Annotated in this window: 49 protein-coding genes and 2 pseudogenes (1 of these 51 running past the window's edge); 31 read left to right on the plus strand and 20 right to left on the minus strand. The window is 63.3% G+C overall.

Features of this window, described 5'->3' with window-relative positions:
• A partial coding sequence (locus tag B3H64_RS00825) for an electron transfer flavoprotein subunit beta/FixA family protein (protein WP_286732100.1) occupies positions 1-405 on the minus strand: 405 nt, incomplete at its 3' end.
• Between the two features lie 376 nt (positions 406-781).
• Between B3H64_RS00825 and B3H64_RS00830 the strand changes: the two genes are divergently transcribed.
• The 3 genes from B3H64_RS00830 (at position 782) to B3H64_RS00840 (ending at position 3176) form a co-directional block, all read left to right on the plus strand.
• Positions 782-1636: a transporter substrate-binding domain-containing protein gene (locus B3H64_RS00830; protein WP_256302995.1), complete on the plus strand. Its 855-nt coding sequence runs from the start codon at positions 782-784 to the stop codon at positions 1634-1636.
• Between the two features lie 84 nt (positions 1637-1720).
• Positions 1721-2371: an amino acid ABC transporter permease gene (locus B3H64_RS00835; protein WP_050616908.1), complete on the plus strand. Its 651-nt coding sequence runs from the start codon at positions 1721-1723 to the stop codon at positions 2369-2371.
• Positions 2372-2384: 13 nt separating this feature from the next.
• Complete coding sequence (locus tag B3H64_RS00840; protein WP_256302866.1) at positions 2385-3176, plus strand: amino acid ABC transporter ATP-binding protein; 792 nt, start codon at positions 2385-2387, stop codon at positions 3174-3176.
• A 51-nt stretch (positions 3177-3227) separates the two neighbouring features.
• On the opposite strand, the gene B3H64_RS00845 is transcribed toward B3H64_RS00840, so the two are convergent.
• The 3 genes from B3H64_RS00845 to B3H64_RS00855 all read right to left on the minus strand — a co-directional run bounded on the left by B3H64_RS00845 (position 3228) and on the right by B3H64_RS00855 (position 7752).
• Positions 3228-4886: a ribonuclease J gene (locus B3H64_RS00845; RefSeq protein ID WP_050616910.1), complete on the minus strand. Its 1659-nt coding sequence runs from the start codon at positions 4884-4886 to the stop codon at positions 3228-3230.
• Positions 4887-5149: 263 nt separating this feature from the next.
• Positions 5150-7495: a sugar phosphate nucleotidyltransferase gene (locus tag B3H64_RS00850; protein WP_238074568.1), complete on the minus strand. Its 2346-nt coding sequence runs from the start codon at positions 7493-7495 to the stop codon at positions 5150-5152.
• A gap of 65 nt (positions 7496-7560) precedes the next feature.
• Positions 7561-7752 (minus strand): hypothetical protein, encoded by a 192-nt coding sequence (locus B3H64_RS00855; protein WP_050616912.1) that lies wholly within the window; start codon positions 7750-7752, stop codon positions 7561-7563.
• Positions 7753-7846: 94 nt separating this feature from the next.
• Between B3H64_RS00855 and B3H64_RS00860 the strand changes: the two are divergent.
• The 3 genes and pseudogenes from B3H64_RS00860 to B3H64_RS00870 all read left to right on the plus strand — a co-directional run.
• Positions 7847-8017 (plus strand): annotated as a pseudogene (locus tag B3H64_RS00860) (helix-turn-helix domain-containing protein); the annotation flags it as partial.
• A gap of 45 nt (positions 8018-8062) precedes the next feature.
• The gene (locus tag B3H64_RS00865) at positions 8063-8269 is read left to right on the plus strand and encodes a DUF1653 domain-containing protein (protein WP_050617570.1); all 207 of its coding nucleotides are present in this window, start codon (positions 8063-8065) and stop codon (positions 8267-8269) included.
• Between the two features lie 4 nt (positions 8270-8273).
• Complete coding sequence (locus B3H64_RS00870) at positions 8274-8606, plus strand: arsenate reductase family protein (protein ID WP_050616913.1); 333 nt, start codon at positions 8274-8276, stop codon at positions 8604-8606.
• A 40-nt stretch (positions 8607-8646) separates the two neighbouring features.
• On the opposite strand, the gene B3H64_RS00875 is transcribed toward B3H64_RS00870, so the two are convergent.
• On the minus strand, positions 8647-9630 hold the full coding sequence (locus tag B3H64_RS00875) for a helix-turn-helix transcriptional regulator (RefSeq protein ID WP_050616914.1): 984 nt from the start codon (positions 9628-9630) through the stop codon (positions 8647-8649).
• Positions 9631-9944: 314 nt separating this feature from the next.
• On the opposite strand from B3H64_RS00875, the gene B3H64_RS00880 reads away from it, so the two are divergent.
• From B3H64_RS00880 to B3H64_RS00915, 8 genes are all read left to right on the plus strand, one after another.
• Complete coding sequence (locus B3H64_RS00880; protein WP_286732101.1) at positions 9945-11033, plus strand: dipeptide epimerase; 1089 nt, start codon at positions 9945-9947, stop codon at positions 11031-11033.
• A 117-nt stretch (positions 11034-11150) separates the two neighbouring features.
• On the plus strand, positions 11151-13103 hold the full coding sequence (locus B3H64_RS00885; protein ID WP_286732103.1) for a peptide ABC transporter substrate-binding protein: 1953 nt from the start codon (positions 11151-11153) through the stop codon (positions 13101-13103).
• 162 nt (positions 13104-13265) lie between these two features.
• On the plus strand, positions 13266-14207 hold the full coding sequence (locus tag B3H64_RS00890; RefSeq protein WP_050616916.1) for an ABC transporter permease: 942 nt from the start codon (positions 13266-13268) through the stop codon (positions 14205-14207).
• 1 nt (position 14208) lies between these two features.
• Positions 14209-15258: an ABC transporter permease gene (locus tag B3H64_RS00895; RefSeq protein ID WP_094762284.1), complete on the plus strand. Its 1050-nt coding sequence runs from the start codon at positions 14209-14211 to the stop codon at positions 15256-15258.
• Positions 15259-15270: 12 nt separating this feature from the next.
• Positions 15271-16317, plus strand: a complete 1047-nt coding sequence (locus B3H64_RS00900; RefSeq protein WP_050616917.1) for an ABC transporter ATP-binding protein — start codon at positions 15271-15273, stop codon at positions 16315-16317.
• Positions 16307-17245, plus strand: a complete 939-nt coding sequence (locus tag B3H64_RS00905; RefSeq protein ID WP_050616918.1) for an ATP-binding cassette domain-containing protein — start codon at positions 16307-16309, stop codon at positions 17243-17245. Before B3H64_RS00900 ends, B3H64_RS00905 begins: the two co-directional genes overlap by 11 nt.
• 73 nt (positions 17246-17318) lie before the next feature.
• Complete coding sequence (locus B3H64_RS00910) at positions 17319-18233, plus strand: S66 peptidase family protein (protein ID WP_286732105.1); 915 nt, start codon at positions 17319-17321, stop codon at positions 18231-18233.
• Entirely contained in the window at positions 18230-19048 is an 819-nt protein-coding gene (locus tag B3H64_RS00915; protein ID WP_286732107.1) for a C40 family peptidase, read from the plus strand. Before B3H64_RS00910 ends, B3H64_RS00915 begins: the two co-directional genes overlap by 4 nt.
• Before the next feature lie 40 nt (positions 19049-19088).
• Here the strand turns inward: B3H64_RS00915 and B3H64_RS00920 are convergent, their stop codons facing one another.
• The 8 genes from B3H64_RS00920 to B3H64_RS00955 all read right to left on the minus strand — a co-directional run bounded on the left by B3H64_RS00920 (position 19089) and on the right by B3H64_RS00955 (position 32277).
• Entirely contained in the window at positions 19089-20933 is a 1845-nt protein-coding gene (locus tag B3H64_RS00920) for a M56 family metallopeptidase (protein WP_286732108.1), read from the minus strand.
• Between the two features lies 1 nt (position 20934).
• The gene (locus B3H64_RS00925; RefSeq protein WP_242853654.1) at positions 20935-21330 is read right to left on the minus strand and encodes a BlaI/MecI/CopY family transcriptional regulator; all 396 of its coding nucleotides are present in this window, start codon (positions 21328-21330) and stop codon (positions 20935-20937) included.
• 612 nt (positions 21331-21942) lie between these two features.
• Entirely contained in the window at positions 21943-24375 is a 2433-nt protein-coding gene (locus tag B3H64_RS00930) for a glycogen/starch/alpha-glucan phosphorylase (protein WP_286732110.1), read from the minus strand.
• Between the two features lie 137 nt (positions 24376-24512).
• Positions 24513-26246: a glycogen synthase GlgA gene (glgA, locus tag B3H64_RS00935; RefSeq protein WP_286732111.1), complete on the minus strand. Its 1734-nt coding sequence runs from the start codon at positions 26244-26246 to the stop codon at positions 24513-24515.
• Positions 26247-26333: 87 nt separating this feature from the next.
• Positions 26334-27452 carry a glucose-1-phosphate adenylyltransferase subunit GlgD gene (glgD, locus tag B3H64_RS00940; RefSeq protein WP_256302879.1) on the minus strand — a complete coding sequence of 373 codons (1119 nt, stop codon included), beginning with the start codon at positions 27450-27452 and terminating at the stop codon, positions 26334-26336.
• On the minus strand, positions 27449-28663 hold the full coding sequence (locus tag B3H64_RS00945) for a glucose-1-phosphate adenylyltransferase (protein ID WP_094762285.1): 1215 nt from the start codon (positions 28661-28663) through the stop codon (positions 27449-27451). Before B3H64_RS00945 ends, glgD begins: the two co-directional genes overlap by 4 nt.
• A 58-nt stretch (positions 28664-28721) precedes the next feature.
• Positions 28722-30878, minus strand: a complete 2157-nt coding sequence (gene glgB / locus B3H64_RS00950) for a 1,4-alpha-glucan branching protein GlgB (RefSeq protein WP_286732114.1) — start codon at positions 30876-30878, stop codon at positions 28722-28724.
• Positions 30879-31146: 268 nt separating this feature from the next.
• A complete protein-coding gene (locus B3H64_RS00955; RefSeq protein WP_050616926.1) occupies positions 31147-32277 on the minus strand; it encodes a D-alanyl-D-alanine carboxypeptidase family protein in 1131 nt (376 codons plus the stop codon).
• A 276-nt stretch (positions 32278-32553) separates the two neighbouring features.
• Here B3H64_RS00955 and hrcA point away from each other — a divergent pair, with 276 nt between their 5' ends.
• From hrcA to rpiB, 7 genes are all read left to right on the plus strand, one after another.
• Positions 32554-33618, plus strand: coding sequence for a heat-inducible transcriptional repressor HrcA (gene hrcA / locus B3H64_RS00960; RefSeq protein WP_050616927.1), 1065 nt, complete (start codon positions 32554-32556; stop codon positions 33616-33618).
• Between the two features lie 17 nt (positions 33619-33635).
• Positions 33636-34202, plus strand: coding sequence for a nucleotide exchange factor GrpE (gene grpE, locus B3H64_RS00965; protein ID WP_050616928.1), 567 nt, complete (start codon positions 33636-33638; stop codon positions 34200-34202).
• Positions 34203-34291: 89 nt separating this feature from the next.
• The gene (gene dnaK / locus B3H64_RS00970; protein WP_050616929.1) at positions 34292-36160 is read left to right on the plus strand and encodes a molecular chaperone DnaK; all 1869 of its coding nucleotides are present in this window, start codon (positions 34292-34294) and stop codon (positions 36158-36160) included.
• A 159-nt stretch (positions 36161-36319) separates the two neighbouring features.
• Positions 36320-37495: a molecular chaperone DnaJ gene (dnaJ, locus tag B3H64_RS00975; RefSeq protein WP_050617574.1), complete on the plus strand. Its 1176-nt coding sequence runs from the start codon at positions 36320-36322 to the stop codon at positions 37493-37495.
• Positions 37496-37558: 63 nt separating this feature from the next.
• Entirely contained in the window at positions 37559-39667 is a 2109-nt protein-coding gene (locus B3H64_RS00980) for a phospholipid carrier-dependent glycosyltransferase (RefSeq protein ID WP_094762286.1), read from the plus strand.
• Positions 39668-39697: 30 nt separating this feature from the next.
• Positions 39698-40495, plus strand: coding sequence for a histidinol-phosphatase HisJ family protein (locus tag B3H64_RS00985; protein WP_286732120.1), 798 nt, complete (start codon positions 39698-39700; stop codon positions 40493-40495).
• 31 nt (positions 40496-40526) lie between these two features.
• Entirely contained in the window at positions 40527-40961 is a 435-nt protein-coding gene (gene rpiB / locus B3H64_RS00990) for a ribose 5-phosphate isomerase B (RefSeq protein WP_050616931.1), read from the plus strand.
• A gap of 46 nt (positions 40962-41007) precedes the next feature.
• Here the strand turns inward: rpiB and B3H64_RS00995 are convergent, their stop codons facing one another.
• The 3 genes from B3H64_RS00995 to B3H64_RS01005 all read right to left on the minus strand — a co-directional run bounded on the left by B3H64_RS00995 (position 41008) and on the right by B3H64_RS01005 (position 43914).
• Positions 41008-41841, minus strand: coding sequence for a papain-like cysteine protease family protein (locus B3H64_RS00995; protein WP_050616932.1), 834 nt, complete (start codon positions 41839-41841; stop codon positions 41008-41010).
• A gap of 184 nt (positions 41842-42025) precedes the next feature.
• Entirely contained in the window at positions 42026-42628 is a 603-nt protein-coding gene (locus tag B3H64_RS01000) for an AAA family ATPase (RefSeq protein WP_050616933.1), read from the minus strand.
• A 137-nt stretch (positions 42629-42765) separates the two neighbouring features.
• A complete protein-coding gene (locus tag B3H64_RS01005) occupies positions 42766-43914 on the minus strand; it encodes a 5-bromo-4-chloroindolyl phosphate hydrolysis family protein (RefSeq protein ID WP_050616934.1) in 1149 nt (382 codons plus the stop codon).
• Positions 43915-44125: 211 nt separating this feature from the next.
• Here B3H64_RS01005 and B3H64_RS01010 point away from each other — a divergent pair, with 211 nt between their 5' ends.
• Complete coding sequence (locus B3H64_RS01010; protein ID WP_286732124.1) at positions 44126-46009, plus strand: VanW family protein; 1884 nt, start codon at positions 44126-44128, stop codon at positions 46007-46009.
• Positions 46006-46962, plus strand: a complete 957-nt coding sequence (locus tag B3H64_RS01015; RefSeq protein ID WP_238072806.1) for a DUF975 family protein — start codon at positions 46006-46008, stop codon at positions 46960-46962. Before B3H64_RS01010 ends, B3H64_RS01015 begins: the two co-directional genes overlap by 4 nt.
• Before the next feature lie 51 nt (positions 46963-47013).
• Here B3H64_RS01015 and B3H64_RS01020 read toward each other — a convergent pair whose 3' ends face one another.
• The gene (locus B3H64_RS01020) at positions 47014-47478 is read right to left on the minus strand and encodes a hypothetical protein (RefSeq protein ID WP_050616937.1); all 465 of its coding nucleotides are present in this window, start codon (positions 47476-47478) and stop codon (positions 47014-47016) included.
• A 109-nt stretch (positions 47479-47587) separates the two neighbouring features.
• On the opposite strand from B3H64_RS01020, the gene B3H64_RS01025 reads away from it, so the two are divergent.
• Positions 47588-48262: a DUF2461 domain-containing protein gene (locus B3H64_RS01025; RefSeq protein ID WP_286732127.1), complete on the plus strand. Its 675-nt coding sequence runs from the start codon at positions 47588-47590 to the stop codon at positions 48260-48262.
• 97 nt (positions 48263-48359) lie between these two features.
• Positions 48360-49154, plus strand: coding sequence for a polysaccharide deacetylase family protein (locus B3H64_RS01030; RefSeq protein ID WP_050616939.1), 795 nt, complete (start codon positions 48360-48362; stop codon positions 49152-49154).
• Positions 49155-49187: 33 nt separating this feature from the next.
• Here the strand turns inward: B3H64_RS01030 and B3H64_RS01035 are convergent, their stop codons facing one another.
• The gene (locus B3H64_RS01035; protein ID WP_050616940.1) at positions 49188-50126 is read right to left on the minus strand and encodes a CPBP family intramembrane glutamic endopeptidase; all 939 of its coding nucleotides are present in this window, start codon (positions 50124-50126) and stop codon (positions 49188-49190) included.
• A 200-nt stretch (positions 50127-50326) separates the two neighbouring features.
• Here B3H64_RS01035 and B3H64_RS01040 point away from each other — a divergent pair, with 200 nt between their 5' ends.
• The gene (locus tag B3H64_RS01040) at positions 50327-52639 is read left to right on the plus strand and encodes a vitamin B12-dependent ribonucleotide reductase (RefSeq protein ID WP_050616941.1); all 2313 of its coding nucleotides are present in this window, start codon (positions 50327-50329) and stop codon (positions 52637-52639) included.
• Positions 52640-52738: 99 nt separating this feature from the next.
• On the opposite strand, the gene B3H64_RS01045 is transcribed toward B3H64_RS01040, so the two are convergent.
• A complete protein-coding gene (locus B3H64_RS01045; protein WP_050616942.1) occupies positions 52739-52894 on the minus strand; it encodes a rubredoxin in 156 nt (51 codons plus the stop codon).
• A 21-nt stretch (positions 52895-52915) separates the two neighbouring features.
• Positions 52916-53089: pseudogene (locus tag B3H64_RS01050) on the minus strand (NADH peroxidase); the annotation flags it as partial.
• A gap of 165 nt (positions 53090-53254) precedes the next feature.
• On the opposite strand from B3H64_RS01050, the gene B3H64_RS01055 reads away from it, so the two are divergent.
• The 5 genes from B3H64_RS01055 to B3H64_RS01075 all read left to right on the plus strand — a co-directional run.
• A complete protein-coding gene (locus tag B3H64_RS01055; RefSeq protein WP_286732129.1) occupies positions 53255-54301 on the plus strand; it encodes a hypothetical protein in 1047 nt (348 codons plus the stop codon).
• Between the two features lie 197 nt (positions 54302-54498).
• A complete protein-coding gene (locus tag B3H64_RS01060) occupies positions 54499-55950 on the plus strand; it encodes a ParB/RepB/Spo0J family partition protein (protein ID WP_286732130.1) in 1452 nt (483 codons plus the stop codon).
• Positions 55951-56235: 285 nt separating this feature from the next.
• Positions 56236-56577, plus strand: a complete 342-nt coding sequence (locus B3H64_RS01065; protein ID WP_014080816.1) for a hypothetical protein — start codon at positions 56236-56238, stop codon at positions 56575-56577.
• Positions 56577-57290 (plus strand): antirestriction protein ArdA, encoded by a 714-nt coding sequence (locus tag B3H64_RS01070; protein ID WP_217935862.1) that lies wholly within the window; start codon positions 56577-56579, stop codon positions 57288-57290. Before B3H64_RS01065 ends, B3H64_RS01070 begins: the two co-directional genes overlap by 1 nt.
• A 127-nt stretch (positions 57291-57417) precedes the next feature.
• Positions 57418-57671, plus strand: the 5' portion of a protein-coding gene (locus B3H64_RS01075) for a PcfB family protein (RefSeq protein WP_158365361.1). 142 nt of this gene lie beyond the right edge of the window; 254 of the gene's 396 nt are visible here — the first part of the coding sequence; it begins with the start codon at positions 57418-57420; its stop codon lies off the right edge, out of view.

Genomic DNA, 57671 nt, shown 5'->3' on the forward strand with positions numbered 1-57671 from the left:
CGGGCCCACCTGGGCCGTGTCGCCGTCGATGGCCTGCTTGCCGCAGAAAATCGCGTCAAACTTGCCCTCGGTCTCCTCGATCTTCTTAATGGTCTCGGAGATGATGTAGCTGGTCGCCAGCGTGTCGGACCCGCCGAACGCGCGGTCGCTCACCAGGTATGCCTTATCCGCCGCAATGGCCAGTGACTCCTTCAGCACCGCCTTCGCCTGCTCGGGGCCCATGGACAGCACCACGATCTTCGCGGAGGGGTCCTTATCCTTGATCCGGGCAGCCGCTTCCAGCGCGTACCCGTCGAACGGGTTCAGAATGCTGGGCACGCCGTCGCGGATCAGCGTGTTCTTCACCGGATCGATCTTGATTTCCGTCGTATCCGGCACCTGCTTGACGCATACAAGCATGTTCATTTCTGTGTTTCCTCCTATTACGTTTTTTCAGGACTGCGGCGAACCTCAGTCCCGTGGCCCTTCCCCGGCCATACCCCCAGTGGGCATAGCCTGGCCAAACCACTTTTCCCGTCTTACATCATATACCGGAAGCGCCCCCCTTGTCAATCGGAATCGTCACTCCCCCCACAAAAAAGGCCCCGGATTTGGAACGGCTTCCGGCAAACCGCATATCTTCCGGCCGATATTCCTCCGACCCTCCCGCGGCGGAGCCGTCCAAAAAGCAGAATTTTAAAAAATACCTCTTTACACCATTAGTTTATCATGGTAAAATGCTAAAGCACCCGGGTTATACCCGGCAGGATTTTGGATATTGGAGGATACATACATTATGAACATGAAACGCCTGATCGCGCTTGCCCTGGCGCTGGTCCTGTCTCTGGCCTTGGCCGCCTGCGGCAGCGGCGCTGCACCCTCTCCCTCCGCCTCCGCCCCCGCGGAGAGCGCTCCGGCCGAGTCCGCCTCTGCCGAGAGCGATCTGGACTACGTCAAGGGCAAGGGAGCTCTCGTCATCGGCTACACCGTCTACGCCCCCATGAACTACACCGACGACAACGGTGAGTTCACCGGCTTCGACACCGAACTGGCCAAGGCCGTCTGCGAAAAACTGGGCGTGGAGCCCCAGTTCCAGGAGATCGTCTGGGAAACCAAGGAGATCGAGCTGGCCGGCAAGACCATCGACTGCATCTGGAACGGCATGACCCTGGACCCTGAGCGCGAGGCCAACATGGCCTGCACCGTCCCCTATGTGAAGAACGCCCAGGTGGTGGTGATGAAGGCCGACGCCGACTATGCCGACACCTCCTCCCTCATCGGCAAGTCCGTCTGCGCCGAGGTGGGCTCCGCCGGCGAGACGCAGATCCTGGGCAATGAGGAGACCAAGCCCGACGCCAACCTGGCTCAGGCCGACTACGTGGGCAAGAGCGTCCAGACCGACTGCCTCATGGAGGTGGCCGCCGGCACCTGCGACGCCGCCGTTCTGGATATGACCCTGGCAAACGCCATGATCGGCGAGGGCACCGACTATGCCGGCCTGAAGATCGTGGATGAGCTGGCCGTGGAGAACTACGGGGTGGCCTTCCGCCAGGGGTCCGACGTACGGGACGCCGTCAATAAGATCTTTGCCGAGATGGTGGCCGACGGCTCCTTGGGCGCCCTGGCCGACAAATACGGCCTGGAGCTGGCCGATTAAGCGGATTTTCCCGTCCATGGAATCTGATCGTCTGGGACAGGGGCCAAGCCCCTGTCCCAGACGGTGTCTTTTGAGGTGTACTGTATGAGCGTCATCTTGGGCCGTCTGTTCGAGGGCTTCTGGATCAACTGCCAGCTTTTCGGCCTGACCCTGCTGTTTGCCCTGCCCCTGGGGCTGCTGATCTCCTTTGGTTCCATGAGCCGGTTCCAGCCACTGGCCTGGCTCATCAAGACCTTCGTCTGGATCATTCGGGGCACTCCCCTGATGCTCCAGCTCATCATCATCTTTATGGGCCCCGGGCTTCTGGGCTGGGGCAACCCGTGGCCCGCCGGCAACTCGGGGCGGCTCACCGCCGCTGTGGTGGCTTTCGTCATCAACTACGCCTGCTATTTCTCTGAGATCTACCGGGGCGGTATCGAGGCCGTCCCCAAGGGTCAGACGGAGGCGGGCCAGGTGCTGGGCATGACCAAACGGCAGATCTTCTTCAAGGTCACCCTGCTCCAGGTGGTCAAGCGCATCCTTCCGCCCATGGGCAACGAAATCATCACCCTGGTGAAGGACACCTCCCTGGCCCGGATCATCTCCAACAAGGAGATCATCATGATGGCCGGCGAATACTCCTCCAAGGGTCTGATCTGGCCTCTGTTTACCACGGGGCTGTTCTTCCTGGTATTCGTGGGCGTGCTGACGCTGCTGTTCGGTTACCTCGAGCGGCGGCTGGACTATTTCCGGTAAGGGGGCGGCAGATATGGCGATCCTTGAGGTCCAACACATTGAAAAGAGCTTTGGCGCCACCCAGGTGCTTCAGGATATCTCCTTTGGTCTGGAGCGGGGCCAGGCTCTGGCCATCATCGGCTCCTCCGGCTCCGGCAAGACCACGCTGCTGCGCTGCCTCAACTTCTTGGAGACCCCCGACCGGGGCAGCATCACCGTGGACGGTCATCGCCTCTTTGACGCCGCCGACCCCGCCACCCAGCGGGAGAGCGAAATCCGCAAAAAGAGGCTCCACTTTGGGCTGGTGTTCCAGTCCTTCAATCTCTTCCCTCAGTATACCGCCCTACAGAACGTTACCCTGGCCAAGGAGCTACTGGCTCAGGAGGCCCCGGGTTACAAGGCCGACCGCAAGCGCATCCACGCCGGGATCGAGGCCGAGGGCCGGGAGCTGCTGGAGCAGATGGGGCTCAGCGACCGGGCCGACCACTATCCCCACCAGCTCTCCGGTGGCCAGCAGCAGCGGGTAGCCATCGCCCGGGCCCTGGCTCTGCACCCGGACATTCTCTGCTTTGACGAGCCCACATCGGCCCTGGACCCGGAGCTCACCGGCGAGGTGCTGAAGGTCATCCGGAGCCTGGCCGAGCGGAACACCACCATGGTCATCGTCACCCACGAGATGGCCTTCGCCCGGGATGTGGCCGATCGGGTCATCTTCATGGATGGCGGCGTCATTGTGGAGGAGGGCCCCGCCCGGGAGATCATCGAGCACCCCCGGCAGGAGCGCACCCGGCAGTTTCTGGCCCGGTACGCAGACAATGAAGCATAACAAAAACGCGCCCGCCGGGAGTTTTCCCGGCGGGTGCGTCTGCTTTTCCGCTCAGACCTCCATGATGACAGGCAGGATCATGGGGTTGCGCTTGGTCTTTTTGTAGAGGAAGCCGGACAGGTCGTTCTTGATCTCCCCCTTGATGGTGGCCCAGTCGGTGGTGTTGCTCCGGTGGCAGCGCTCCAGCGCCTCCACGGCCACCCGGCGCAGCTCCTCCATCAGCTCCTCGGACTCCTTGACGTAGACGAAGCCGCGGGTGATGATGTCGGGGCCGGACACCACGCTGCCGTCCTCGCCGGACATGGAGGTGACCACCACGATCATGCCGTCCTCGGCCAGGTGCTTCCGGTCCCGCAGGACCACGCTGCCCACGTCGCCCACGCCGTAGCCATCCACGAAGACCCGGCCGGCGGGCACGGTGCCGTTGATCTTGGCGGAGTTGGGCGTGAACTCCATCACCTTGCCGATGTCGCTGATGAGGATGTGGTTGGGGTGCATCCCCATCTCCTGGGCCAGCTTGGCATGGATCTTCAGGTGCCGCTGCTCCCCGTGGAGGGGGATAAAGAATTTGGGCTTCACCAGGGCGTGGATGATTTTCAGCTCGTCCTGGCAGGCGTGGCCGGACACATGGAGCTGACCCGTCCGCTCGTTGACCACCTCGGCCCCCTTGCGGTAGAGCTCGTTGATGACGTTGCCGATGGCGTTCTCGTTGCCCGGAATGGCGGAGGCCGAGATGATGATCCGGTCCCCGGCCTGGATGTCCACCTGGCGGTGGGTGGAGAAGGCCATGCGGGTCAGGGCGGACATGGTCTCGCCCTGGCTGCCGGTGGTGACGATGCAGATCTTGTCCTTGGGCAGGCTCTTGATGTGGTTGACGTCCACCAGAGTCCCCTCGGGCACGTTCATGTAGCCCAGCTCAGTGGAGACCTTCATGGCGTTTTCCATGCTGCGGCCGGTGACGGCCACCTTGCGCCCGTACTTGGCGGCCACCGAGATAATCTGCTGGATGCGGTCCACGTTGGAGGCGAAGGTGGTGACGATGATGCGCTGGTCGCAGCCCCGGAACAGGGCGTCGAAGGAGGCGCCCACGCACCGCTCCGACTTGGTGTAGCCGGGGCGCTCCACGTTGGTGGAATCGCACAGCAGGGCCAGCACGCCCGCCTTGCCCAACTCGCCCAGCCGGGCCAGATCAATCATGCCGCCCTGGATGGGGGTGGAGTCGATCTTGAAGTCGCCGGTGTGGACGCACAGGCCCACCGGCGTCTTGATGGCGAAGGCCACCGCGTCGGCAATGGAGTGGTTGACGTGGATGAACTCCACGCTGAACCGCCCGGCCTTGACCACCTCGCCCGCCTCGCAGGTGATGAGCTTGGTCTTGTCCAGCAGGCGGTGCTCCTCCAGCTTGAGCTTCACCAGCCCCGCCGTCATGCGGGTGGCGTAGATGGGGGCGTTGATGCTGCGCAGCAGATAGGGGATGGAGCCGATGTGATCCTCGTGACCGTGGGTCAGGAAGATGCCCCGGATCTTCTCCTTGTTCTTGATCAGATAGGTGAAGTCAGGGATGACCACGTCGATGCCGTACATGTCGTCGTCGGGGAAGCCCATGCCCACGTCCACCACGATCATGTCGCCGCCATACTCATAGACGGTCATGTTCTTGCCGATCTCGTTGAGTCCGCCCAGGGATATGATTTTCAATTTTTCTGCCATAAAAGTAATGTAACACTCCTTGTCTGAATTTACCATAAACGGTATGTACGGGCACAGAGGAGCGCTTTTGAGCGCATCAAAACAAGGGCGGCGGCCACCCGCTCTTTCCGGCCCTGCCTCGCCGGAAAAAGGGGTGGCCCCAGCCGCCTGCGCGCCCGTGATTTTCTCTGTGTCCCTGCCTTATCAAAGTGCGGTAACGCACATAAAGCCATTCCAAGTTACTCTAGTATACCACAAGGGACTGGAAAAGTATACAAAAATTTTTATTGAGGCCTCTGCCCGTCCGTCCCCTGCCGGTCCAGCTCCTGGGCCCGCTTCACATAAAAATCACACAATTCCGCCGCCGTCTCCATGTCCGCCGCCTCGGCCACTACCCGCAGGGCGGAGCGCCGGCTCAGGGGCGCCATCCAGATCCAGGCCTCGCCGGAGCGGATGCGCACCCCCTCGCCCCGGGCGTCGCCACCCGTCTCGGCCAGGCTCTGCATGACCTCCCCCCGCCCCCGCCGGAGGGGAACCTCCCGCTGGAGGCGCACGAACCGCGGGACCCGGCCGACCAGAGTGCGCAGCCGCTCCCCCGTCTGTCCCAGCCGGGCACAGATGCGGCAGGCGGCGAACACCCCGTCCCGGAGCCAAGGCAGCGCCGCATAGAGCTCCTCCGCCTCCGGCCCGTCCCGGTCCAGCCGGAGCACGGCCTCCGGCCGCCCCTCAGCCAGCGCCTCCACGGCGGCGGGTGCCCCGGCGGGGACGGCTACCCGGCCACCGCCCCGGTCCAGCTCGATGAGGCTCACCAGCGTGAGCAGCGCCCCCGAATCCACGGTCCGGCCCTCCTCGTCCCAGGCCGTCAGACGCAGGCCGCCGTACTCCGCGGCAAAGCCGGGCACGCCCGGGGCCCGTTTGCGCAGCACCACGCATCCCAGCTCCTCCAGGGCGGAGGCCAGGACGCGGTCGGCGGGGGTCTCGCCCGGCACCGACACCGCCACCGGCGTGATGGGCTGCCGGTCCAGGCGGCTGACCTTGGCCGCCTCGGCGGCGTAGGCCGCCGACACGCCGGAGACGTTCCGCCAGGGCCCTACCCGTCCGGCGGGCACCCGGCGGACCTCTCCCCGGAGGACGGCCCCCTCCAGCTTGCGCTCCCGGCTGCGGCTCAGGGGCAGGCCCCGCCGGTCGAAGAAATGGAGAAAGGTCCGCTCCCCCGCCTGCTCCACAAAGAGAGAGACCGGCAGGGCATAGCGTCCGGCCAGCCAGGCCCCGGCGGAGGGACAGCCCCCGTCGTGGACCAGAACCTCGGCCCCCGCCGCCGCCGCGCCGCACCCGGCGGAGCGGGCCAGCAGCCGGGCGGCCTCCCCGCCGGCCCAGCCCAGGCCCACCTTGCCCTCGGCGCCCAGGGCGGAGCCCAGGGCCATCAGGGCCTCCGGGGAGAGCTCCTCTCCCAGCTCACCCCGGACCACACCGCCGTCCCCAAAGAACAGCCCGCCGCGGCTTCCCCCGTGGATGAGCGAGGCGGTGAGCCGGGCCCCGGCGGCACTCTCCCGGCCGGGCCACACCTTGACCCGCTCCAGCAGGACGGAGCCCTCGCCGGCGGCGCTCTCCGCCCCCAGGACGGCCCCCTCGTTGAGGACGGCCCCGTTTTTGGCGGTGGACGAGCGGCACAGGATGGCGCCGTAGAGGGTGCAGCGGTCTCCCACCGCCGCGCCGGCCATGAGTATGCTGCGCTGCACCAGAGACCGGCGGCCCACCCGGGCCCCCTCCTCCAGTATGGCGTGGGGCCCGATGAGGCTCCCCTCGCCCAGCTCGGCCCCCGGCCCGATCCAGCACGGGGGCACCACCGACACCCCCGCCGGAATGGGCTGGGCCGCCCAGACGCCGGGCGCGCTCTGGGGCAGGGCGAGGTCCAGCTTCACCCGGCCGGACAGGGCGTCGGCGGCGCAGTCCAGATAGGCCGCGCAGTCCCCCATATCGCACCAGTAGCCGTCGGCCACGTGGCCGTACAAAGGTGCGCCTCGGGAGAGCAGCAGGGGGAACAGGTCCTTGCCGAAATCGTAGGGCTGGTCCCCGGGCACCAGGTCCATGGCCCGGCGGGTCAGCAGGTAGATACCGGTGTTTACCGTGTCGGTGAACACCTGGCCCCAGCCCGGCTTTTCGATGAACCGCTGGATGCGCCCGTCGTCCCGGGTGAGCACCAGGCCGTACTCCAGGGGGGCGGAGTGGCGGTGGAGGATCAGGGTGGCCGCCGCCCGGCTGGTGCGGTGGAACCCCAGGGCGGCGGACAGGTCCAGGTCGCACACCGCGTCGCCGCTGATGACCAGGAAGTCCTCACCGCCCAGGTGAGCCATACAGTTTTTCACGCTGCCCGCGGTGCCCAGGGGCTCCTTCTCCACAAAATAGGTCAGCTTTACCCCCAGTTCGGCGCCGTCCCCGAACCACTCGGTGACCACCTGGGGCATATACTGCAGGGTGACGCAGATATCGGTAAAGCCGTGGCGCTTGAGCAGGCCGATGATGTGCTCCATCACCGGCTTGCCGAAGAGAGGGATCATGGGCTTGGGCCGGTCCAGGGTGAGGGGTCGCAGCCGGGTGCCCTCCCCTCCCGCCATGATGACTGCTTTCACAGGAAAACCATCCTTTCCGGCCTTATAAAAGGCGATTTTCCCTAGTATGGCCGAAACCGGAAAAATTATTGTCCGGCGGTCTCCGCCGCCGTCCAGTAGGGACAAGTCTGGTCTTTGACCCGCTGCTTGATCCGGGGATACCGGCAATGCCCGCAGGCGACGGGATGAAAGGCCGTACCCCATTTCCGGTAGTGCTGGCAGAAATATTTGCAGGCCCCGCAGACCCGCTCGTCCGTTTTTATGAGCTTCTTTACCATATCGAAAGCCCCCTTTTCTAATTATATTAGTCTCCACACGACTAATTGCCAATAGTCACACAGCGACTGTTGTATAATTGCAAAGGGTGATTTTATGTACTTTTCCCGCATTCGGGATCTCCGTGAGGACAATGAATTGAGCCAAGAAAAGGCGGCCTCCGTTTTAGGTGTCACGCAAACCACCTATTCCAAGTATGAGCTTGGAAAAATTACCGTTCCAACGGAATCGTTGATCAAACTTGCCGACTTTTACAAAGTCAGCCTGGACTATCTGGTGGGCCGCGACGTCAGGCCCGCCCGGACGGGTCCCATCAAGCCCGGCCGCTACCGCCACTTCAAGGGCGGCGAATACCGGGTGCTCGGCACCGCCGCCCACTCGGAAACACTGGAGCCCATGGTGGTCTATCAGGCCCTTTACGGAGAGCGGGGGATGTGGGTGCGGCCCGCCGCCATGTGGAACGAGCGGGTGGAGCGGGACGGCTATGCCGGCCCCCGCTTCACCTATGTGGGGGAGTGAGCCGATGAACATTCAGATTTTTGGAAAATCCAAGTGCTTTGACACCAAAAAGGCGGAGCGGTATTTTAAGGAGCGGCGGGTCAAATTTCAGTCCGTCGATCTCATCAAGTACGGCATCCGCCCCGGTGAGCTGAAGAGCGTTAAAAACGCCGTAGGGCTGGAGGCGCTGATCGACGCCAGGCACCCAGACGCCGCTCTGGTGACCTGCCTGGCCTATGACGACGACAAGCTGGAAAAGCTGCTGGAAGACCCCAGGCTGCTGAAAACACCCCTCGTGCGCAACGGCCGGCAGGCCACGGTGGGCTACTGCCCCGACGTGTGGAAAACCTGGGAATAACGGAAAAGCGGCCCGGCGGGAGACCCCGCCGGGCCGCTTTTCAGGTTTCATACCGCCGCCGGGCCTCCTCCAGCCGCCGCCGGAAGTCCTCCACCGCCCAGTCCGGGCTCAGGAGGGTCACGCCGGGCCCCAGGCCGAAAAGCCAGCCGAAAAACTGGGGGGAGACCACCGCGTCCACGGTGACGGTGAAATGGCTCTCCCCGTCGGGCACCAGCATCACGTCCTGTCCGAAGCGGTCCAGCACCACCCCCACCATCGGATTCTCACAGCGCAGACGCAGCTTGCCCTCCCGGCCGGAGAACATACCGAAGTGCTTGGCGGCATAGGCCGCCACGTCGAAGCCCTCCGGGCCGCCCTCCGCCGGGACACAGGTGACCGCCAGCTCGGCCATCTTGTCCACCCGGTAGTGCCGCACCTCCCCCATGGCGCCGTCCCAGCCCACCAGATAATAGTTCTCGCTGTTCCAGATGAGGCCGTAGGGCGACACGCTGTACCGCCGCCCCTCCCGGCGAAAGACCTTTTCCTTGCGCACGTTGTACTCAAAGTACCGGAAGGTCACCGTCTTTCCGGCGGACAGCGCGGCGTGGAGCTTGTCAATGGAGTAGTAAACGCTCTCGTTCATGGTCTTGACCCGCCGTTCCACGTAGACCTGCCGCTGGAGCTGCCGGGCCTGATGGACGCTGGTCAGGCCCTCCAGCTTGCGGATCAGGCTGTCGCTTTTGCGCCGGGTGATGAACTTGCACGACTGCACCGCATCCACCAGCAGCTTCAGCTCCGGCAGCTCGAAGGGCCGCTCCCCCACGAACCAGCCCGGCGTCTTGCCTTTTCGGCTCTGGATATCCAGGCCGAAGGCCCGTAGGGCCTCCAGGTCGTCGTAGATGCTCTTCCGCTCCGCTGTCACGTCCCAGGCCGCCAGCGTGTCGATGAGCTCCTTCACCGTCATGGGGTGTTCCTCGTCGGTACGCTCCAGCAGGGTCTTTTGCAAAATCAGAGTTTTCAGCTTTTGATTTGGGCTTCGCGCCATAGGCTCATCCCCTTTCCTGATGCCAGTTTAGCGGCCGTCGTGTCCGTTAAACCGGACTTTCTTACAGCATAGCATATCCCGCCGGTTTCGCCAAGTTCTTGAAAAAAAATTTCAATGCAGTTTCACTGCGGAGAAGTTGCATTTCAAGGCGTCGAGGGGTCACAGCCCCATCGGCTTTTTTGGTTTCTCTGCGGCTGTACCCTTTACAAATGTGCCATTCCATGATACAATTTATCACATTAAATTCCGAATCCGGCCTCGGCCGGAATGTGAAACTTTTCAAAATACAAATTTCATTTCAGGGGGTGTTGGGCATGGTCATTCAAGATATACAGGCGGGCAGGGTTTCTCTCCCTCTGCGAGCCCCCTTCAAGACAGCCCTGCGCACGGTAGACGCGGTGGACGATGTGGTGGTCCGGGTGGTGGCCGACGACGGGCAGGTGGGCTACGGCGAGGCGCCTCCCACCGCCGTCATCACCGGCGACACGCTGGGCTCCATCGCCTGTGCGGTCAAGGACTTCATCCGTCCCGCCCTGGTGGGCATGGACGTGGAGGACCTAGATGCGGTCATGGCGAAGCTCCAGGGCTGCATGGTCAAGAACACCTCGGCCAAGGCCGCCGTGGACATGGCGGTGCTGGACCTGTGGGGCAAGCGCTGGGGCGCCCCCCTCTATCAGTTGCTGGGCGGCGCCCGCCGCTCCTTCCAGACCGACATCACCATCTCGGTCAACTCCATCGACCAGATGGTGTCCGACAGTCTGGACGCCGTCCGCCTGGGCTACCGCACCCTGAAGATCAAGGTGGGCAAGGAGGGCGTGCAGGATGTGGCGCGCATCGCCGCCATCCGCAAGGCCGTGGGCCCTGAGGTGCTGCTCCGGGTGGACGCCAACCAGGGCTGGGACGCCCGCCAGTCGGTGGCCATCATCTCCGCCATGGAGGACCAGGGGCTGGACATCGAGCTGGTGGAGCAGCCGGTGAAGGCCCACGACCTGGAGGGGATGCGTTATATCACCCAGCGGGTGCAGACCCCCATTCTGGCCGACGAGTCGGTCTTTTCGCCCGCCGACGCCATCCACATCATCCAGTCCGGCGCGGCCGACCTCATCAACATCAAGCTGATGAAGACCGGCGGCATCTGGCCCGCTCTGAAGATCTGCGACATCGCAGAGCTCTACGGCGTGGAGTGCATGATCGGCTGTATGCTGGAATCCCGTCTGTCGGTGGCCGCCGCCGCCCATCTGGCCGCCGCCCGCGGCATCATCACCCGGGCCGACCTGGACGGCCCCTCCCTCTGCGCCGCCGATCCCTTTACCGGCGGCCCCAACTTCGACGAGGCCACCATCACCATGTCGGACGACCCCGGCATCGGCGTCTCCTCCATCCCCTGCTCCTCCTGGAGCTGATCCGGCTCCCCCCATCCAAAAGCGGCGGGCCGCTTTTGCAGGCGGCGAGCGCCGCCGCAACACTTGTGTGCAATGGGGCACAAACCCGTTTATATCAAAAGGAAAGAAGGAGATCCCATGAAGAGAACCAAACAGCTCATCGCGCTCTTGCTCGCCACGGTTCTGGTGCTGGGCCTGGCCGCCTGCGGCGGCGGCAGCGCCGGCAGCCCCAGCCCCTCCGCCTCCGGTACGGGCGGCGAGGCCGCCCCCGTGGTCTACCGGGAACTCTATGTCATGGAGGCCACCACGCTCAACTATCTGGTGACCTCCCAGACCACCGAGTTCGAGCTCTCCGCCAACTTCATCGACACCCTGGTCCAGTATGACCAGTACGGCGTGGCACAGCACGGTCTGGCCACCGACTGGTCCGTCAGCGACGACGGCCTCACCTGGACCTTTACCCTCCGCGACGGCGTGAAGTGGTACAAGAGCGACGGCACCGAGTACGCCGACCTGAAGGCCCAGGATTTCGTGGATTCCATGCACTATATCTGCGATCCCGCCCACGACTCCAAGACCTTCGACATCGTCTCCAGCGCGGTGAAGAACGCCCAGAAGTTCTACTCCGGCGAGATCACCGACCCCAACGAGATCGGCGTGCGGGCCGTGGACGAGAAGACCCTGGAGTACACTCTGGAGGCGCCCACCCCCTACTTCCTGTCCATGCTGAGCTATGTGTGCTTCATGCCCGTCAACGGCGACTTCCTGGCCGAGGTGGGCGACCGCTTCGGCACCAGCGCCGACACCATCCTCTACAACGGTGCCTATATCTGTCAGGAGTTCAACCCCCAGGAAAACCAGGTCTGGGTCAAAAACGCCAACTACTGGAACGCCGACAACGTGAACATTGACCGCATCGAGCGCACCTACAACGCCGAGGCTCTGAAGCTGGCCCCCGACATGTATAAGCAGGGCTCGGTGGACCAGGCCAAGATCCCCTCCGAGCTGCTGCAGGCCTGGCTGGACGACGCCTCCACCGCCGACCTGGTGCGGCCCACCCGCGCCTCCTACTTCACCTACTGGTGGCTGTTCAACTTTGATCCCCAGTTTGACGCGGCTTACGAGCCCGACAACTGGAAGCTCGCCGTCAACAACGAGGCCTTCCGCCTGTCCATTGCCCGCGGCATCGACCGGGCTAAGGCTGAGTTCCCCTACGAGCCCAACAATCCCAACGCCAACCTCATCAACACCATCACCCCCGAGGGCTTCTGTGACTACAGCGGCACCGATTACACCCAGATGGGCGACCTGGCCGCCGTATCCAACACCAATCCCTTCAACGCAGAGGAGGCCCTGCAGTATAAGGCGCAGGCCATCCAGGAGCTGACCGCTGCCGGCGCCACCTTCCCCATCAAGGTCCTCATGCCCTATAACCCCGGCACCACCTACTGGGGCGAGAGCTGCCAGATCCTGGAGCAGCAGTTGGAGGGCCTGCTGGGCACCGACTACATTGATATCATCGTCGAGGCCGGGCCCTCCACCAACTTCCTGGCCGAGGTCCGCAAGACCGGCAAATACGCTTTGATGCTGTGCAACTGGGGGCCCGACTACGCCGACCCCGAGACCTACTCTGACCCCTGGAGCCTGGGCTACACCTACTCCTGGCCTGAAAAGACCACCCAGGCCGACCTTCTTACCGGCTACACCTACACTGCCGAGGACATGTCCAAGGGCGTCTTTGACGAGGATAAGTTCATCGGCACCCCTGAGACCGTCTACATCAAGATGGTACAGGAGGGCAAGGACGAGAAGCTGGACATCGAGAAGCGCTACACCTCCTTCGCCAACGCCGAGGCCTTCCTCATCAACCACGCCATCGTGATCCCCTTCCACCGCCAGGCCAGCGACGGCTATGTGGTCTCCAAGCTGTCCGTCTTCGACCGGCCCTTCGCCCCCTTCGGCGTGGCCAACTATCGCTATGAGGGCGCCCATCTGCTGGATGCTCCCATTAGTATGGACGAATACTATGCCCAGATGGCCGAGTGGGAGACCGCCCGCGAGGCCGCTCTGGCCGCCTCCGCCTCCAAGTAAGACCCCCTTCCCGGAAGCCCGATCCAGGGAAGGCCCCGCAAGCCGGGGCCTTCCCTGCCCTGTATCTTGTACGCTGAAACGAGGGCGCGCCCGACGCGCCTCCTTTTCAACGCACAAAACGGCAGAGCCGGACCCCATCCTCCTCTGAAAGGAGCCTGTTTCATGTTCAAGTACATCCTCAAGCGCCTGGCCTTCGCCGTGGCGGCCCTGTTTATCATTACGGCCGTCATCTTCTCCTTGCTGCGCCTCATGCCGGTGGAGGGCTACTTCCCCAACTTCGACAAGATGTCCCCCGAGATGATCCAGAACGGCCTGGAAAACCTGGGCCTTAACGACCCGCTGCCCGAGCAGCTCTTCCGCTTCTACCGGGACCTCTTCCACGGGGACCTGGGCACCTCCTGGATCTACCAGCCCAAGGTGCCCATCACCGAGATCCTAGCCCGGAAGATCCCGGTCTCCCTCACCCTGGGCTGCATCGCCATGGCGCTGGCCCTGGTGGTGGGCATCCCCCTGGGCGTGGCCATGAGCCGGTATAAGGGCCGCCTGCCGGACAAGCTGGGTACCGGCTTCATCGTGCTTCTGAACGCCGTACCGGTGGTGGTATACTATCTGGTCATCCAGCTCTACGGCTCCCGGGCCTTCAACCTGCCCATGCTCTATTCCAAAAACGACGTACGTACTTGGATCCTGCCCATCCTCTGCCTGTCCCTGGCCAACATCGCGGAGTACGCCATGTGGATGCGCCGGTATATGGTGGATCAGCTCAACTCCGACTATGTGAAGCTGGCCCTGGCCAAGGGCGTCTCCCGCCGGAACATCATGTACCATCACGTGCTGCGCAACGCCTTTGTGCCCATCATCCAGCTCCTGCCCACCTCCTTCCTCAACACCATCATCGGCTCCATCTATGTGGAGTCGCTGTTCTCGGTGCCCGGCATGGGCGGGCTGCTGGTGGATGTCATCAAGCGTCAGGACAACACCATGGTCCAGGCCCTGGTCCTCATCTTTGCCACGGTGGGCATTTTGGGGCTGCTGCTGGGCGATCTGTTCATGACGCTGGCGGACCCGCGTATCCGGCTGGATCAGAAGGGAGGGGCTCGGTAATATGCCCAGGATCGGGAAAAAGACCATCGAGCGGCTGGAGACCTCTCTGGAGGACGAGCTCCACCGCCGCGCCGACGCCGGCGCCCTCACCGCCGAGGACCTGCAGGGCCTGGACGCCGGGCTCTTTGCCCCCGCCGTCTACGACGAGTCCGCCGCCGAGCGGGGCGGCTACTCCAACTATTCCTATTGGGGTTCCACCCTGCGCATCTTCTGGCGCAACCGGGTGGCCCGTTGTCTGGTCATCCTGCTCATCGCCCTGCTGGCCTTCACCTTTATCCAGCCCTATCTGCCCAACCAGAAGGACCCCAACGTCATCTACTACGACGAAACCACCGGGATGCCCCTGGCCAACAAGCAGCCCGGCCAGGCGGAGGGCTTTATTCTGGGGACCAACAAGGTAGGACAGGACCTGTGGTCCCGAATCTGGTTCGGTACCCGCACCAGTCTGTTCATCGGCTTTGTGGTGGCTCTGGTCAACGCCGTCATCGGCGTCACCCTGGGGGTGCTGTGGGGCTACGTCCGGCGGCTGGACCAGCTACTGACCTCCCTTTACAATATCATCGACAACGTACCCAGGACCATCATCCTCATCCTCATCTCCTATATCCTGCGCCCATCCATGACCACCATCATCCTCTCCATGTGCTTCGTGGGCTGGCTGAAGATGGCCCGCTACACCCGTAACCAGGTGGTCATCATCCGGGACCGGGATTACAATCTGGCCTCCCGCTGCCTGGGCACCGGCACCGGGCGTATCATCTTCCGGAACCTACTGCCCTATCTGGTGTCCATCATCATGCTCCAGACCGCCCTAGCCGTCCCCACCGCCATCACCGACGAGGTGTTCCTCACCTACATCGGCCTGGGTCTCCCCCTGGACACCCCCTCTCTGGGCACCCTCATCATCGCGGGCAAGGCCCTGATGACCACCCCCTCCCTCAGCTATCAGCTCATCATCCCCTGCGTGGCCCTCTCGGTGGTCACCGTCTGCTTCTATGTCATCGGCAACGCCTTTGCGGACGCCGCCGATCCCAAAAATCACGTCAGCTAAGGAGGTCAGGATATGGAACGAGACGTCATTCTCTCCGTCCGCGACCTGGACGTGAAGTTTACCCTCCGGGGCCGCGTCCTCCACGCCATCCGCGGGGTCTCCCTGGACGTATACCGGGGAGAATCCCTGGCCATCGTGGGGGAATCCGGCTCCGGCAAGAGCGTGTTTACCAAGACCTTCATGGGCCTCACCGACCAAAACGGCTATATTGACGCAGGCTCCATCCTCTACGACGGCAAGGACCTGGCCGCTTATCAGGGTGAAAAGCAGTGGCGGACCATCCGGGGGGGCGAGATCGCCATGGTCCTCCAGGATCCCATGACCTCTCTGAACCCCCTCAAGACCATTGGCAGGCAGATCGAGGAGGCCGTGATCCTCCACCAGCACCTGCGGGGGGCCGAGGCCCGCCGGGCGGTGCTGGAGACGCTGTCCGACGTGGGCATCGACGATCCGGAGCGGCGGTACAAGCAGTACCCCCACGAGTTCTCCGGCGGCATGCGGCAGCGGGTGGTCATCGCCATCGCCGTGGCCTGCCGGCCCAAGATCCTCATCTGCGACGAGCCCACCACTGCCCTGGACGTGACCATCCAGGCCCAGATCCTGGACCTCATCAAGCAGCTTCAGAAGAAGCTGGAGCTGACCACCATCTATATCACCCACGACCTGGGCGTAGTGGCCAATGTGGCCGACCGCATCGCCGTCATGTACGCCGGGGACATCGTGGAGGTGGGCTCCTGCGAGGAGGTCTTTTACGATCCCAAGCACCCTTATACCTGGGCGCTGCTGTCCTCCCTGCCCCAGCTCGGCGTAAAGGGCGAGCCCCTCTATTCCATCGCGGGCACGCCCCCCAACCTCTTCTATGAGGTCCACGGGGACGCCTTCGCCCCCCGCAATCCCCAGGCGCTGAAGATCGACTTTGAGCTCCGCCCGCCCTATTTTGACGTGTCCCCCACCCACCGGGCCCGCACCTGGCTGCTGGACCCCAGAGCCCCCAGGGTGGAGCCGCCCGAACACATCCGCGTCCTGAGGGAACAGGGGGTGAAGCTCCATGTCCAATAACCGGCGGGAAAAGCTGCTGGAGGTTCAAAATCTCTCCGTCACCTTTGGCAGCAAGCGCGCCCCCTTCCGGGCCGTGGACGATGTGTCCTTCCACATCTACAAGGGCGAGACCTTCGGCCTGGTGGGGGAGTCCGGCTCCGGCAAAACCACCATCGGCCGCTCCATCATCCGCATCAACCCCATCTCCGGTGGTGCGGTGCTCTACAAGGGGGAGCGCATCAGCGGCAGGATCAGCCGGGAGATGGACCGCAAGGTCACCCGGAGCATCCAGATGATCTTCCAGGACCCCATGGCCTCCCTAAACGAGCGGGCCAAGGTCTCCTACATCGTCTCCGAAGGGCTCTATGCGGGCGGTCATCGCCTGACCGAGGCGGAAAAGCAGGAGAAGGTGGCCAAGGCTCTCAGCGACGTAGGCCTGCTGCCCGAGTTCGCCAGCCGCTTCCCCCACGAGTTCTCCGGCGGTCAGCGCCAGCGCATCGGCATCGCCCGGGCCCTCATCATGGACCCGGAATTCATCATCGCTGACGAGCCCATCTCCGCCCTGGACGTGTCCATCCGGGCCCAGGTGCTCAACCTGATGGGGCAGCTCCAGAAGGAGCGGGGGCTCACGTATCTGTTCATCGCCCACGACCTGAGCGTGGTCCGCTTCATCTCCGACCGCATCGCCGTCATCCACAAGGGCAAGCTGGTGGAGCTGGCCGAGTCGGAGCAGCTCTTCGCCCACCCCCTGCACCCCTACACCCGGGCGCTGCTGTCCGCCATCCCCATGCCGGACCCGGCGTCGGAAAAGGGCAAAAAGCTCCTGGTCTATGACCCCTCCTGTCACGACTATACCCAGGACGGGCCGGTATGGTCCGAGCTGGAGCCCGGCCACTTTGTGCTGGGCAACCAGCGGGAGCTGGACGCCTATCGGAAGATGCTGCTGTAACGGAATTTTGCCGATTGCCGCACCATATCCTTGTGGTGCGGCAATCCGTCTGTGTATCATTGAGGTGATCGCTATGTTTACGCCCGCCCCTCTCTTCCCCGGCGCCCGGGTCGCCCTGCTCTGCACCTCCTCGGCGGTGCCGGACGGGCGGCTGGCGCCCGCCGTGGCCGCCGTCCGCTCTCTGGGCCTGGAGCCGGTGATCTACCCCTCGTGCACCGAGCTCCACGGCTACTTTTCCGGCGACGACGCCCGCCGGGCCGCCGATCTGAACGCCGCCTTTGCCGACGAGTCCATCGACGGCATCCTGTGCGCCCGGGGCGGCTACGGGGCTCACCGCCTGCTGCCTTTGCTGGACTTCGACGTCATCGCCGCCCACCCCAAGTTTTTTTCGGGCTACAGCGACGTGACCGCCCTGCACACCGCCTTCCAGCAGGAGTGCGGCTTCGTCACCTATCACACCATCATGCCCACCACCGAATACTACCAGCCGGTGGACTGCTACTCCATGGACTACCTACGGCGGGCCCTTTTCGGCTGCCTCACGGGCCCCCTTTGCAACCCGCCCGGCCAGCCGCCGGTGACCCTGGCGGGCGGGCGGGTCACCGCGCCTCTGTGCGGCGGCAATCTGTCCCTGCTGGCCGCATCCCTGGGCACCCCCTGGGAGATCGACACCCGGGGCAAAATCCTCTTCTTGGAGGACATCGGGGAAAAGACCTACCGCATCGACGGGATGCTCACCCAACTCCGCAACGCCGGAAAATTGGACGACTGCGCCGGGGTGCTGCTGGGCGCCTGGACCGACTGCCTGCCGGAAGACCCCGACCGGACCCTGCTGCTGCCGGATCTCTTCCGGGAGCTCATTCTCCCGGCGGGCAAGCCCACTCTGGCCGGCCTGGCCTGCGGCCATGTACTGCCCACCATGGCCCTGCCCCTGGGAGCGACGCTCACACTGGATGCCGACGCCGGCACATTGGAGGTAATCGCATGAAAGCTCTGATCAACGCACCCATCTGTCCCCTGATGACCCGCCCCTCCCGCCAGTGCGAGCTGGGAGACGAGGCCCTCTTCGGCATGGCCGTGGAGGTGCTGGAAGAGACCCTGCCCGGCTGGTATCGGGTCCGCACCCCCTACCGCTATGAGGACTACGCCCCGGCGGACTGTCTTCTCTTCGGCGAGCACAACGTCCAGCGGTGGCTCTCCCTGCCCAAGCGGGTGGTCCTCAAGTCCATCTGCGACGTGCTCTCCGGCCCCGCTGTGGCCTGCTTCCCTCTGGTCACCCTGACCCGGGGTGCGCTGGTGGCCCCGGTTCGGGAGCCCGATGAAAAGGGCTGGGTCCCGGTGGAGCTGCCCGACGGCCGCGAGGGCTATACAAAGAGTAGTTTTTTGGGTGAATATTACGAAAAGCCCGCCTTTGATCAGGAGGACGCCCTGCGCAGCGCCATCGTCAACTCGGCTCTGAGCTATCTGGGCACCCACTACCGCTGGGGTGGCAAGACCCCCATGGGCATCGACTGCTCCGGCCTGGCCTCCATGGCCTATCTGCTCAACGGGGTGGTCATCTGGCGGGACGCCGGCATCAAGGAGGGCTTTCCTCTGCACGAGATCCCCCGGGAGCGGATGAAGCCCGGCGACCTGCTCTTCTTCCCCGGCCACGTGGCGGTGTATATCGGCGGCGGTGAGTTTGTCCACTCCACCGCCTTCCCCGGCAGCGACGGAGTGGTGCTCAACAGTCTGGACCCCGGCCATCCCCGTTACCGGCTGGACCTGGATAAGGGCATGACTGCGGTGGGCAGCCTCTTCTAAGGAAAACGCGGGACGCGCAGCAGCGCGTCCCGCGTTTTGTCTACCGATCCTCCCAGCGCTTCTCCATAGCCTCGTCCCGCTGGATGCGCACCGCCCGGCCGTCCTCCATCTCCACGGTCAACCCCATCCAGGGCGGCGTTTGGGAGGATACCTCAGTGGCCATCCGAAGGCCCTGGCCCGGGTGGACGGTGCTCCGCCCCCACCGGGTCTGGAAGCCTACGTATTCCGCGTCCTCCGCAACGGGCACAGCGTACAGGGCCAGGCCCTCCGCCACCCGCTCCCGGCTGTGGTCGTAAAAATACCACACGCCCTTCACCTCGTCGTAGCCGTCGGCCTCCAGCACAGCCAGAGAGTCCGGCGGGCCCAGCCGATCGCCAGTGGAGGAGGGCCCCACACTGTAGAGCACCATGTGGTAGACCCCGTCGGACAGAGCGCTCCCGTCGGCGCGATACGCCGCCGTCATGGGAAAGGTCCGCTCACTCCCCGCCCCGTCAGTCACCCGGAGGGTGCAGGCGGGGTCCCTGGCCACCGCGGTCCGGAGCTCCTCCTCGGCAGCCGTATTCCGCCCGGTGCGAAACCGGACCGAGCCATGGCGCAGATCCTCGCCCAACTCGTCGGGCTGCCCGTCAAAGGGCGTCACCCCCACCGCTTCCAGCAGAGGGCTGTCCCGGTCGAACAGGAGCTGATAGCGCAGGGTGTCCGCCGTGACCTCCACCCCCTGCCCCTCCTCCCGCGCGTCCAGGAAAGCGTATTCCAGGTCAAACTGAAACCAGTTGATGCCCATGCCGTCCGGGCCGGTATAGGTCAGGCTCAGGCTCTGGGGCTCAAAGCGCTCCAGCGGGGTCCGGGGCTCCCCCGTCTCCTGGACCGGCGGGGTCTGGGGGAGCGCCGCCGTCCGGCAGGCCACCAGCCCGCCCGCCAGCGCTACGGCGGTACACAGCACGGCCAGGGCCGCCCGTCCCGGCCGCTTGGGACCGCCGTCCATTACGGCTCGGAGCCGCCGTTTCAGCGCCCGCTTCTCCCCGGAAAACGAGGTGGTCAGCGCGGGGGCCGACATGCTCACTGCCCGGAGCAGCACCCGGCCGTAGGCCCGGCGTTCCTCCAGGCTCCGGCCCTGGAGGACCTGGGCGTCACAGGCCATCTCCACGTCCCGCTCCGCCACCCGCCGCATGCCCCATACCAGAGGATTGAACCAGTGGATGGCATTGGCCAGCACCAACAGGAGCTGGAACCACAGGTCCCGCCGCCGGGCGTGGGTATATTCGTGCAGCAGGGCCGCCTCCTCCGCCCCGCCGGTCGGCGTTACAATGACCGGACGGAGCCAGCCCATCAGCAGGGGCGTCCCCACCAGGCCACACTCCAACAGCGGGATTCCGCCATACGTCCCCGCGGGACGGCTCCAGCGCCGTATGCGGCGCCGGAACGCCCGGCAGTGCAGAATCTGATCCCCCAAAAACAGGAGAGCCCCCGCGCCCCACAGGAACGCCAGCAGCCATTCGGCGGGGATGCGCCGCACCTCGACCACGGGGGCGGCGTCTTCCCCTCCGGAGCCCGCGGGCCCATCCTCCGTCCGGACCACCCGCTCCATCGAAGGGGCCCCAGCCGCTGCCGGGCTGGTGTTCCAGGACCACCGGGTGGGGCCGACCTTTGGTGACACCTGACGCTCCACCCGCACCGCCGCCCGGGGCGCTTCCAGCACCACCGGGGCCTGGGCCAGGCTCAGATTGAACGGCAGACACAGTCGCAGTGCCACCGCCAGCCAGGCCCAGCACCGCCACTGGGGCACAAATTGGCGCTCCAGCACCCGGCTTAGCGCCAGCAAAACGGCGATGACCACCGCCATGGCCAGGGAGACCTCCGCCAGCATGGATAAAAACTGCTCCATCCTATTCCCTCCGCTCCGCCGGCTCCCCTCGCCTCTCCTGCAGCAGCGCCTCCAGCTCCGCCAGATCCTCCCGGCCAACGGCCCGGCTGTCCATCAGGGCCGCCACCAGAGAGGGCAGGGACCCGCCGTGGAGCCGCTCCAGAAAGGATCGGCTTTCCAGGGCCAGATAGTCCTGGCGGGACACCAGGGGGTGGTACAAATTGGCCCTTCCCGCCTTTTCCCGCCCTACAAAGCCCCGTTCCTCCAGGCGGGAGAGCAGCTTGAGCAGAGTGGCGGTCTGCCAGTGCCGCCCCGACAGCCCCGCCATCAGTTCCCCGGAGGAAACGGGATAGGCTTTCTGCCCCCACAGGGCCTGCATGACCTCCAGCTCCGCGTCGGGCAGCCGCTGTAAGCTCACTCAACTCCCTCCTCTCTTTCGAGACAGTTGTCTCTTCCTTTTTATTTTACATTTGTCTCATGGACTTGTCAAGAAAAACGTGACGTGCTTTTGGTGAATTGTGGAAACCAAAACAACATCTGCACGACACAGATTGACACATTGAAAACAATCTCCAGGGTATTTCGAGGAAAGCGGATGCTCTTTGGGATGGGCGCCTGGTAATCAACCATCTACGCTCCGGATGGGGCGGTGGCCCGCCCTGGCCGGGGTGTCACTGGACTATGGAGTGCTGTGCGGCTGCGGAATGGGCATGGCCTACACTGCCCCATGCCTGGGCCTTCTCCCCCTGGACGCAGTACCGGGGGCGGAAAACGCTCCGGCTGAGCGGCGCAGAGCAGTCGGATGATATCGTCAGGGCCACCATGTAACAGGCAAGCGGACGCTTGACAAAAATTTTATGCAGAGTTTTCTAAAGATTGTATGGAAGTACATTGAACCGCCCGACCTGACCCCGGCCCTACTCCGGGCATTTTTCCCGAGAATGGCGCAAAAGAACAACAGCATGACACCGCGGTGTCATGCTGTTGTTCAACAAAGACAAAAGTATCTTTACCCGCTCCGGGCGCTTCTTTACGGTTTGACCGGCACATGCCAAATGTCCCGGGCGTAGTCCCGGATGGAGCGGTCGGCGGCAAAGATGCCGGACCGGGCAATGTTGATGAGGGCCATACGGCTCCAATCTTTGGGGTCCAGGTACGCCTGCCCCGCCCGGGCCTGGGCGTCCCGATAGCTGGCAAAGTCGGCCAGGAGCATATACTCGTCGGCGGGCGCTCCGTTGCCGAAGAGAAGCCGGTTGGTCAGATCCGTATAGGCCACACCGTCGTCGAAGCCCCGGGCGATCTGGTCGATCACCGCCTTGAGGGCCGCGTCCTGCATGTAATACTCGTAGGAGCGGTAGCCTCTGGCCTTCTTTTCCGCCACCTCGTCGGCCTTGAGGCCGAACAGGAAGATGTTCTCGTCCCCCACCTGCTGGTGCATCTCTACGTTGGCCCCGTCCAGGGTGCCGATGGTCAGCGCGCCGTTCATCATGAACTTCATATTGCCCGTGCCGCTGGCCTCCTTACCGGCGGTGGAAATCTGCTCGGAGAGCTCGGAGGCGGGCATCAGCTTTTCCGCCAGGGAGACCCGGTAATTTTCCAGGAACACCACCTGGAGCCGGTCCCGGCACACCGGATCGGCATTGATGGTGGCGGACAGGGAGTTGATCAGGTGGATGATCTGCTTGGCCACGGCGTAGCCGGGGGCGGCCTTGGCTCCGAAAAGGTACACCCGGGGGGTAAACTGGAAGTTGGGGTCGGCCTTGAGCCGCTGGTACAGATAGGTGATGTGCAGCACGTTCAGGAGCTGGCGCTTATACTCGTGCAGCCGCTTGACCTGCACGTCGAACATGGCATCGGTATTGAGGATGATGCCGGTCTCACGGGCCACATAGTTGGCAAAGGCGCGCTTGTTCTCCGCCTTGATATCGGCCAGGCGCTTGAGTACGCTGGGGTCGTCCCGGTATTTCTCCAGCTTCTGAACGGCGTCGGGGCGGAGCAGGTAGTCGTCCCCGCCGCAGCATTCCCGGATCAGCGCGTCCAGCGCGGGGTTGATCTCGGACAGCCACCGCCGGTGGTCGATGCCGTTGGTAACGTTCTTGAACTTGCCTGGGTTCTGGGTATAGGCGTCGTGGAAGACGTCCTTTTTCAGGATCTCCGAGTGAAGCGCGGACACCCCATTGACGGCGAAACAGGCGCAGATGCACAGGTTGGCCATACGGACCTCGCCGCCCCAGATCACCGCCATGTCCCGCACCTTGGCCTGGTCGCCGTGAAACGCCTCGTTGAGCTGGGCCTGATAGCGATTGCTGATCTCGATCAGAAGCTGCCAGATGCGGGGCAGCAGGGTCTCGATGAGCTGCTGGGGCCAGCGCTCCAGGGCCTCGGAGAGAATGGTGTGGTTGGTGTAGGCCACGGTGTGGGTGACGATGTGCCACGCCTCGTCCCAGCCGTAGCCCTCCTGGTCCAGCAGGATGCGCATGAGCTCAGGGATGACCAGGGTGGGGTGGGTGTCGTTGATCTGAATGACGTGCTTTTCATGGAAATTGCGCAGGGTGCCGTACTCCGCCTTGTGCTTGCGGCAGATGGACTGGACGGTGGCGGAGACGAAGAAATACTGCTGCTTGAGCCGCAGGGACTTGCCCTCGTAGTGGTTGTCCTCGGGGTAGAGCACCTTGGCGATGACCTCGGCCATGGCCTGCTGCTCCACCGCCTTCAGATACTGGCCGGTGGAGAAGAGCTTCATATCCACCGGGTCGGGGCTCTTGGCGTCCCACAGCCGCAGGACGTTGGTGTGCTCGGTGCCGTAACCGGCGATCTCCATGTCCCGGGGGATGGCCAATACGTCGGTGCCGCCCTCGTACGCCACCCGGTGGCCTCCGTTCTCGTCCCAGATGTCCTTGACCCGGCCGCCAAAGTGGACCTTTTCCGTCTCATCCACCTTGGGGATGAGCCAGGCGTCGCCCACAGGCAGCCAGTTGTCGGCCAGCTCCACCTGCTGGCCGTCGATGATCTTCTGCTTAAAGATGCCCAACTCATAGCAGATGGTATAGCCGGTGGCTGGGATCTCCAGGGTGGTCATAGAGTCCAGATAGCAGGCGGCCAGGCGGCCCAGGCCCCCGTTGCCCAGCCCGGCGTCGGGCTCGATTTCAAAGAGGTCGGGAGCGGAGAAGCCCAAATCCTCGATGGCCCCCTTCAGTTCCTCCAGAACGCCCAGGTTGTAGGCGTTTTTCATCAGAGAGCGGCCCATCAGAAACTCCAGGGACAGGTAGTGGATCTGGCGGGCGTGGGTGCGCTGCACCTTGTCCTCGGTCTTGAGCTGCCGGGCTGACATGATGTCCCGCAGCACCATGGCGCAAGCCTTGAACATATGAATGGCGGTGGCCTCGTCCACGTCACGGCCGAAGTTCCGGCGCAGCTTGCCGATGATGAGTTCTTCCAAATCTTTCTTTGTATACTCTGGCATGGTTTGGTTGTCTCCTATTCAGACAGATTGGACGCGGAGCGGCCCCCAGACCGCTCCGCGTCCATGGATGGCTTACCTGTTTGCGGGCCAAGTGTATCACAGGGACACGCCGGCTGTCAACCGTCCGACCGGACGCCTCAGCCCTCCGGCTTATCTGGCTCCGCCTGCCCGGCCGCGGGCTTTTTTGCCGCGGACTTCCGGGCCACCGACTTTTTCCCAGCGGCCTTTTCCGCCTTGGCCGCCGACTTGCGGGCGGCGGGCTTGCGGGCAGCGGGCTTTTTCGCCGCAGCCTTTTGGGGCGCAGGCTCCCCCGTGGTCTGAGGCGCTTGTGCAGACAGCTCCTCTGCCGGAACGGGCGCAGCCTCCGCGAGATCCGCGGGGACGTCCGGCTGAACCACGGGCTCCGGCTCCGCTGCGGCTGCAGGCTCCGGCCGGGGCAGGCCGGTGATGGAACAGTAGATATCCTCATACTCCCGGGCGGGACCGTCCCAGCTAAAGTCGGCGGTCATCCCCGCGATCTGGAGCTTTTTCCAGGCCTCCTGATTCTGATGGTACAGGTCCACGGCCTCGCGGATGACCCACACCATATCGTGGGCGTTGATGTCCGCAAAGGAGAAGCCCCGGCCCTCGCCGGCGTCCCAGCGGTAGGGAGGTACGGTGTCCTTCAGGCCCCCGGTCTCCCGCACCACGGGTACGGTGCCGTAGCGCATGGCGATCATCTGGCTCAGGCCGCAGGGCTCGGAGATGGAGGGCATGAGGAAAATGTCCGCGCCGCCGTAGATGGCGGTGGACAGGGCGGCGGAATACTGGATGCGGGCGGCAAAGCGGCTGGGGTACTGGCTCTCGGCGTGGCGGAACGCCTCCTCATAGTTCCACTCACCGGTGCCCAGCACCACCATCTGCACATCCATTCCCATGATCTCATGGATGGCGGCGGTAACCAGGTCGAAGCCCTTGTGCTTCACCAGGCGGGAAATGCAGGCGATGATGGGCACGTTGGGGTCCTCCCGCAGGCCCACCGCCTGCTGCAGGGCCGCCTTGCAGGCTTTTTTCCCCTCCAGGTTCCCTGCGGAATAGCACATCGCCAGGCCCTTGTCCTGAGCCGGGTCGTACAGGCCGGTATCCAGGCCGTTGAGAATGCCCCGCATCTTATACCCGTTGTGGGCGATCACACCCTCCAGCCCGTGGGCGTAGAAGGGGTACTGCAGCTCGCCGGCATAGGTGGGGGAGACCGTGGTCACATAGTCGGCGGCGAAGATGGCCCCCTTCATCAGGTTCACGTCCCCATAATAGGCCAGCATATGCTCATTCATATAGCCCTTGTTCAGGCCCAGCAGGTCCTCCAGGACCTGATCGCCGTAGCGGCCCTGGTATTCGATGTTGTGAATGGTAAAGACGCTCTTGGTGCCGCGGAGCTCCCAGACCCGCTCCCGCTCCTCCAGCAGGTAGATGGGCACCAGTGCGGTCTGCCAGTCGTTGCAGTGGATCACGTCGGGGTGCCAGTCCAGGTGGGCGGGGGTCTCCACAATGGCCCGGGAGAAGTAGGTGAACCGCTCGCCGTCGTCGTAATGGCCGTAGATGGCGGCCCGCTTGAAGTAGTATTCGTTGTCCACGAACAGATAGCTCACGTTGTCCCGCCGCAGCTCGAACAGACCGCAGTAGGGGTTCCGCCAAGCCACCCGCACGTTGAAGTGCAGGAGGAACTTCATCTGTTTCCTCCACTCCGGACCGATGCCCTCGTAGAGGGGAAGGATGACCTTCACGTCATGGCCCTGAGCGGCCAGATGCTTGGGGAGAGAGCCGGCCACGTCGGCCAGTCCGCCTGTCTTAATAAAGGGGGCTACCTCGGAAGCAGCAAACAGTATATTCATTTGGAACGCTCCTTTCCATCCGGCCAACTTGGGCGGCCGGTCTGCCGCAGTACGCGTGGCTTCATTGCTCTCGCGCTGCCTTTTATCCTATACCACGGCATTCTTTGCAATGGCCAGGGGATACGTTTCGTGACCCATAAGCATCCTGCCCTGGTTTACCCGCACATTTTTATCCGTGATGGCATACTTCAGGACGGCGTCCTGGTGGATGACCGACCCCTGCATCAGAATGCAGTTCTGAATTTTGGCCCCCTTCTCGATGCGGACGCCCCGGAACACGATGGAGTTGACCACCTCGCCCTCGATGATGCAGCCGTCGGCCACCAGTGAGTTGACCGCCCGGGAGCCGGGGCCGTAGTAGGTGGAGGGGTCGGAGCGGTCCTTGGTCTTGATGGGTCGGGCCGGGTCGAAGAGCTGAGCGCGCACCACCGGGTCCAGCAGCTCCATGCTCCGTGCGTAGTAGCCGGACACCGACTGGAGCCGGGCGGCATAGCCGCTGTAGCTGTAGGCGCGGATCTTCAGCTTATCCGCCATGGACAGCAGCACCCCCTGGCTGAAGGAGGGGATGTTGTGGGCGGTGCAGTGCTCCACCAGACTCATCAGCAGGGCCTTGGACATGATGTAGACCTCCATGGACTCCAGCCCCGCCGGATACACCGGCTGCACCGCTACATCGGTGACCCAGCCGTCGGCGTCCACGGTAAAATAGTCGGAGTTCCGGGGGTCGCCCCGGGGGACGGGGGTACACACCGCCGTGATGTCCGCCCCGCACCGCAGATGCTCCTCGAAGATCTCACCCAGGGGCAGGTTGACCGCCACGTCGCCGCCGGCCAGTACCACATAGTCCTGACGGATCTTTTCCAGATAGGAGTATACGCCGCCCAGGGCGTCCATGCGGCCCCGGTAGTCCCCCTCCCGGCGCTTGTCGGCGTAGCCGAAGGGGGGCAGGATGCGCAGGCCGCCGTGCTTACGGCTCAGGTCCCAGTCCTTGCCGGAACCCACATGGTCCAGCAGGGACTGATAGTTGGCGTGGACGATCAGTCCCACGTCGGTGATGCCGGCGTTGACCATGTTGGAGAGCATGAAGTCCACCACGCGGTAGCGGCCGCCATAGGGGATGGAGCAGGTGTTCCGGTGCTGGGAGAGCTCCCGGAGCTGGGGGTTCGAGCGGTAGGCAAAAATGATCCCATGCATCTTGTTCATCATCTTACACCTCCGCTTTTCACGTTACGGGTAACCATGGACTTGGCAGGGATCCTGGCCCCGTCCCCCACCTTGATGCCCTCGGCTACCACGGCGATGCCCCATTCCTCGGGCTTGTCGTCCTCCGGCGGCGCGCCCACCCGGGCGCCCTCGCCGATGACGGCGTTTTCCGCCACGATGGCGTATTCCACCACCGCTCCGGCCTTGACCACCGCGCCGGGCATCAGGATGGAGTACTTGACCTGGGCGCCCTCCTCCACCCGCACCGAGTGGAACAGCACCGAATTCTCCACCTCGCCGTAGACCTCGCAGCCTCCGGTAACCATGGAGTGGGACACCACGGCCTTGGAGCCCATAAAGTGGGGCGGCTTGGTGGGCGTGCGGGCGTAGATGGGCCACGTGGGGTCAAAAAGCTGCACCCCACTGTCCACTGCCAGCATATCCATGTTGGCGTCCCACAGGGAATCAATGGTGCCCACGTCCTTCCAGTAGCCGGAAAAACGGTAGGCGGCCATCCGCTCCCCCGCCGCCAGCATGGCGGGAATGATGTTCTTGCCGAAGTCGTTGGAGGACTTCTCGTCGGCCTCGTCGGCCACCAGATACTCACGCAGCTGCTTCCAGCTAAAGATGTAGATCCCCATGGAGGCCAGATTGCTCTTGGGCTTTTTGGGCTTCTCCTCAAATTCATAGATCATGTCGTGCTCGTCCACGTTCATGATGCCGAAGCGGGGGGCCTCCTCCATGGGGACCTCCATCACCGAGATGGTGCAGGCTGCCCCCGCCGCCTTGTGCCGCTCCAGCATCTTCTCGTAGTCCATCTTATAGACGTGGTCACCGGAGAGGATCAGGACATAGTCGGGGTCGTACAGGGAAATGAAGCCGATGTTCTGGTAGATGGCGTTGGCCGTCCCCTTGTACCAGGTGCCCTTGTCCCCCTCCTTGACGTAGGGGGGCAGGATGTGGACGCCACCGTCGGAACGGTCCAGGTCCCAGGGCTGGCCGTTTCCAATGTAGCTGTTGAGTTCCAGGGGCTGATACTGGGTGAGGACGCCGACAGTGTCGATGCCGGAATTCACACAGTTGGACAGGGGAAAGTCGATGATCCGGAACTTGCCCCCGAAGGGGACGGCTGGCTTGGCCACCTTGCTGGTGAGGGCCTTCAGCCGGCTGCCCTGGCCTCCCGCCAGGAGCATGGCCACACATGTCTTCTTCATTCTATCACCTCTTGGTTGAAGTGGGGAGATCGTTCTTCCCATTCCCTGGGGGCTGGGTTCAGGAGTCCTTCTCCGGCTTGACGGCCGGGACAGGCGAGCGCTTCCGCACCGCGGGCTTGGCCGTCGGAGTCCTGACCGCCGGAGCGGCGGCCTGCTCCCGGACGGCGGGGGGCGCTTTTTTCTCCCGCACCGCGGGCTTGGCCGCCCGTTTCTTCACCGCCGGAGCGGCGGCCTTTTCCCGAATGGCCGGCTTGTCTGCCGGGTCCTTCCGGGCCGGAAGGCTCTCCGCCTTCTTCCGGCGAGGCGGGAACTTCCGGGTACAGCGATACACCACCGCGCTCATGGGCGGCAACGTGAGCACGAGAGACTGGCCACGGCCGTGGCAGGGAACGTACTCGCTCTTTACCGGAGCCTTGTCCCCCCGGCCCTGTCCGCCGTATGCCTCGTCGTCGGTATTGAAGATGCAGGTATACTGCCCCGCGGCAGGTACGCCGATGCGGTAGCCCGTCCGGTCCACCGGGGAGAAGTTGCACACCACCACCAGAGCGCCGCCCTTCTTGTCCCGGCGCACGAAGGCCACGGTGTCGGCCTGGTTGTCGTCGGCCTGAATCCACGCGAAGCCCTCCCAGGAGAAATCCAGCTCCCACAGCTCTTTGTGCTCCAGGTAGAAGGCGTTGGCCGCCTTGAAAAAGGCCTGGGTCTTCCGGTTTTCCTCGTTGGCCAGCAGGTGCCAGTCCAGGGACTGCTCAAAATGCCACTCGTTCCACTGGCCGAACTCGCTGCCCATCATCAGCAGCTTCTTCCCCGGGTGGGTGAGCATGTAGGCGTAAAACGCCCGCACGCCGGCAAACTGCTCGGCATAGGTCCCCGGCATCTTGTTGAGAAGAGAGCCCTTCATATGCACCACCTCGTCGTGGGAGAGGGGTAAGATGAAGTTCTCCGAAAAGGCGTACATCAGCGAGAAGGTGATGTCCTTATGGTTGAACTGCCGGAAATAGGGGTCCATCTTCATATAGTGGGTGATGTCGTTCATCCACCCCATGTTCCACTTCAGGTTGAAGCCCAGCCCGCCCTCGCTGACCGGGTGGGACACCAGGGGCCAGGCGGTGGACTCCTCGGCGATCATCAGTACGTCGTCGTGCTGGCCGAAAATCCGGGTGTTGAGCTGCTGGATGAAGTCCACGGCCTCCAGATTCTCGTTGCCGCCGTGGATGTTGGGGGTCCACTGTCCCCCCTGTCGGCCGTAGTCCAGGTAGAGCATGGAGGCCACCGCGTCCACCCGCAGGCCGTCGATGTGGAACATCTCCAGCCAGAACAGGGCGGAGGAGTACAGGAAGGAGCGGACCTCGTTCTTGCCGTAGTCGAACACCCGGGTGCCCCAGTCGGCGTGCTCCCCCTTGCGCATGTCGGTGTACTCGTAGCAGGGCTGGCCGTCGAACTCGTACAGGCCGAAGGCGTCCTTGGGGAAGTGGGCCGGGACCCAGTCCAGAATGACGCCCACCCCGGCCTGATGGAGCTGGTCCACCAGATACATGAAGTCCTTAGGGGTGCCGAAGCGGCTGGTGGCAGCGAAGTAGCCGGTGCACTGATAGCCCCAGGAGTCATCCAGGGGGTGCTCGGTGACGGGCATCAGCTCCACGTGGGTGAAGCCCATCTCCTTGACATAGGGCACCAGGTACTCGGCTATGTCCCGGTAAGAGAGGAACTCCCCCTCCCCCGTCCGGCGCCAGGACCCCAGGTGGACCTCATAGATGTTGAGGGGCTTTTGGTAGATTGGATTTTTCTTCCGCCAGTCCAGCCAGCCCCTGTCCCCCCACTCATAGCCTCCCAGTTCATAGAGCTTGGAGGCGGTACCGGGCCGGGTCTCAGCGTGAAAGGCGTAAGGATCGGCCTTAAACAGCATCCGGCCGTCCGGCGTCTCCACGGCGTACTTGTAGAGGTCGTACTCCCGGAGCCCGGGGATAAAGCCCTCCCAGACGCCCCCCTCCATCTGCTCCAAGGGGTGGCAGCCGGGGACCCACTGGTTGAAATCGCCCACCACCGACACGGCCGCCGCATGGGGCGCCCAGACCCGGAAGACATGTCCCGTCTGCCCCTCGCGCTCCGCTGTGTGGGCGCCCATGTATTCCCAGGCCCGGATGGCCTGGCCGTCGGTGTATTCCTTTATATGTTGTGCCAGCTCCGGGGCGGACCCGGTCCACTGCTCCTGCTCCATAAGGCTTCCCCATTTCTTTGGTATTATTATCCAAATACCCGAAGCAGTTCCTCCTCTTGGTTGTAAATGATACTAATTGATGGAATTTTTTCTTCGGGTATTTGTATAAATTATACAACACCTTTTGATGTCAGTCAAGGTCTAGCCCCCACCCTTCCTATAAAATTTCTGTAAGGTCCCAGAAAGGGATTCGTACAAAATAACCGGCCGCCCATTCCGTAAAAGGGAACGGGCGGCCGGCGGCGTATGGGGGGACAAAGCCCCGGGGCTATCCGGCCATAAACAGGATGTCTAGGAATCGCTTAAAGATGCCGGGCATGGTCAGGCGCTCCACAGCCTGGTCAGCCACAATGGGGATGGTCTGCTGCTCCACACCAGATACCGAGACCACCATCTCTCCCAGCTTCTGTCCGACCTCCACAGGGGCCTCCACCCGCTCGGTGAGGCGCAGCTCGGTGGTGACGTTGTTGAGCTCGGCCTTGTCGATCAGAATACGGCCGGACTGGGCCAGCACGGGCTGGACGGTGGAGCACTCGCCCAGGGCCACCTCCACCGGCGGCAGCGCCTGGTCAGGGTGGACGTCCAGGAGGGTATAGTTGGCGAAGCCGAAGTTCAGGAGGGCCTTGGCGCCTTCAAACCGTTTTTCCGAGGTAGGGCACTTCATCACCACGGCAATGAGCTCCATGCCGTCCCGCTCGGCGGTGGCCGACAGGCAGTAGAGGGCGGAATCGGTGAAGCCGGTCTTGAGGCCGGTGGCCCCTTCATAGAACCGGATGAGCTTGTTGGTGTTGGCGAGCTGGAACTGGCCGTCCCGGACGGAGTCCATCCAGATGGTGGTGAACTCCCGGATGCCGGGGTGGGCCAGGAGCGCCCGGGACATGACGGCGATGTCGTAGGCGGAGGTCAGGTGGCCGGCGGCGGGCAGTCCGGTGCAGTTGATAAAGGTAGTATCGGCCATGCCCAGCTCCGCCGCCCGGCGGTTCATCCGCTCCACAAAACCCTCCTCGCTGCCGGCAATGTGCTCGGCCAGGGCCACTGCGGCGTCGTTGCCCGACACCACCGCCACCGCCTTGAGCATATCATGGACGGTCATCTGCTCCCCCTCCTTCAGGTAGACCTGGGAGCCGCCCATGGAGGCCGCCTGGGCGGAAACCGTGACCATATCCTCCATCTTGAGCCGCCCGTCGTCGATGGCCTCCATTACCAGCAGCAGGGTCATGACCTTGGTGACGCTGGCGGGCTCCAGCTTGTCGTGGGCATTCGCTTCGTAGAGCACCGTGCCGGTCTCCTTCTCCATCAGGATGGCGGAACCGGCTTCCACCGCCGGTCCACCGGAGACGGCGGCGGCGGGCAGGATCAGCAGAACGGCGGCCACCAGGGCCGCGGCGCATTTTTTCATCGGGATCTCCCTCCATGTTCATCTTCTATGGAAAAGGATGTGAAAATCTCCCTTGTTCTATGCGGGCAGCCACCTGCGAAAATTTCCCTGCGCCCCTGCGGTGTTTTGGCAATCCAGCCCCACTTTTGCAAACATTTTTAGCGTTCACATTTAATTTACAACCTTCCTATTGACTTTTCCCCGGGGCGGTGGTAGATTTACATTAGCACTCAGGGATAATGAGTGCTAAAAGAGGCGCGATGGCGCTTCCGATTTTAAAAAGAAGGTGAGCGCGGTATGGATCTGAGCGACCGGAAGAAGAAAATCCTCCGCGCCATCATCGAAAACTACATTGAGACGGCGGAGCCGGTGGGCTCCAAGGCCATCGCCTCTCTGCCGGGACTGAACGTCTCGTCGGCCACCATCCGCAACGAGATGGCCGATCTGGAGGCCCTGGGCCTGCTGGAGCAGCCCCATACCTCCGCAGGACGCATCCCCTCTCCCAAGGGCTACCGCATCTACGTCAATGAACTGATGACCGACTACCGCCTGTCAGCGCAGGAGACCAAGCGGCTCAATGAGGCGCTGCACATGAAAATGCGGGAGTTGGACCAGGTCATCGATCAGGCCGGGCGGATCATTTCCCAACTCACCCGCTACCCCTCCTTTGCCCTGGCCGCCGGGGGCGACCGGATCACCATTCGGCGCTTCGACCTGCTGATGGTGGACCGCGACGCCTTCATCATTGTGGTCATGACCGACACCAACGTGGTACGCAACCGGCTGGTGCGCCTGCCCTCCGACCTGTCGGAGGCTCAGCTCCAGCTTTTGAACACCCTTCTCAACGCCACCTTTACCGGTCTGACGCTGGACGAGATCACCCCCGAGCTGATGCGGGTGGCCTCCCACGCGGCGGGCGAGGCCTACGGCCTCATCTCTCTGGTGGTCTCCTTCGCCGTGGAGGTGCTGGAGAGTCTGGAGCAGCGCACCGTCCACACGGCGGGCATTGCCAGCCTTTTGACCCACCCGGAGTACCACAGTCTGGACCGGGCGGCGCCGCTGATGACCTATCTGTCCGAGGACCGGGACGCCGCCCGCTTCCCCATGCCCGACAAGGACCCTATGGAGATCCTCATCGGGCCGGAGAACGTGGTGGACGCCCTGAAGGACACCAGCGTGGTAATGGCCAGCTACGACATCGGCGACGGCATGCGCGGCGTCGTGGGCGTTGTGGGTCCCACCCGTATGGATTACGCCAAGATTTCCGCCCGTCTTTCCTACTTTGCGGAGGGTCTCTCCCGCATGTTCGGCAAGGGCGGGCTTCCCCCCGCCGGGGAGGACCCCGAGCACGATGACCGATAGGAGGCCGAAAAATCATCATGAGCAAACGTGAAAAAGACCAGGAGCAGAAGGCCGCTCAGGCCGCGTCAGAGCACGCGGAGAGCGCCGAGGTCCCGGAGGATATCGTTCCGGAGGAGCCCGCCGCCGGAACCCAGGACCCGCTGCCGGAGGAGCTGGAGCATTTGAAAGCTTCCTTGTCCGCCAAGGAGGAGCAGTACCTCCGGCTGGCCGCCGAGTACGACAACTTCCGCAAGCGCAGCCAGAAGGAAAAGGAGAGCATCTACGCCGACGCCAAGGCCGACGCCCTCACCGCCTTCCTTCCCGTCTACGACAATCTGGAACGGGCCCTGAAGCAGGAGACCGCCGACGAGGCCTTCAAAAAGGGCGTAGAGATGACCATGACTCAGCTCCGGGAGATCCTGACTAAGCTGGGTATCTCGGAGATTCCCGCCCTGGGCGAGTCCTTCGATCCCAACCTCCACAACGCCGTCATGCATGTGGAGGACGAAGCGGCTGGCGAGAACACCATCGTGGATGTGTTCCAGGCTGGCTTCAAGCTGGGCGACAAGGTCATCCGGTTCGCCATGGTGAAGGTAGCCAACTGAGGCAGGCCGCCACGCCCCAACGCCCGGTTTTCGGCTTCTCCGCATTTCTTTTGTAAAAACCAATTTCTTGATTATTGGAGGAATATATTATGTCTAAGATCATCGGCATTGACCTGGGTACCACCAACTCCTGCGTGGCCGTCATGGAGGGCGGCGACGCCGTCGTCATCCCCAACGCGGAAGGCAACCGCACCACTCCGTCCGTGGTGGCCTTCTCCAAGGACGGCGAGCGCATGGTGGGCCAGGTGGCTAAGCGCCAGGCCATCACCAACCCCGACCGGACCATCAGCTCCATCAAGCGCGAGATGGGCTCTAGCTTTAAGGTGAGCATTGACGGCAAGAACTACACCCCACAGGAAATCTCCGCCATGGTGCTCCAGAAGCTGAAGGCCGACGCCGAGGCCTATCTGGGTCAGAGCGTCACCGAGGCCGTCATCACCGTCCCCGCCTACTTCACCGACGCTCAGCGCCAGGCCACCAAGGATGCCGGCCGCATCGCCGGTCTGGAAGTAAAGCGGATCATCAACGAGCCCACCGCCGCGGCCCTGGCCTACGGCATCGACAAGGAGTCCGACCAGAAGATCATGGTCTACGACCTGGGCGGCGGCACCTTCGACGTGTCCATCCTGGAGATCGGCGACGGCGTTATCGAGGTATTGGCCACCGCCGGCAACAACCGCCTGGGCGGCGACGACTTCGACAAGTGTGTCATGGACTGGATGGCCGCTGAATTCAAAAAGGACACCGGCATCGACCTCAGCGGCGACAAGGTGGCCATGCAGCGCCTGAAGGAGGCCGCCGAAAAGGCCAAGATCGAGCTGTCCGGCGTCACTTCCACTGCCATCAACCTGCCCTATATCACCGCCGACGCCACCGGCCCCAAGCATCTGGACCTGACCCTGACCCGGGCCAAGTTTGACCAGCTCACTGCCCATCTGGTGGAGGCCACCGCCGGCCCCGTCAAGCAGGCCATGGGCGACGCCGGCCTCTCTTCCGGCGAGCTGTCCAAGGTCCTGCTGGTGGGCGGCTCCAGCCGTATCCCCGCTGTGCAAGACATGGTGAAGAAGCTCACCGGCAAAGAGGGCTTCAAGGGCATCAACCCCGACGAGTGCGTGGCTATGGGCGCGGCGCTGCAGGGCGGCGTGCTGGTGGGCGACGTGAAGGGCCTGCTGCTGCTGGACGTCACCCCCCTTTCCCTGGGCATCGAGACCATGGGCGGCGTGATGACCAAGCTCATCGAGCGCAACACCACCATCCCCGCCAAGAAGAGCCAGACCTTTACCACCGCTGCCGACAACCAGACTTCCGTAGAGGTCCATGTGCTCCAGGGCGAGCGTGAGATGGCCCAGTACAACAAGACCCTGGGACGGTTCAACCTGGACGGCATCGCCCCGGCCCGCCGCGGCGTGCCTCAGATCGAGGTGACCTTCGACATCGACGCCAACGGCATCGTCAATGTCTCCGCCAAGGATCTGGGCACCGGCAAGGAGCAGCACATCACCATCACCTCCTCCACCAACATGTCCAAGGAGGACATCGACAAGGCCGTCAAGGAGGCCGAGCAGTTTGCCGCCGAGGACGCCAAGCGCAAGGAAGAGGTGGACGTGCGCAACCAGGGCGATCAGATGGTGTACCAGACCGAGAAGGTCATGGAGGACCTGAAGGACAAGATCGACGCGGGCGACAAGGCCACCCTGGACGCCGCCCTGGGCAAGCTGAAGGACGCCCTGAAGGGCACCGACGTGGAGGCCATCAAGACCGCCACCGAGGAGCTGAGCAAGGCCTTCTACCCCATCAGCGAGAAGCTGTACAACCAGGCGGGCGGCCCCCAGGCAGGCGCGGGCCCGGACATGGGCGGCGCGGGCTTTACCGGCGGCGCTTCCGCCGCCGGCGCGGACACCGACCCTAACGTGGTGGACGCCGATTACACCGTGGTGGACGGCGACGACAATCCGTAAATTTTGTATTTGCAGAGCCGCTGCTTGCAGCGGCTCTGCTACCCTGTATCCCAGGCCCGAAGCCCAGCGCGGCGGGTTTTGGGCGGAGAGGAGGAGCAAAGCGGCACCGCACGGAAGGGCGACGGTCGTTTCATGCGGCGCGGTCTTTGCGACGACGATATGGCTGATCAAAAACGAGATTACTATGAAGTCCTGGGCGTGTCTAAAGGCGTCTCGGACGATGAACTGAAAAAGGCCTACCGCAAGCTGGCCAAGCAGTACCACCCCGACCTCAACCCCGGCGACAAGACCGCCGAGGCCAAGTTCAAGGAGGTCAACGAGGCCTACGAGGTCCTGTCCGACAAGGACAAACGGGCCCGCTACGACCAGTTCGGCCACGCGGGTGTGGACCCCAACTTCGGCGCCGGCGGACCCGGCGGCGGCTTTGGCGGCGGCTTCGGCGGCTTCGACATGGGTGACATTGACCTGGGCGACCTGTTCGGCTCCTTCTTCGGCGGCGGCTTCGGCGGCGGAGGCGGAGGCGGCCGCAGCCGCAACGCCCCCCAGAAGGGAGAGACCATCCGGGCCGGGGTGACCATCACCTTCGAAGAGGCGGCCTTCGGCTGCGAGAAGGAGATCACCGTCACCCGCACGGAGCCCTGCGAGGAGTGCAAGGGCTCCGGCTGCGCCCCCGGCACCACGGCGGAGATCTGTCCCGACTGTCACGGCAGCGGCGTGGTCCGGATCCAGCGGGGAGGAGGCGGCTTCTCCTTCTCCACCACCGCGGCCTGCACCCGCTGCCGCGGTACCGGAAAGATCATCCACCAGCCCTGCAAATCCTGCGGCGGCGCGGGGAGCGTCCGGCGGCAGAAGAAGCTGTCCGTCACCATCCCGGCGGGCATCGACAACGGCCAGGCCGTCTCCCTGCGGGGGCAGGGCGGCGCGGGCAAAAACGGCGGGCCGGCGGGCGATCTGCTCATTGGCGTCACCGTCCAGCCCCACCCCATCTTCCGCCGGGACGGCACGTCGGTCTACATGGAACAGCCGGTCTCCTTCGCCCAGGCGGCCCTGGGGGCGGAGCTCCAGATTCCCACCATCGACGGCACGGTGAAATACTCCATGCCCGAGGGCACCCAGACCGGCACCACCTTCCGTCTGCGCGGCAAGGGCATTCCCAGCCTCAACGGCCGGGGCCGGGGCGACCAGTACGTCACCGTAAAGGTCCTGGTTCCCACCGGCCTGAGCCGGGCCCAGAAGGAGGCCCTGCATGCCTTTGCCGAGTCCATGGGGGAGGAAAAAGAGGACTCCGGTGATCCACTTAAGAATCTTTTTGACAAGAGAAGGAAAAAGAAATAAAATAGAGGACAGTCCATATGGACTGTCCTCTATTTTATTTCTACCGCTCTTCGGAGGTGTACCATGCCCGACCTGTTCCAGTCCGCGGCGGACCTTGTGAACCAATACGTCCTGCCCTACCTGTCCTGGACCCTGGTGTTCCCCCTGGGCACGCTGATCCTGGTCCTGCTGTTCTTTTTCTACTACTGGCACGCCCAGGCTCCCCGTCGGGACAGCCTGGAGTGGATTGCCATGCGGGAGCGGCGGCCCATGACCTTCTCCGCCAAACGGTATCCCATGGGGAAAAAGGACGCCCTGCCCCTGCTGCTGGTGACGGCGGCCTATGCCTGCACCGCCTTCTTCCAGTTGGGCAGCTTCACCAATCCCCAGTCCTTCCAGTCCTTTGACGAGACCGCCACCGTGGAATTCTCCCTGGACCGGACCGTCGCCCTGACCCGGCTGGGCTGGTACACCGGCCTGGGGACGGGAGACTACTCCCTGGAGGTCTCCGCCGACGGGCAAAGCTGGACCGCCCTTCAGGTCAGCGTGGACGAGGACAACAAATCCGCCTACGCCTGGACCCCGGTAGACCGGAACGCTCCGGCCGGCTCGGTCCGCTCCATCCACCAGAAGTACAACACCCTGTTCAAGTGGTATTTCATCGAGCCGGAGGGCGGCCCGGTCCAGGTCCGGTATCTGCGGCTCACCGGATTCCCCGGCAAGGCCCCCCTGGAGCTGGGCGAGCTGGCCCTCTACGACCAGGACGGAGTCCGGGCCGTCCCCGACGCCGTGGTGGCTGCCCAGCCCGCGCAGGCCGTCCCCTCCGCTGACCTGGCCCTCTTTGACGAGCAGGACACCGTTCCGGACAAATCCACCTGGTACAACTCCTCCTATTTTGACGAAATCTATCATCCCCGCACCGCCTATGAGCACATCCGGGGCATCGAGCCCTATGAGGTCTCTCACCCGCCCTTGGGCAAGCTCATCCTCTCGGTGGGGATCCGGCTGTTCGGCTTCACCCCCTTTGGCTGGCGGTTCATGGGCACCCTGTTCGGCGTGCTGATGCTCCCCATCCTCTACGTCTTCCTGAAAAACCTCTTCGGCAGGACCGCCATCGCCTTCTGCGGCACCACGCTGTTCGCCTTCGATTTCATGCACCTGGTGCAGACCCGCATCGCCACCATCGACACCTACGGGGTCTTTTTCATCCTGCTGGCCTACTTTTTCATGTACCGCTATCTCACCCTTCCCGCCGGGACCTCCTTCCGGGGCGGCGCCCTGCCGCTCTTCCTCTCCGGGCTGTTCTGGGGCATCGGGGCGGCCAGCAAGTGGACGGTGATCTATGCCGGGGCGGGCCTGGCCCTGCTCTACTTCCTGGGCGTGTGGTTCAAGTGGCGGGACCGCCCGGCGGACTTCCCCTTCGCCCCCTGGCTGGTCCAGACTCTGCTGTTTTCCGTGCTGTGCTGGGTGGTCATCCCGGTGATCATTTACACCCTGTCCTACTGGCCCTACGCCGCCGCCCGGGGCAACGACGGCGGGCTTCTCGACATGCTGGGCGAGCTGTTCTCCTGGCCCTTCGTCCAGCTTCCCCAGGTCCTGCGGGGCGAGCGGGAGCTCATCCTCAAGAGTTCCGCCAACCTGGTGGACGCCATGCTGGAGAACCAGAAGTTTATGTTCACTTACCACGTGGGCGTCACCGAGCACCACCCCTACGAGTCCCGCTGGTATCAGTGGCTCGTGGACGGCCGCCCCATCCTTTACTACCTAGACTCCACCTCGGTGCCCGGCTTCAAGGCGGCCTTCGCCTGCTTCAACAACCCGGTGGTGGCCTGGACGGGCCTGCTGTCGGTGGTCATCCTGGCGGTCCAGACGGTCCGCCGCCGCTGCGGTAAGGCCCTGTTCCTCCTGGTGGGCTATCTGTCCCAGCTTCTGCCCTGGTTCGCCATCGGCCGCATCACCTTCGCCTACCACTACTTCCCCTCCACCCTGTTTTTGGTGCTGGCCATCAGCTACGCCATGAACGACATGATGGAGCGGAAGGTGGGACGCTGGCAGTGGGCGGTCTACGGCATGACGGCCTTCTCCGTGGTCCTCTTCGCCGCCTTCTACCCCGTTCTCATCGGGCTGATGGTGCCCTCCTGGTATCCCACCCGCTTCCTGCGGTGGATTCCCGGCGGCGCCTGGCCCTTCTGAGCGTATATCCCATTCATCCGGAGGCATCCTATGAGCTACTTCATCGACTACCACACCCACTCCCAGCTCTCCCCCGACAGTAGTGTCCCGCTGGAGCAGCAGGCCGAGGCCGCCGTCCGCTCGGGCCTCAGCGAGCTTTGCATTACCGACCACTACGACACCGTGGGGCTCCACGGCGGCCCTATGGACCCCTATGACTGGGCCCCGGCAGTGGAGCAGTTTCAGCGGGTCCGGGCGCAGTTTCAGGGCCGCCTGACCCTTCGGCTGGGCCTGGAGTTCGGCAGCGGCCACCTGGACGGCAGCGCCCTGGCCGCCGCCCCGCCGGAGCTGGACTTCGTCATCGGCTCGGTCCACAACCGCAGTCTGGCCGCCGGGGGAGACGATTTCTACTACGGAGACTACCACTCCCCCGGGGCCTGTTATCAGGCTCTGGACGACTACGTCTCCTCCCTGGAGCGGCTGGCCTCCGCCGGCGCCTACGACGTGCTGGGGCACATCATCTACCCGCTGCGCTATATGGCCCGCGGCTGCCCCGAGGTCTCCATGGACCGCTATGCCGACCGCATCCGGGTGGCGCTGGCCATTGCCATCGCCTCGGGCCGGGGCATGGAGCTCAACACCTACAATGGCCGCACTCTGGCTGAGTGGCGACCCTGGCTGGCCCTCTATCGGGAGCTGGGCGGCGAGATTCTCACGGTGGGCAGCGACGCCCACGTGCCGGAGAACGTGGGCCAGGGCATCCCCGAAGCCTATGACCTCATCCGCGCCGCCGGCTTCCGGTACATCGCGGTCTACGAGGGGCGAAAGCCCCGCTTCGTCAAACTGTAGCATCCACTTAATTCAATCTGGAGGTATCACTATGATCGCATTGGGTTCCGACCACGGCGGATACGCCCTGAAGCAGCACATCATCGAATACCTGGACGCTCACGGCCTGGACTACCGGGATTTCGGCTGCCACTCCACAGAGAGCTGCGACTATCCCGTCTTTGCCAAGGCTGCGGCGGAGGCGGTGGCCTCCGGCGAGTGTGAGCGTGGCATCGTCATCTGCACCACCGGCATCGGCATTTCCATCGCCGCCAACAAGGTTCACGGCGTGCGCTGCGCCCTGTGTACCGACCCGCTCATGGCGGAGATGACCCGCCGCCACAACGACGCCAACATGCTGGCCCTGGGGGCGGGCATCGTGGGCCCCAATCTGGCGGAGGCCATCGTGGAGACCTTCCTCACCACCGAGTTCGAGGGCGGCCGCCACGCCCGGCGGGTGGGCCTCATCACTGCAATGGAGCAATAACCCAGCGGGGCCCGGACAGCTTGGCTGTCCGGGCCCCGTTTTCTCTTCACTCCGCCGGTTTGGCGGCGATATACAGCATGTCGTTTCCGCCCTCCTCCTCGGGGAAAGAATCGTACATGCTGAAGTTATACAGGAACCGCTCGGCGGGATAGACGCCGTAGCCGTCCTGGTTGTGGTCGGTGGTGTCATAGGGGTCGGCCACCAGGAACACGTCGTCCTGCTGGGTCTCGGTCCCCATGGTATCGTAACCGACGATGACCTGCCAATGTCCGCCCCAGTCATTCCAGCACACCATGACCGGGGTCCCCTCCGCCAGCCACGCCTGGATATCCTCCATCCAGATGTCCGGCTGCTCCAGCGTGGTGGTATAGGTAAAGCCGCCCACGCCGTCAAAGATATCCAAGGCCTGCTTCAGTGTGGTGCCCGGATAGCCCTCCAACTCGGTACCGTCCAGAGAGTGGCGCAGCGCCGCCAGAGTCTCCTCGTTCCAGTCGTCCAGCCTGTCATACCAGTCCAGCACCATCAGCGCCGAGGTCACGCCGCAGGCCCACTCGCTGGTCTGCTGCATGGTGCGGAAATGGGTCAGGACCGTGAGGGTGTCGGTGGACTCCAGATGGTAGACGTCCGGATGTGCAAAGTAGGGGGAGTCCGCATGGTCTCCCGCCCGCTCCACCGAGTCCGCTCCGTCGTCGGGAGACAGGTCGATGGCATAAGGGATCTTCATCTCGTCGGTGAAATTCTCGGTGCTCTTCTTCGGGTTCGCATCCGCAAGGGATGGTTCTGCCGCCCCGGGCGTCGCTGCCCCTCCTGTGGTGGCGCAGCCGGCCAGCATGGCCAGCAGCGCGGCAGTGGCAACCGCCAGAGTGACTGTTTTTTTCATTTCTCGATCTCCTTTTGTACCGATTCCCGGCCTTTCGCCGGGTAATGTCATTATAAAAGCCCGCGTCCCCCTGCGCAATGCATGTTTCTGCATGTTTTCCATCCGCCGGACGGGCGCTGCATGGACAAATATACCAAAAAAGCGGGCCGCCAATTTTCTGGCGGCCCGCCGGGAGTCTCAGCGTTCATTCCAACTGGTTCAGATAATCCAAAATCGTCGCCACCGCTCCGTCCACGCCCAGGCGGTCGGTGTTGATCACCAGGTCGTAATAGGAGCCGTCACCCCAGCGCCAACTGGTGTTGACCCCATAGTAGGCGGCGCGCTGCCGGTCCACTCGTTCCACCTCCCGCTGGGCGCCCCGCTCGGCCAAACCATACTGGGCCACCGCCCGCTCGGTTCGCTTGGCCAAGGAGCCGCAGATGAAAAAATGGACCGCCTCCGGGTCCTGCCGCAGCACAAAGTTGCCGCACCGCCCTACAAAGACCGCCGGGCCGCGCTCGGCTAGCTCGGCCATGGCCTCCGACTGGGCGCGGAAGAGCTTGACGCTGTACGGTTCCTCCTGAATGTCGCTGTGGGGGGCAATCATGGACAGGTTGTAAATGAAATTGGTGTCCCGCAGATTTTCCGCCATCTGGAATTCCCAGAGCTGCGCGCCGCTCTCCTTGGCGGCCAGAGAGATGACCTCGTTGTCATAACAGGGGAGCCCCAGTGCCTCGGAGAGCTTTTTGGCCACCTCGTGGCCGCCGCTGCCATACTGCCGGCTGATGGTGATCGTCCTGGCTTTCATGGTTCCGGCCTCCTTCCGTCGGTCCGCATTCCTCCTGTTCCTTCTGCCTCTATCCTAACATAAAAAGAGGGAAACGGCAAGCGTTCTGCACAATATACGCCGCCATTTCCCCTTGTTTTCTGGTGTTTCTGCCCATTTTAGGTGCCACCCATGGTCATACCCTGTTCGCCCAGGCCATCCTTCTCCAGCATCCGCTCCAGGACCTCCACATCCGTGCGGATGTCCATGGCGTCGTCCTGAAACAGCTTGTCGAGCTGTTTTTCAAAGCCGTCCACCACTTTGTCCATCATGCCCTCAATGCGCGCCTTGGCGGACTTGATGTTCTCTCCCTCAATGCCCTGGGCCTCCATCTGGGCGTAGGCCCGGAGAATCTTCAGCGTGGTGGGCAGATAGTAGCCCAAAAAGCTGCGAAGCTGCCCCTCTTTGTCCGGCTTCTCCCGCAGATAGGCAAAGATTTTGCCGGTAATCTCTCCGATGCGGTCGATTTTCCGGCTCATCACCTCGTCGGCGATGGCATCGTTGACCTCCCGGATCTCCATCAGCACGGCGTCCTCCCGCTCCATGCCGGCGGGGGGCTTTTCCGCCTGTTTTTCCGGTGCGGGCGCCGGCGGCTCCTCCCGCAGGCCCTCGTCGTTGAGCACCAGCCGCCCACCGCCCACGTCCAGGTAGCCGGTGGGGATGACGCCCTCGTCCAGCATATCCTGGAGATCATCGCACACCTTCCGTACCGAAAGGCCCATGGCCTGGGCCATAGAGGCCACCGAGATGGATTCCCTCCGGCCGATGAGGGCCAGATATTTGCGGAAGCGCCTGGCCTTTTTGCCCTTGGCCACGCCCATGTAGAGCATAATAAGGCCCACCCCGGCGATGCCCAGAGGGATAAAAATGTCGGACAGGCTGGTCCAGAACCACCCGTAGGAGAGGGCGTCCAGCAGCTCGCTAAGGCCGCCGAAGCCGAACACGCCGGCCACGACGGCCCCGGCGATGGTCAGGCCCCGGCCCTCCCGGCCCCGGGCGAAGCGGGCGCCGGTTTTGGGCTTGGCGGATTTTTTCTTTCCGGCCGCGGGTGCAGTCCCGCCCAGACCCTGGGCCGCACCCTGCTCCCGCTGGATGTCATAGGGGTGGCGGCTGGCGCGGGAGCGCGGGCTCCCCGCCAGGCCCATCAGCTTCAGCACCAGCATGACCACCCCCACCGGCGGGAAGCAGAAGAGCATAATCAGCGTGGGAATCCAGGAGGCAAAATCGCCGCCCCGGTCTCCATTGTAATTGTGGTTGTAATCAGCCATGAACGGGCCTCCATATTGCCGGGTCCCCAGGGCGGGTCCGGCGTTTCGGTAGTCTTTATCATACAACGGATTTGGGGGGATGTAAAGTGGCCGCGCCGCATTTTACCGGGGTGTTACCGTTCTGTAATTGCTTTTTCTCCGGCTGCATCATATAATATACTCTGATTTGCTGTGGGCGGCGCCCGCAGCGACGATTTGGAGGATATATGCTATGGAAGAACATAAACCGGGCAAGCGGCTGGCTTCGGGCAGCGGCAAGGGTGCGGGCCGGACGCTGGCCCTGCTTCTGGCCGCCGCGGCGGTCGTCCTGGCGCTGGCCTATGTGGGGCTGTGCGCCTGGGTGGGAGCCAGCAGCACGATCCTGCCCCGGGTCTCCGCCGCCGGGGTGGGCCTGGGCGGCCTGACCCAGGCGCAGGCCACAGAGCGCCTGAATACCGGCGTGGCCGAACGCTATGCCGATGCGTCCGTAAACCTTACTTACAGCGGCCAGACCGCCGTCTTTACCGGCGCGCTGGTGGAGGCCGACGCCGAGGGGGCGGCCCAGTCCGCCTGGAACTACGGCCGCACCGGCGGCTTCCTCACCCGGGGCGGATACCTGCTTTCCACCCTCATCACCGGCCACGAGGTGGAGGCCCCCCTGCGCTACTCCGAGACGGGCCGCGCCCAGGTGGACCAGATGCTGGAGGACATCTCCCAAGCCGTGGGCGGTGATCTGGAGGAGACCACCTGGGAGATCCAGGGGGACCATCTGGTCTTCCATATGGGCTCTCCGGGCACCGGCGTGGACCAGGCGGCCCTGCGCCAGACCGTCCTGGTCCGCCTGGCCGCCCTGGACAGCTCGCCCTATGAGGTGGAGCCCATCACCACCGAGCCCTCCTTCCCCGACCTGGAGGCCATCCACCGGGCGCTCTACGCCGAGGTGGCCGACGCCTCCCTGGACCCCACGACCTTTGAGATCACCCCCAGCGTCACCGGCATGACCTTCGACATCGCCCAGGCCCGGCAGCTCCTGGAGGGAGCTGCCTGGGGCAGCGACTGCGCCGTGCCGCTGGAAATCACCGAGCCCAAGATCTCCACGGAAAACCTCCGGGAGCTGCTCTTCCGGGACGTTCTGGGCGAGGCCACCAGCAAGGTCGCCGGCTCGGCCAACCGGAAATCCAACGTGGCCCTGGCCGCCTCCACCTTCAACGAGCGCATCCTGCTGCCCGGCGACGTTTTCTCCTACAACGACACCACCGGCAGCCGCACTGCCGAGAAGGGCTATCTGATGGCCCCGGTCTATAAGGGCGGCAAGTCGGTGGACGAGGTGGGCGGCGGCATCTGCCAGCCCTCCTCCACCCTCTACCTGGCCGCGCTCAACTCCAACCTGAAGATCGTGGAGCGCCACCAGCACCAGTTCGCCGTGGGCTATGTCCCCGACGGCCTGGACGCCACCGTCTACTACGGCAGCCTGGACTTCCGCTTTGAAAACGACACCGACTACCCCGTCAAGCTGGTCGCCAAGAGCTACAAGAGCAGCGGCTCCACCTACCTGACCGTCACCATCTACGGCACCAAGACCGACGACCTCCATGTGAAGATGACCAACAAGGTCTACAACTGGGTGGAGTACGAGACCGTCTATCAGGTGGACGCCGCCGTCCCGGCGGGCACGGTCAAGGAGGGGCAGAACGGCTATAAGGGCCGCAATGCCGACACCTACCGCAACCTCTACGACGCCGAGGGCAATCTGGTCAGCTCCACCCTGGAGTCCACCAACAAGTACAAGGTCCGGGAGCGCATCCTGCTGGTCAACCCCGCCGACGCCGCCCAATATGGCCTGAACGCCGACGGCACGCCCCTGGCCCCCGGCGCAGCGTCCTCCACACCGGCCATCAACCCCTCCCCCACCGGCAGCCAGCCCCCCGCCAGCGAATCCCCGGCGGTGAGCGAATCCCCCGCCTTGAGTCCCGACCCGTCCGTCTCTCCGTCGCCGGAGGCGCCCTCCTCCGAGCCCTCCCAGGAGCCGGAGACGAGCCCCGCCCCAGACATCGGCATCCCCATCTATACGCCCTCCGCCTCGGAGGAGAACGCGGAAGGGGGGAGTGAGGCATGAGCGGTCCCACCCTCACCCGCCGGGAGCTCAAGGCCCAGGCCAAACAGACGCTGGCCCGCTGGGCCAGGCCCTGTATGCTGGCCTCCGCCGCCCTGCTGCTGTTCACCCTTCTCCTGGAGGTGGTGCAGGCCGTCACCCCGGGCACCAGCCTGTCCTATTTCCTCTCCGCCGCCGTGGAGGACTACCCCTTCCAGACCGGCGTATGGCGGCTGGACGCCGGGGCCGCCGCCCGTCTGATGACCACCGTGGGCCTGCCCGCCGCATTCGGCGGTGCGGGCGCCCTTCTGGGCGCTCTGCGGCTGGACGCCGCCGGGCTGGTCTACCTGCTGCTGATCCCCTTCCGGCAGATCCCCATGGCCCTGCTCATCCAGTTGGCGGTCTTGCTGCTGTCCACCCCCATCCTCTACGGGGCCCTCCAGCAGTATTGGCACATCCTCCGGGGGGAGCCTCTCCCCTTCCGCAGCCTCTTCTCCTGGTATCTCGACCTGCGCCTCACCGGCAGGGCGGTGGCGCTTCAGCTCCTGCTCAGCGTGTGGCGCACCGCCACCTCCCTTGTGTGCATGATCCCCGGCCTGGTCTGCACGATCCTGGGCAGCCAGTCCGGCGCGCCGGACTTTCTGGTGCTGCTGGCCCTGCCGCTCACCCTGCTGGGGTCCCTGGCCGGCTACTTCTGCTATGTCCGGCTGCTCCCCGCCCAGTACCTGCTCGCCCGCTCGCCGGAGCTGGGCGTGGGACAGGCCCTGCGCCAGGGCCTGCGGCTGCTGAAGGGCAGCGGCCGGGACTTCTTTCTCCTCCAGCTCTCCTTCCTGGTGTGGCACCTGGTCTCCCTGATGCTCTATCAGGTGCTGGACCTGTATGTGGTGCCCTACCAGCACATGGCCTCCATGCTGTTCCTCACTGCGCTGGACACCGCCCGGGAGGCACCCGGCGGCCCGGACCTGACTCTGCTGTAACCCACAGGCAAGAAGGGAGCTGTCGGCTGACAGCTCCCTTCCTCTCTGCCGTCAGGCGGGGGCGGCCTCGCCGGTCAGGGTCTCGCCTGCAAACAGGTACTGGTAGCGCACCCGAACGGGCTCCCGCTCCCCACCGTCCTCCACCTCCCAGGTGAGGGCGGCCGCGCAGCCCGCGCCCAGGCCGGGCAGGACCACGCCGGCGGCCGGGTCGGCCTCCGGCTCGGGCAGGCCGTTCAGCCGGACGGAGCCGGGCACGGCCCCGCCGCCGGCTACCTCTACCTCGCTCAGGGGCAGCGAGGAGCGGTTGTAGACCGTCACCACCCGGACCGTCCGTTCGGCGGCCTCCCACAGCCGCTCCCGGACAGCCACCTCCACGAAGTGGAGCCGGACCGGCTCCCGGAGGGGGAGCTCCGCCAGCAGGCGGCGATTCCCCTCCACAGCGTCCAGGCGCACTGCCCCGGTGATTCGGCCCTCCAGCGGCCGGGGCGGGTCCAGACAAATGTCGCAAAAGTCCATACTGTATCCCTCCGGCTCATTCTATGCCGCAGCCTGTCGAGCTGTGCCGCTTGCGTTTGCGCCCGGTTGTGGTATACGGTGAAAACCAAACAGAAAAGAGTGACGCGCCATGTTTCAGGGCTTTTCCAACGAGACCATCGACTTTATGTGGGGCATCCGGTTCAACAATGAAAAAAGCTGGTTTGAGCAGCACAAGGAGACGTACCGGGCCCACTTCTACGAGCCCATGAAGGCTCTGGCCGCCCAGGTGTACGAGATCTTTCAGGACCGGCACGGGGATCTGGAGCTGGCGACCCGGGTATCCCGCATCTACCGGGACGCCCGGCGGCTGCGGGGCCGCGGCCCCTATAAGGATCGGCTGTGGTTTTCCATGGAGCGCCCCTCGGAGGCGTGGACCCACGACCCGGTGTTCTGGTTTGAGCTGGCCCCCGAGGGCTACTCCTACGGCATGGGCTACTATGCCGCCAAGCCGGCCACCATGGCCCGGTTCCGCGCCCGGCTGGACCGGGACCCCAAGCCCTTTGAAAAGCTGGCCCGGACCCTGGAGCGCCAGGATGTCTTCACGCTGGAGCACGCGTGCTACAAAAAGCCAAAGGGGGACCCAGGCAAGCTCCTCTCCCCCTGGTACAACAGCAAGAACCTCTCCCTCATCTGCCAGCGGCCCCACGACGAGCGGCTCTTCTCGCCGGACCTGGTCCAAATCCTGGCGGAGGGCTACGACTTTCTGGCCCCCTATTACGCCTATTTCCTTTCGCTGGAGGGTGACCCCGACCCCAGAGCCTGATCGTTTGAATCGCTTTGATTCTAACAAATTTTACATGAGGAAAAATGCCGCCCGCCGTACATCCTATTCGGGAACGAACAGGAAAGGCGGGCGCATCATGTTCAGACGCAAATCATATCCCGACTGGGCGGCGGTCCTGGCCGCCTTCGGGCTCCTGCTGGGCGCCGCCGCCCCTTGGTTCGCCCTGGTGCTCTCCATACCGCCTCCGGCGGTCCAGGCGGACGCCCAGGTTCTCACCGACGAGGGCGGAGGGCCGCCCTCGTCCCAGGTCCGGTCCGGGGATGGGCAGCCCAAGCTCATAGCCCTTACCTTTGACGACGGGCCCCGGCGCTCCACCACCACCGCTCTGCTAGACGGCCTGGCCGAGCGGGGCGTGAAGGCCACCTTTTTCCTCATCGGGGGGCAGTTGGAGAACAACGAGGATGTGGTCCGCCGCATGGACGAGGAGGGCCACCAGGTGGGCATCCACACCTTTGACCACGTCCGGCTCACCGGTCTGAGCAAGGTCGACTTCGACGCCCAGGTGGACCGAACCCGGCAGCTTTTGAAAAACATCCTGGGGCACAATGACTTCCTGCTGCGCCCCCCTTACGGCATCATGGATGACGGCATCCGCCGCCACGCCGGCTGCCCCATCATCCTCTGGTCCATCGACCCCGAGGACTGGAAGGACCAGAACACCGCCCGCGTGGTGGAGCAGGTGGTGTCCAGCGCCAGGGACGGCGCCATCATCCTCATGCACGACATTTTCCCCGAGAGCGTGGACGCCGCCTTTCAAATCGTGGACCGACTTCACCAGCAGGGGTATCTCTTCGTCACCGTGGAACAGCTCTTCGCCGCCCGCTGTCTGCCCCTGGAGGCGGGTCAGACCTACTCCGACGCCTATCCGTAATCAAAAAGCGTTCGGGCCAAACCCGAACGCTTTTTACATACGCATGGCCAGCAGGACCGCGAAGAGGATCAAAAGGCAGAAAACCGTCATGCCCGGATTCACCAGGAACAGCCCCCACTTCTCCCCGGCCTCCATGCCGGCGGAGCCCGGGGCCAGCCCTTCGTCCCGGTCCCGGTCCCGATAGCGGGCGGACAGGAGATACCAGCCGAACACCAGTGAAAAGAGGATAAAATAGGACAGGGCGCTCTCGCCCCGGTCTCCGAAGTGCTCCAGCAGGGGCGACAGGCCCGCCGAGACGAAGTTCACCCCCGCATGAAGGGGGATCGTCCAGCGCACCCCCCCGGTCCGCAGGGCCACATAGCCGAAAAATCCGCCCACCGCAAAGGCGTAGAGCATCTGGAAGAGGTTTCCGTGGACCAGGGCGAACAGCAGTGCCGAGGCCAGAATGGCAAACCCCTCGCCATAGGGCTTGAGCCGGTCCAGCAGGGCCTTTCGGAACAGCAGCTCCTCCGCCAGCGGCGCCAAAACGCAGCCCAGCAGCAGATTGAACCAGACCGGCTGGTCCAGCATGGTCTCCACCGGGTTTGCCATGGGGGTGTCCCGCAGGCCGTCGATGAGCCGGACCAGCCCCATCGTGGCCAGATTGGCCGAATAGATCAGCGCCAGGGCCATGAACCAGCCCTGCAAAAGGCCGCCGGGCGTCCAGGGAGTCTCCTTCTCGGCCCGGACGGCGGGCAGAGCCCGCAGGGTCAGGTAGGCCGCCGGAAAGGCCACCAGATAGCTGCCGGCCGCCGACAGCACCCAGTCGAACCAGGCGGCCTCCAGAAGGCCGGGGGCCAGAGCCGCCGCCAGGCGCAGACCTAACACCTGCACCGCCAGTTGGAGCACCACCAGCAGCGTCATGGCCCAGCCCACCCGGGAAAACACCTGGCGGTCCTCCCAGCGCAGCGTCTGACTCAGGCCTTGAAACATGTCCCCTCTCCTCCCATCCGTTCAGCGGGCTCTATTGTATCATAAAATTTCCGTTCTGTCTCCCCAGCATCTGCGCGAACCGGCCTTTTTATTTTTTACGCCCTCTTTTTCTTTCTATATATTGACACGTTCAAATTCTGTGCTACAATATCTGGTGTTCAGCAGAGAATTGATTCATAGTTACAGAGGAGACGAGATAGATGCCCATTTCTGAAAATGCCCGCGCGGTGCTGGAGCGCCGCTACCTGATCCGGGACGAGCACGGTGAGGCCGTGGAGACGGTGGACGAGCTGTTCCACCGGGTGGCCGACGCCGTCGCCGCCGCCGACGTCCGTTTCGATCCCCAGGCCGACGTGGCCGACACCGCCCGGAGCTTTTACCGCATGATGACCGAGCTGGACTTCCTGCCCAATTCCCCCACGCTGATGAACGCCGGCCGGCCTCTGGGGCAGCTCTCCGCCTGCTTTGTGCTGCCGGTGGCCGACTCCATGGAGGACATCTTCGACGCCATCAAGAACGCCGCCCTCATCCACAAGTCCGGCGGCGGCACCGGCTTTTCCTTTTCCCGTCTGCGGGCCAAGGGCTCCACGGTGAACTCCACCGGCGGCGTGGCCAGCGGACCCATCTCCTTCATGAAGGTCTTCAACGCCGCCACCGAGGCAGTGAAGCAGGGCGGCACCCGCCGGGGGGCCAATATGGGCATCCTGCGGGTGGACCACCCGGACATTCTGGAGTTCATCACCTGCAAGAACGACACGAAGGAGATCACCAACTTCAACATCTCCGTGGGCCTTACCGAGTCTTTTATGGAGGCGGTGGAGTCGGACAGCTCATACGAGCTGGTGGACCCCGCCTCCCGCCGGGTCACCGGCAGGCTCAACGCCCGGGAGGTTTTTGAGGCCATCGTCCGCTCCGCCTGGCAGACCGGCGAGCCGGGCATCCTCTTCCTGGACCGGCTGAACAAGGACAACCCCTGCCCCGGGCAGGGCGAGATCGAGTCCACCAACCCCTGCGGCGAGCAGCCCCTACTGCCCTATGAGGCGTGCAACCTGGGCTCCATCAACCTGGTCCGCCACCTGCGCAGGACCGGGACGGGCTACGCCCTGGACCGGGCCAAGCTGGAGCAGACCATTCGCACCGCCGTCCATTTCCTGGACAACGTCATCGAGGTCAACCAGTATCCCCTGCCCGAGATTGACGCCATGACCAAAAAGACCCGGAAGATCGGCCTGGGCGTCATGGGCTTTGCGGACATGCTGCTCTATCTGGGCATCCCCTACGACTCTGACGAGGGCGTGGCCATGGCCTCTCAGGTCATGGAGCTGGTGCAGACCATCGGCCACCAGGAGAGCCAGCGGCTGGCCCAGGTCCGCGGCCCCTTCCCCCTGTTTGCCGAGAGCGTCTACCGGGACGGCGCGCCTCTCCGCAACGCCACCGTCACCACCATCGCCCCCACCGGCACCCTGTCCATCATCGCCGGGGTATCCAGCGGCGTGGAGCCGGTCTTTGCCTATGCCTATTACCGCAACGTGATGGACAACACCCACCTCATCGAGACCAACCAGATCCTGAGGGACAAGCTTACTGAGCTGGGCCTCTACTCCGATGAGCTCATGCGCCAGATCATCGAGCACGGCAGCCTGGCCCACGTGGAGGGCATCCCCGAGGCGGTCAAGCGGGTCTTTGTCTGTGCCCACGATGTCTCGCCCATCTGGCATGTAAAGATGCAGGCCGCCTTCCAGCAGTTCACCGACAACGCTGTGAGCAAGACGGTGAACTTCCCCAACTCCGCCACCCAGGAGGAGGTGGCTGAGGTCTACCGTCTGGCCTACGAGCTGGGCTGCAAGGGCACCACCATCTACCGGGACGGCTCCCGGGACGAGCAGGTGCTCAACATCGGGGTGGTCAAGGCCAAGCAGGAGACCGCCCTCCCCGACCACGTGGAAAAGCTGCTGGAGTCGGGCTGCGACTCCACCGCCTGCCTGCTGCGCAGCGGCAGCATCAAGCCCCGCCCCCGGCCCGACGTGACCATGGGCTACACCGAGAAGGTGAAGATCGGCTGCGGCAACCTGTATATCACCGTCAATTACGACGAGCAGGGGGTCTGCGAGGTGTTCACCAACACCGGGCGGGCCGGCGGCTGCCCCTCCCAGTCGGAGGCCACCGCCCGGCTCATGTCGGTGGCCCTCCGGGCCGGCGTGGATTCCGACGAGCTCATCCGGCAGCTCAAGGGCATCCGCTGTCCCTCCACCATCCGGCAGCAGGGCATGGCCGTCACCTCCTGCCCTGACGCCATCGCCAAGGCCATCGAAAAGGTGATGCAGGCCAGCAAAACAAACCAGATTCCCCCCTGTCCTCCCCCCATGGGGTCCGGCCGGAAGGGCCGGCCCGCCCCCGACATGACGCCCGCGGAGTCCAAGCTGGCGAAGTACTGCCCGGAGTGCGGCGCGCAGTTGGAGCACGAGGGCGGCTGTGTCACCTGCCGGAACTGCGGCTACTCCAAGTGCGGCTGACCCCGTGGTCAAAGGCTCCTGGCGTTGCCGGGGGCCTCTGCGCTAAACGAAGAGGGCGGAGCTTTCGCTCCGCCCTCTTATTGCTGTATCCGCCGGGGATCATTCCGCTTCGAACGCGTCCTTGCCCAGACCGCAGACCGGGCACTCCCAATCCTCAGGGACCTCTTCCCAAGGGGTGCCGGGGGCGATGCCGTTGTCCGGATCTCCAACCTCGGGGTCATAGACATAGCCGCAGGGGCAGACATATTTACTCATGGTTTCGCCGTTTCCTTTCTCTTAGCCGAAGTAACGCTTCAGCAGGCCCTCGAACGCCTTGCCGTGGCGGGCCTCGTCGCGGGCCATCTCGTGCACGGTGTCGTGGATGGCGTCCAGGTTGTGCTGCTTGGCCAGCTTAGCCAGGTCAGTCTTGCCCTGGGTAGCGCCGTTCTCGGCGTCCACACGCATCTCCAGGTAGCCAAACGGCTGCGCCGTTCGGCGCCGGACAGCGTGCAACAGCACGAATTGGGCTTCCTTCGGTGTTTTTGGTCATTTCCCCTCTTGCCACAATTGGATATTTTTCATTTGTGACGATTCCGTTTATTGCCACAAAAAATCCACAACACAGGAGGATTTGACATGGCAAAGCAGAATGACGCAGGGGTCTACAAATTGAAAAATGGGAATTGGGGCTATCGCTATGTTGTGATGGTCAATGGCGTCCGCAAGGAGGCCAGGAAAACCAAAGATGAATTTGGTACGCCCTTCAAAACAAAACGGGAAGCAATGAAGGCGCGGCAAGCTGCCATTGACCGGGAACAGAACTCCCGCAAGCCCAAACCCACGGTACGGAAAACCATTCAGGAGGTCTATCAAGAATACTGTGCCACGGGCCGTAGTGATCGGGCCTACAATACCATCCGCAAGCAGGACAGCTTGTGGAAAAACCACCTTTCCGCTCGGTTCGGCAGCCGCTTTGTGGATGAAGTCAGCGCAGCGGAAGTGGTTGACTATCTGACGGAACTTTATTGCGGGCGTGGCCTCTCCTATCGCTATGTGGAGAGCTTCCTAAAGCAGTTCTATTTGCTCTTTGGTCAGGCGTATTCCCGGAACTACCTGGATGTAGATTCCTACAACAAGCTCTGTATCAACAAGGATACCAAAATCCACATGCCCAAACTGAAAACGGACGATGATCTGGATATTGTGGCGTTCAGCAAGGAAGAGCTTGCCGTGTTGGATGATTACTTCCACGGAACCAATGCGGAAACGGCGTACTTGCTGGGGCGGTATTGCGGGCTGCGTATCAACGAGTGCTACGGCCTAAAATGGTCAAATGTCGATGTAGTCAACGGAACGATCTTGATTGATCGGCAAATGCAATACCAGAACAGTCTTATCAAGTTGGTGCCGTTGAAAACCCGCAACGCCAAGCGCACCATCTACATGTGCAATAAATTGAAAGTGTATTTTCAAGAGCTGGCCGAGCGGCGGAAACAGGATATGCTCCAATACGCCGCCCTGAGAGAACAGAACCAGCGTATCATAGAGGACTTGGGCGGCAAGAAGATCTCTTCCACGGAGCTTGTGAACTGTCTGCCCGACGGAAAAATCCAGACGGTAAACTCCATGAAATACCCTTCACGGGAACTCAAAAGCAAGTATCATATGATTGTTTCCTATTAGGAACGCTGTAAATACAAGGCTTTTCGGAGCCTACGAACCACAAAAAATAATATTTGATCTATCACATTACACAAAAAGCCGTCCGGCATTAAAATCGGGCGGCTTTTTTGCGTGGATAGACCGGAAGGAGGCGGAAAAATAATTACAGAAATTTAGCTATCAAAATTGTGCAACTTTCACGAAAAGGAGGTTAGTGAATGGCAGATGAAAAATTGAACACAGGCCCCGGTGAGGAGAAGCTCCCGGAGGCTCCCGCTCCTGTTACGGCTGACGAGTCCCAGGATCCGGCTCCCGAACAGGCCGCCGCTCCCACACCCCAGCAGGAGGGGCCTGCCCAGCCCGAGCCCGGTGATGTGGTGGTGTCCTTTGACAAAATCAATGAGCTGATGAATGAAAAGCGGCAGACAGCCCGGGCCGAGGTAGAAAAAGAGGAGGCGGCAAAAGAGCCGGAGGAGAAAACGCAGGAGGAACCTCCCGCCGCTGGGGATGACGAACCGAAAAAGGCCCGCCGGGGCCGTCCTCCAAAAGAGGAAAAAGCGGAGCCTGCTGGCAAGGAGGCGGCGAAGCCCCGCAAGGGCCGCCCACCCAAGGCGGATAAGGCGGCCCCCGGCGAGGCCACGCCGACTAAGCGAGACAAATTGTCCCGAAGTGGGAAAAAGGCTGCGGAGGTTAAAGCTGCCCCGGAACCCGAAAAGGCCCCACCCGAAAATGCGGCTCCGGCCCCGGAACAGGCTCCGCCTGAGCCAGCCGCTCCGCCCCGTCCTGTGGAGGAAGGAAAGCTGGTCTATCTGAAACTTTCCGAAATGCATCCGTTCCACACATTCCGCCCCCACCCGTTTAAGGTGCGGGACGATGCCAAAATGCAGGAAACGGTAGCGTCCATCAAGGCAAACGGCGTAATGGTTCCCGGTCTTGCCCGCCCGGAAAAGGATGGCAACGGTTATGAAATTGTGGCGGGCCATCGCCGCCATCATGGTTGTGAGCTGGCCGGGCTGGAGGAAATGCCCTTTATCGTCCGGGAAATGACTGACCACGAGGCGGTACAGGCCATGAAGGACAGCAACAAGCAGAGGGATCAGACGCTCCCCAGCGAACTGGCCGCCCTGTTGGAGCTGGAAGTGGAGGACATCAAGCACCAGGGCGGGCGGCTGAAAAATGTGGCCGAGGGCGATATTGGAAAACGCTCCGTTGAGATCGTGGGCGAGGCGCACGACATGAACTATAAAAAGGTCATGCGTTATCTGCGGCTGAACTCTCTTGTGCCGGAACTGCTGGACAAGGTGGACGATAAAAAAATGGGCTTTATGCCCGCTGTGGAGATTTCCTATATCCGCCCCAAAAACCAGCGGCTGATCGCTGTTTCCATTGACGGAGAACAGGCGTCCCCCTCTCTGGCCCAGGCGAAAAAGCTCCGGGAGCTGGACAAGGACGGGAAACTCAATGGTGATGTCATTGATGGCATCTTATCAGAAAAGAAAAAGGAGGATCGAGGCGTGATTATTTCTACCGCTGAACTGGAAAAGTATTTTGGCAAGGAGGCCACTCCCGCCAAAATGAAGGAGCAGATCATGACTTTGCTGGACGAGTGGAAAGAGAAACAGCCGCCCGAACTGGCGAAGGCTCCGAAAAAGATGGAGCAGGACAAGTAACCACTTCGAGACATTTTGTCCCGAGGGCCCTGCCCTCCGCATCATGGCTCTGGTGGTATATATCCCCCGTCGCCGCCTGTTTTTTCGTACAGCCGGGAGCGGGCTGTCAAGGGTGCATCGCACCGCCGTTTTACGGCGGCCTGCCCTTGACGGTCTGCCCCGGCTGTGCTATTTCCCCGGCAAGCGGCGGGGGTATATCCTCCAGAGCCGCCCCCTTTCCCATGATTGGGAAAGGGCGGGGGGATTGGGTTGAACTTCCTTATTAAAATATCGGAGGTATTGACTATGAAGCGTCCCCTTGCATACATTACCGCCGCATGGTTGAGCGGCGACAGTGAAAACGCAGAACAGGCCGCCCGCTACTGCCGGGCGGTTTATGAGGCAGGCTTTTCCCCGATCTGTCCGCCCCTTTATCTGCCTCTGTTTCTCAATGACGCAGTACCCGAGGAGCATAAAAGCGGCATCGACATGGGCCGTGACCTGCTCCGCCGCTCCCATGTGCTGGTGGTCTGCGGCCACACCATGACCGAGGCCATGAAAAATGATATTGCCGTGGCCCAGCGGCTGGGAATTACCGCCACCACCCTTGAGGGCATCCTGACTGTCAAGGGACAGGGCAAACGCTGATGGAGTCTGTTTTTGAGGCTTTCATTTCAAATCCTGCCCTTTACAGTGCGGGGCATCTGGTGGGGGAAACGCTGCATTTCCCCACCAACACGGAGGAGGTGCAGTCCCTCTTAAAGCGGATCGGCGTGGACGGGGTGCGCTGCCAGGAATACTTTATTATCTCCTTTGACAGCGACATTCTCGGCCTTTATGACTATCTGGGCGAGTATGAAAACATTGACGAGCTCAACCACCTGGCCCATCTGCTGAAGGAGCTCTCCCCATCAGAACGGGAAACGCTGGAGGCGGTTATGGACAGCGGCCAGCATTGTGGCTCGGTGCAGGACTTGATCAACCTTACGCAAAATCTGGACTGCTACGACTTTCATCCCGGCGTGGACAATGAGGAAATGCTGGGCCGCCTTTATGTGGAGGATATGGAAAGTCTCGAAGTGCCGGACAATATAAAACCCTACTTTGACTTTGAAGCATACGGGCGGGACATTTCCATTAACGAAAACGGACACTTTGCACCGGGCGGCTATGTGACGAAGGTGAGTGACGATTTCCGGGAGGTCTACCACGGCCCCCAGGACATCCCCGCTGAACACAGGGTTTTTGCTTACCCCCAGCTTTCGATCCGGGAGCAGATGGCCGCTTATCAAGAAATTATTGACGGTTCCTCAAAGGAGGGGTTCCGGCGGCTGGCTGAAAAACACCATGAGGAACGGTAACGGGACTTCGAGACAATTTGTCCCAAGGCGAAAGGAGGCGGTGTAACTGATTGATGAAGAAATTTCCCGGAGCTCCATAGCGATTTCTGTCCGGGCCAGCAAGCTGACAGCCCGGGGGCTGGCCTATGTGCTCCGGGCGGCGGGCCGCCAGATCGCCAAACGGCATAAGAAAGCCCAAAGGCCCCACGGCAGGCAGAGCGTGAAAAAGCTCATGGCCCACGGCGAAAATGTGAACAGCATCGAGGTGGAGGCCCCGAAGCTCTTTGACCGTATGGCCCGCCGTTTTCATGTGGACTATGCCTTTTACAAAACCGGGCCGGACAAATACCTGCTGTTTTTCAAGGCAGGACAGGCGGATGCAATTACCGCCTGTTTTGAGCG

The sequence above is a fragment of the Intestinimonas sp. UBA1698 genome, from assembly GCF_002320075.1.
Lineage (GTDB): Bacteria > Bacillota > Clostridia > Oscillospirales > Oscillospiraceae > Intestinimonas > Intestinimonas massiliensis.

Bases quoted from the DNA above. Each gene is read 5' to 3' on its own strand.
- B3H64_RS00830 (WP_256302995.1), top strand. From the start codon at position 782: ATGAAACGCCTGATCGCGCTTGCCCTGGCGCTGGTCCTGTCTCTGGCC.
- B3H64_RS00835 (WP_050616908.1), top strand. From the start codon at position 1,721: ATGAGCGTCATCTTGGGCCGTCTGTTCGAGGGCTTCTGGATCAACTGC.
- B3H64_RS00840 (WP_256302866.1), top strand. From the start codon at position 2,385: ATGGCGATCCTTGAGGTCCAACACATTGAAAAGAGCTTTGGCGCCACC.
- B3H64_RS00845 (WP_050616910.1), bottom strand. From the start codon at position 4,886: ATGGCAGAAAAATTGAAAATCATATCCCTGGGCGGACTCAACGAGATC.
- B3H64_RS00855 (WP_050616912.1), bottom strand. From the start codon at position 7,752: ATGGTAAAGAAGCTCATAAAAACGGACGAGCGGGTCTGCGGGGCCTGC.
- B3H64_RS00870 (WP_050616913.1), top strand. From the start codon at position 8,274: ATGAACATTCAGATTTTTGGAAAATCCAAGTGCTTTGACACCAAAAAG.
- B3H64_RS00875 (WP_050616914.1), bottom strand. From the start codon at position 9,630: ATGGCGCGAAGCCCAAATCAAAAGCTGAAAACTCTGATTTTGCAAAAG.
- B3H64_RS00880 (WP_286732101.1), top strand. From the start codon at position 9,945: ATGGTCATTCAAGATATACAGGCGGGCAGGGTTTCTCTCCCTCTGCGA.
- B3H64_RS00885 (WP_286732103.1), top strand. From the start codon at position 11,151: ATGAAGAGAACCAAACAGCTCATCGCGCTCTTGCTCGCCACGGTTCTG.
- B3H64_RS00890 (WP_050616916.1), top strand. From the start codon at position 13,266: ATGTTCAAGTACATCCTCAAGCGCCTGGCCTTCGCCGTGGCGGCCCTG.
- B3H64_RS00895 (WP_094762284.1), top strand. From the start codon at position 14,209: ATGCCCAGGATCGGGAAAAAGACCATCGAGCGGCTGGAGACCTCTCTG.
- B3H64_RS00900 (WP_050616917.1), top strand. From the start codon at position 15,271: ATGGAACGAGACGTCATTCTCTCCGTCCGCGACCTGGACGTGAAGTTT.
- B3H64_RS00905 (WP_050616918.1), top strand. From the start codon at position 16,307: ATGTCCAATAACCGGCGGGAAAAGCTGCTGGAGGTTCAAAATCTCTCC.
- B3H64_RS00910 (WP_286732105.1), top strand. From the start codon at position 17,319: ATGTTTACGCCCGCCCCTCTCTTCCCCGGCGCCCGGGTCGCCCTGCTC.
- B3H64_RS00915 (WP_286732107.1), top strand. From the start codon at position 18,230: ATGAAAGCTCTGATCAACGCACCCATCTGTCCCCTGATGACCCGCCCC.
- B3H64_RS00920 (WP_286732108.1), bottom strand. From the start codon at position 20,933: ATGGAGCAGTTTTTATCCATGCTGGCGGAGGTCTCCCTGGCCATGGCG.
- B3H64_RS00930 (WP_286732110.1), bottom strand. From the start codon at position 24,375: ATGCCAGAGTATACAAAGAAAGATTTGGAAGAACTCATCATCGGCAAG.
- glgA (WP_286732111.1), bottom strand. From the start codon at position 26,246: ATGAATATACTGTTTGCTGCTTCCGAGGTAGCCCCCTTTATTAAGACA.
- glgD (WP_256302879.1), bottom strand. From the start codon at position 27,452: ATGATGAACAAGATGCATGGGATCATTTTTGCCTACCGCTCGAACCCC.
- B3H64_RS00945 (WP_094762285.1), bottom strand. From the start codon at position 28,663: ATGAAGAAGACATGTGTGGCCATGCTCCTGGCGGGAGGCCAGGGCAGC.
- glgB (WP_286732114.1), bottom strand. From the start codon at position 30,878: ATGGAGCAGGAGCAGTGGACCGGGTCCGCCCCGGAGCTGGCACAACAT.
- B3H64_RS00955 (WP_050616926.1), bottom strand. From the start codon at position 32,277: ATGAAAAAATGCGCCGCGGCCCTGGTGGCCGCCGTTCTGCTGATCCTG.
- hrcA (WP_050616927.1), top strand. From the start codon at position 32,554: ATGGATCTGAGCGACCGGAAGAAGAAAATCCTCCGCGCCATCATCGAA.
- grpE (WP_050616928.1), top strand. From the start codon at position 33,636: ATGAGCAAACGTGAAAAAGACCAGGAGCAGAAGGCCGCTCAGGCCGCG.
- dnaK (WP_050616929.1), top strand. From the start codon at position 34,292: ATGTCTAAGATCATCGGCATTGACCTGGGTACCACCAACTCCTGCGTG.
- dnaJ (WP_050617574.1), top strand. From the start codon at position 36,320: ATGGCTGATCAAAAACGAGATTACTATGAAGTCCTGGGCGTGTCTAAA.
- B3H64_RS00980 (WP_094762286.1), top strand. From the start codon at position 37,559: ATGCCCGACCTGTTCCAGTCCGCGGCGGACCTTGTGAACCAATACGTC.
- B3H64_RS00985 (WP_286732120.1), top strand. From the start codon at position 39,698: ATGAGCTACTTCATCGACTACCACACCCACTCCCAGCTCTCCCCCGAC.
- rpiB (WP_050616931.1), top strand. From the start codon at position 40,527: ATGATCGCATTGGGTTCCGACCACGGCGGATACGCCCTGAAGCAGCAC.
- B3H64_RS00995 (WP_050616932.1), bottom strand. From the start codon at position 41,841: ATGAAAAAAACAGTCACTCTGGCGGTTGCCACTGCCGCGCTGCTGGCC.
- B3H64_RS01000 (WP_050616933.1), bottom strand. From the start codon at position 42,628: ATGAAAGCCAGGACGATCACCATCAGCCGGCAGTATGGCAGCGGCGGC.
- B3H64_RS01005 (WP_050616934.1), bottom strand. From the start codon at position 43,914: ATGGCTGATTACAACCACAATTACAATGGAGACCGGGGCGGCGATTTT.
- B3H64_RS01010 (WP_286732124.1), top strand. From the start codon at position 44,126: ATGGAAGAACATAAACCGGGCAAGCGGCTGGCTTCGGGCAGCGGCAAG.
- B3H64_RS01015 (WP_238072806.1), top strand. From the start codon at position 46,006: ATGAGCGGTCCCACCCTCACCCGCCGGGAGCTCAAGGCCCAGGCCAAA.
- B3H64_RS01020 (WP_050616937.1), bottom strand. From the start codon at position 47,478: ATGGACTTTTGCGACATTTGTCTGGACCCGCCCCGGCCGCTGGAGGGC.
- B3H64_RS01025 (WP_286732127.1), top strand. From the start codon at position 47,588: ATGTTTCAGGGCTTTTCCAACGAGACCATCGACTTTATGTGGGGCATC.
- B3H64_RS01030 (WP_050616939.1), top strand. From the start codon at position 48,360: ATGTTCAGACGCAAATCATATCCCGACTGGGCGGCGGTCCTGGCCGCC.
- B3H64_RS01035 (WP_050616940.1), bottom strand. From the start codon at position 50,126: ATGTTTCAAGGCCTGAGTCAGACGCTGCGCTGGGAGGACCGCCAGGTG.
- B3H64_RS01040 (WP_050616941.1), top strand. From the start codon at position 50,327: ATGCCCATTTCTGAAAATGCCCGCGCGGTGCTGGAGCGCCGCTACCTG.
- B3H64_RS01045 (WP_050616942.1), bottom strand. From the start codon at position 52,894: ATGAGTAAATATGTCTGCCCCTGCGGCTATGTCTATGACCCCGAGGTT.
- B3H64_RS01055 (WP_286732129.1), top strand. From the start codon at position 53,255: ATGGCAAAGCAGAATGACGCAGGGGTCTACAAATTGAAAAATGGGAAT.
- B3H64_RS01060 (WP_286732130.1), top strand. From the start codon at position 54,499: ATGGCAGATGAAAAATTGAACACAGGCCCCGGTGAGGAGAAGCTCCCG.
- B3H64_RS01065 (WP_014080816.1), top strand. From the start codon at position 56,236: ATGAAGCGTCCCCTTGCATACATTACCGCCGCATGGTTGAGCGGCGAC.
- B3H64_RS01070 (WP_217935862.1), top strand. From the start codon at position 56,577: ATGGAGTCTGTTTTTGAGGCTTTCATTTCAAATCCTGCCCTTTACAGT.